This window comes from Phenylobacterium sp., from assembly GCF_025934275.1.
In the GTDB taxonomy this organism is placed as follows: Bacteria; Pseudomonadota; Alphaproteobacteria; order Caulobacterales; family Caulobacteraceae; genus Phenylobacterium.
The window spans coordinates 1-52,993 of sequence record NZ_JAICYI010000004.1; the positions used below are offsets into that span (position 1 = coordinate 1).

Genomic DNA, 52,993 nt, shown 5'->3' on the forward strand with positions numbered 1-52,993 from the left:
CCGTGATCGAAGATCCTCCGAATGCGCCGCACCCATGTCCGCCTCCCCGAATCAGGAAGCCTCATGGACTCACATGCCGCCCCCCTGCGGAATCCCAGCCGCGATCACAATCGATTCAACTCGATGGCCGAACGCTCTAGGCGCCGCCACGGGGCCTACGGCGGCGCTTCACGGAACGCCGATATCGTGCCTATCGTTGAACCTGCGAGGCCAGTTGATCGGGAGGAACCGCATGGCTGCTGCAGTGAAGTCGACGCCCAATCCCAACGACCAGGAGGTCCTCGCGCACGAGCGCACCTACAAGACCTTCAACATCATCCTGCGCTGGTGCATGACGCTGCTGGCCGCGGTGATCTCGTTCACGACCCTGTGGTTTGCGACCGGCGCCGGCTTTGTCTGGGGCGCGATCGTCGGGCTGATCATCCTGTTCCTCGGCTACAACTTCCTGGTCAAGCACGAGGAGCATCAGCCGCTCGACGTCTGGACCGAGGGCCGCTGAGCGCGCGCCGGTCGGGCGCGCCCAGGCATCCGTCGCCGGGCTGAGCCGCCGGCTTACGCCGGTTGCGGCTGCGGCGCGGGGAACACCGGGCTGGAGCGGGCGATCTTCTCCTCCTCGGCCGACATCTCCAGCGCGATGTCGGCGAACAGCGGCGTCGAGAGGTAGCGCTCGCCGGTGTCCGGCAGCATCGCCAGGATATTGGCGCCGGGGGCCGCCTCGGCCGCCACCTGCAGCGCGCCGGCGAAGGTCGCGCCCGAGGAGATGCCGCAGAACACGCCCTCCTTGCGCGCCAGCTCCTGGGCGCAGCGGATCGCGTCGGGGCCGGCGACCGGCAGCACCCGGTCGATCAGCTTCTCGTCCACCGCCTCGCCGGTGATCTCGGGGATGAAGTCCGGCGTCCAGCCCTGCATCGGGTGCGGCTTCCAGGCCGGGTGCTTGGCCGCCGGCGTCCCGTCCGGATTGCGCGCCTGGCCCTCGCCGGAGCCGAGCAGCTGGGCGTCGGCCGGCTCGCAGACCACGATCTTGGTCTTCGGGCTCTCTTTGCGCAGCACGCGGGCCACGCCGGTCAGGGTTCCCCCGGTGCCGTAGCCGGTGACCCAGTAGTCCAGCCCGTCCGCGCCGAAGTCGGCCAGGATCTCGCGCGCCGTGGTGCGCGAGTGCATCTCCGGATTGGCCTCGTTCTCGAACTGCCGGGTCATGAACCAGCCGTTGCGCTTGGCGAGGTCGACGGTCAGGTCGACCATCCCCTTGGCCCCCATCGCCGGCGGGGTCAGCACCAGCTTGGCGCCCAGGTAGCGCATCAGCTTGCGCCGCTCCGCCGAGAAGCTTTCGGCCATCACCAGCACCAGCGGATAGCCCTTGGCCGCGCAGACCATCGCCAGGCCGATGCCGGTGTTGCCGCTGGTCGCCTCGATCACCGTCTGGCCGGGCTTCAGCTCGCCGGATTTCTCGGCGGCCTCGATCACCCCCAGCGCCAGGCGGTCCTTGACGCTGCCCAGCGGGTTGAACGCCTCCACCTTCACGAACAGGTTCACGCCCTTGGGCGCCAGCCGGTTGATCCGCACCACCGGCGTGTTCCCAACCGTGCCCAGGATGTCGTCGAACTTGGCCATTGCGCGCCCTTTCCCAACTCGAGCCGACCTTTCGGTCCCGGCGCAAGTGCGTGCGCAACTGCGGCGTTCTGTCAATCGGCGGCGGGCTCTCCCGGCGGCGGCGGGTCCCAGAACCCGGCTTCCGCCTGCCGCAAGCACAGTTCCGCGAGCGTGAAGAACGATCGCCGGATCGCCGGCTCCCGACAGTTCCCGCATTCGTGATCCGATCGCCGAAACGAACCGCGCCCTCCGACATTCCTTGCGCCGGAGCGGCGGTCACGGCGCCCCCCGAACACCCCGCCGCCGTTCCCGGCCCCGGCCTCCCCTTGAGCGGAGCGCCGGGGCCTTTCGCGTCCGGGGCCCGCCAGGAACCTCGGCGGCGCTCGCGTACTAACGCCTGGGGGAATAGGAGACGGACGGAATGACCAGGTTTCTGATCGCGAGCCTCGCCGCGGGCGGGCTCATCCTCGGCTCGACCTCGGCGCTGGCGCAGACCCGCACCGAGAAGGGCGCGGCCGTGGGCGGCGTCGCCGGCGCCTTGGTCGGCGGGCCGGTGGGCGCAGCGGTGGGCGCCGGCGTCGGCGCGGTGGGCGCGAAGGCGACCGCCGGCTCGAGCTCGAAGACGCACCATCATCGGCATCACGCCAGGCGCCATCACCACAAGACCACGACGACGACCACCACCACCGAGACCGCGCCAACCAACGGCACGGCCCCGCACTAGCGGGCGTTCCTCCCCGCCGAGGGAGGGGACCACGACGCGGTGGAGGGGCTTCCGCGCCGAAGCCCGTCTCTTCAGCCTCCCAGCTGGGCCTCGACCGCCTCGAGCTCGTCCTTGATCCAGTCGTGGCCGCGGGCGACCAGCACGCCCTCGATCGCCGAGACGTGGCCCTTGAGCCGCTCGCGGATCTCGGGGGCGACGTCGCTGCGCCCCGCCATCCATTTGGTGACCAGCAGCAGGCCGAAGGCCGAGTGCAGCGCCAGCCGCTCCATGTCCTCGTCGGAAAGCCTCGCCATCTTCGCCTCCTTCGGCTGCGCCGCCAGCAAACCATGAACGCGCAACCTGCGCGATGGGCTTTGACGCAGGCGCGCCGACGCGCTCACATGGCCGCGCTTCACGCGGAGGGCTCGCAGATGCCAGGCCGGACCGGAATCGCCGCTGCAGCCTGCGCCGCGCTCGCGGGCCTCGCCGCGCCGGCCGAAGCCGCCCCGCCCAGCTACGCCGAGTTCTGCCGCGTGATCACCGCCGCCGCGGCGGCGAGCCCCGGCCGCTTCGAGGCGGTGAAGGCCGCCCCGCACGAGGCCGGCTTCGCCACCACCCTGCGTCCGGCCGACGAGGCCGACGGCTTCCATTGCGCCATCCAGCCGGCCGGCGAGCGGCCGCTGATGCTGGCCTGCGTCGCCTACGTGCGCGCCGACGGTCTCGACGGCTGGGCGCACGAGTGCCTGGCCGGCTGGCGGCGCGACACCGACGGCGAGGAGGTCGCCTTCTTCGCCCCCGAGGCGCGCCGCACCTTGGTCGTCATCGCCCCCTACCGCGGCGGCCCGTACGCCAGCACCATCGCCATCCTCGAGGCCCCCGGCCCGACCACCTAGGGCCGCCGCCCGACCGCCTGCCGGACCGCCGCCCGCCAGAAGACGTAGCCGCCCCACGCGCCGCAGCCGGCGCAGAGCGCCATCAGCCTGAGCTCCCCGCCTGCCGGCCGCAGGCGCAGCAGCGGGTCGACCACGAACGGCCAGGCGAGCGCGCTCAGCGCGCCCACCGCCGCGCCGGCCGTCACGCAGAGGGCCCAGCCCAGTCCCATCCGGCCCTTCAGCACCAGCACCAGCGGGGCGCCCAGCGCCAGTGCGCCCAGGAGCGCGAACGGCAGGCCGATCACATAGACCACCGCCGCCAACCCGATCGCGCCCACGCCGCCGGTCAGCAGCGCCGGGATCCCGATCGCCGCCGCGGCCATCAGCGGCGCGGCCATCGCCGCCATCACCAGGCCGCCCACCGCCCGTCCCGCCGACAGGCCGGCCCCGGCGCGAGGCGCGGGCGCGCTGGCCCCAGGAGTCATCTGCATGCCCGATCACACCCGCGCAGCGCCGCCACCGTCAAGCTCGCGATGACGAGCTAAGGCAGCGTTCTTTGGCGCCCAGGTCTTGAAATCGTCGAACATAGCCGCGAGCGTCTCACGGGAGAGGCCGGACGCCAAAGACTTGTGCCGTTTTTGTTCTCCCCTCTCCCACGGCGCTCTACGGCCTGGGACAGGGGCTTTGCCGGCGCCATAGTCCCTGCATGCTCGCGAACCCGGCCCGCGCCGCCATCCTCAAGGCCCTGGCGCTCGCGATCGGCCTGATCGTCGTGGGCGCGATCGGCGCTCAGATCCTCTGGGGCCAGCCGTAGGCCCACTTCCGCCGCGACCAGCTCCGCGCCTTCCCACCCGGCTGGCGCTGCAACGGCGCGCCCCGCGAGCGCTGGCGCGTCTGCTTCCGCACCGCCCCGCTGCGCGCGCCGTAGCACCCCTGGCCCCGATGGGGAGGGGCAGGGGTGGGGTGCAGCTCTTTGAGGAGTTGGACGCGACATTCCGCGTAAAGCGCTGACAAGCGGCGACAACACAAAGCCCCTCCGCCGGCTTTGCGCCAACGGAGGGGCTCCGTTCCCTCTGGCCCCGGGCGGGCGGAGCAAAACCGCCCCGCCGCCCAATCCCTTAGAGCCTGGGCCTCAATACCCCTGGATCCGCGCGTAGCGGTCCCGGTGGTAGGCCTGGTTGCCGAACGCCGCTTCCGCCGCCCGCGCGCGCTTCAGGTAGAAGCCGGCGTCGTGGGCGTCGGTCATGCCGATGCCGCCGTGCATCTGCACCATCTCGTTGGAGACCAGGTGGTAGGTGTCGCCCATCTTGGCCTTGGCGAGCGAGACCAGCTCTGGCGTGTCGGGGCTGTCGTTGTCGATGGCGGTGAGCGCGGCTTCCACGGCCGATCTGGAGAGCTCCAAGTCCGTGAACATCTTGGCCGCCCGGTGCTGCAGCGCCTGGAACGAGCCGATCACCTGGCCGAACTGCACGCGGGTCTTCAGGTAGTCGAGGGTGGTCTCGAAGGCCTGGGTGGCGGCGCCCAGCATCTCGGCGGCGAGGCCGGCGCGGGCGCGGTCCAGCACCTTCTCGAGGAGCTCCGGTCCGCCTTCCAGCGGCTCGGCGGCGGCGTTCGAGAACTCGATGTTGGCGGCGCCGCGGCTGTCGGCCAGGTGCAGCCGCTGGCGCTTCACGCCCGCATCGTCGGCGCGCACCAGGTAGAGGCCGATCCCCTTGGGGCCCTTGGCCGAGACGACCAGCAGGCTCGCGGCCATGCCTTCCAGCACGAAGGTCTTCTTGCCGCTGATCTTGCCGTCCTTGAAGGTCGTCTCGACCTTCTCCGGATTGTGGTGCGGGCCCTCGTCGACGGCGAGGGTGGCGACCACCGAGCCCTCGGCGATCTTCGGCAGCCACTCGGACTTCTGCGCGTCCGTGCCGCCGAGGATCAGCGCCGAGGCGCCGGCCAGGCCCGAAGCCAGCAGCGGCGAGGCGGTGAGCGTGCGGCCCAGCTCCTCAAGGATCAGGCCCAGCGACAGGTAGCCGAAGTTCGATCCGCCGTATTCCTCGGGGATGATGACGCCGGCCCAGCCCATCTCGGCCATCTCGTTCCAGGCGCCCGCGTCATAGCCGAGCTCGACGCCGCTATCGCGCATCTTGCGGAAGGCGGAGACCGGGCTCTTTTCCTGGACCCAGCTCTTCGCCGCGTCCTTCAGCATGCTCTGTTCTTCGGTCAGAACGGCCATTTCAATGTCCTCGTCAAAATCTCTTCAGGTTCAATTCCAGCCCTGCCGGGCGGCGGGATTCAAGTCGTTTTTGAGAACCGCGGAACACACGGAAAACACGGAAGCTGATGGCGCGGCGGCGGCTTCCTGCAGCGAGCGGCCAAGCTCCTCAGCGGCGGAATGATCGCGCCTTCGGCGCAGTCCTCCTGACGTGCTTGGCGTTCTTGGCGGTGAGCTCCTTTCCGTGTCTTCCGTGTCTTCCTTGGTTCAACTCATCACTTCGACTGCGTCAGGTCGGGCAGGCCGAGGATGCGCTTGGAGATGATGTTCGACTGGATCTCCTGGCTTCCGCCGTAGATCGTGGTGGCCTTGCCGCCCAGCCAGCCGCGCACCGCGGCGAGCTCCTCGGCGTTGAAGCCCTCGCCCTCCCAGCCGAGGCCCTGGCTGCCCATGATCTCGATGGTCAGTTCGGCGCGGTCCTGCAGCGTGCGGGTGCCGGCGTTCTTCATGATCGAGGTGGCGGCCGAGGGGTTCTGGTTGCCCTTGGCCTCGGCCATGGCGCGCATCGCGGTGAGCTGGAAGGCGCGCAGCTCGATGGCGTTCTGCACCACCCGCGTGCGCAGGTCGGCGTCGGCGATGCGGCCCTTCTCGTCGGTCCCGACGTACTCCTTGGCCAGCTGCTCCAGCGGCTTGCCCATGCCGAACATGCCGGCCCCGCCGCCGCCCGAGATCCCCTGCCGCTCGTGCTGCAGCAGGCGCTTGCCGATGGTCCAGCCGCCGTTCAGCGGCCCGACGAGGTTCTTCTTCAGCGCCACCGCGTTGGTGAAGAAGGTCTCGCAGAAAGGAGAATTCCCGGCGATCAGCTTGATGGGGCGGACTTCCACGCCAGGCTGATGCATATCGATCAGAACGAACGAGATGCCTTCATGCTTCTTCGAAGTATCGGTCCGGACAAGACAGAAGCACCAATCCGCGAATTGTGCGCCGCTCGTCCATATCTTTTGGCCATTAATAAGGAAGTGGTCGCCCTTGTCTTCCGCGCGCGTCTGAAGACTTGCCAGATCGGATCCGGCGCCCGGCTCGGAATAGCCCTGGCACCACTGCAGGTCGCCGCGGACGATCGGCGGGATGTGCTCGCGCTTCTGCTCCTCGGTGCCGTATTCCAGCAGCGTCGGGCCGAACATCATCACGCCCATGCCGCCGATCGGGTTGTAGGCGCCGGCCCGCGCCAGCTCCTGCTGCACGACGCGCCCCTCGGCCGCGGAGAGCCCGCCGCCGCCGTATTCCTTCGGCCAGGTGGGCGTGCCCCAGCCCTTCTCGCCCATGGCCTTGCGCCAGGCTTCCTGGTCCGCCGTGGGCTTCGCCCGCTCCTCCCGCATCATCGGGTTGGGCTTGCCCTTCAGCGAGGCCGGGAAGTTCGCCTCGATCCACGCCCGCGCTTCCGCGCGGAACGTCTCGAGTTCGTTGCCTCCAAAATCCGCCATCTGAAATCCGCTCCTTGAATAGCCGTCAGACGGCCTGAAATGACGCCGCCGTCACCCTATTCCTTAGCAGACCATGGAACACACGGAACACCACGGAAATGGCGCAGGTCCCGCCGCCTGCGGCGCACTCCGATCGTTTTTCGTGTCTTTCGTGGTTCCTGACCCTCACCCCTTCTGCGTGGCTTCGGGAAGGCCGAGGATGCGCTTGGAGATGATGTTGTTCTGGATCTCGTAGCTGCCGCCGGCGATGGTGCCGGCCTTGCCGCGCAGCATCACCTTGATGACGGCGAGCTCGTCGGCTGAGAACCCGGGGCCCGACCAGCCCAGCCCCTGCTGGCCAAGCACCTCGAGCCTGAGCTCGGCGCTGTCCTGCCGCACCTTCGAGCCGACGTTCTTCAGCACCGAGGAGGCTGCCGACGGGCCCTGGTTCGACTTGGTCTCCTCCAGCGCGCGCCGACCGGTGAGCGCGAAGGCGTGCGCCTCCATCAGGTGGTCGGTGATCCGCCGGCGCAGGTCCCCGTCGCGCAGCCGCCCGGTCTCATCCAGCCCCACGTAGTCGCGCGCCATGTCGGGGAGCTTCGGCCCCGGCATGAAGTAGGGCCCGCCGGTCGTCGCCTGGCCGGCGCCCGAGATCCCCTGCCGCTCGTGCTGCAGCAGCCGCTTGGCGATCGTCCAGCCGCCGTTCAGCGGCCCGACCAGATTCTCTTTCGGCACCTTCACGTCGGTGAAGAATGTCTCGCAGAACGGCGTCGTGTCGTTGATCAGACGTATAGGCCGAGGTTCTACCCCAGGCGCCTTCATGTCGATCAGCAGAAATGAAATACCTTCGTGCTTTTTTGCTGGGTCTGTTCTTGTAAGGCAGAAACACCAATCTGCCAAATGAGCTCCGCTCGTCCATATTTTTTGGCCGTTGACGAGGTAATACTCGCCTTTGTCTTCAGCCTTGGTCTGCAACGACGCCAGATCGGACCCCGAACCGGGCTCTGAGAAGCCCTGGCACCAGCGCAGCTCGCCCTTCACGATCGGCGGGATGTGCCGCTGCTTCTGCGCCTCGTTGCCGTATTCGAGGAGCGTCGGGCCGAACATCACCACGCCCATGCCGCCGATCGGATTGTAGGCGCCGATCCGGCGCATCTCCTCCTGGAGCACCTTGGCCTGCTCGCGGGAGAGCCCGCCGCCGCCATAGGCCTTCGGCCAGGTCGGCGTGCCCCAGCCCTTCTCGCCCATGGCCTTCTTCCAGGCGTCGCGGTCGGCGCTCCGCTCGTCGGGACCTTCCGGCTCCTCCTGCAGGCCGCCCAGGCTCTTGGGGAAGTTCGCCTCCAGCCACTCGCGCGCCTCGGCCCGGAAGGTCTCCAGCTCGGTCCCGCCGAAATCCGCCATCGTCGTTCCTCCGTCTCTTCTCGGTCATCCCGGTTTCGGGGAGCCAAGACCGGGATCCTCGGCGCCGGCTCGTGGGCGTCTGGGCCGCCACGCCGCGATCTGGCGCAAGGGGTCCCGGATAGACCGCTGGCGCGGCCTTCCGGGATGACATTCGTTACGTGCTCTGGGTCGTGTCCGGCAGCCCCAGGATGCGCTTGGAGACGATGTTCGACTGCACCTCCTGCGAGCCGCCGAAGATCGTCGTGGCCTTGCCGGACAACCAGCTGCGAACCGCGTCGCGCTCCAGCTTGGAGAACGACTCGCCGTCCCAGCCCAGGCCCTGGTGGCCCATGATCTCGAGGGTGAGCTCGGCCTTCTCCTGACCGATCCAGGTGCCGGAGTTCTTCATCACCGAGGTCGTGGCCGAGGGGTTGAGGTTGCCTTTCGCCTCGTCCGCCGCGCGCTTCAGCGTCAGCGCATGCGCCTTGGCGTCGATCTGGTGCTTGGCGATCCGCGAGCGCAGGTCGGAATCGGCGATCCGGCCCTTGGCGTCCACGCCGACATAGCGCTTGGCGAGGTCGACGACGCTCGGCCCCGACATCATCCGGTTGCCGCCCTGGCCGGAGCGCTCATGCTGCAGGAGCCGCTTGCCCACCGTCCAGCCGCCGTTCAGCGGCCCGACCATGTCGTTCTTCTCGACGCGGGCGTTGGTGAAGAAGGTCTCGCAGAACGGCGAGGAGCCGGCGATCAGCTTGATCGGCCGCGTCTCCACGCCCGGCTGATGCATGTTTATCAGAACAAAGCTTATGCCTTCGTGCTTTTTCGAGGTATCCGTTCTGACGAGGCAGAAGCACCAGTCGGCATATTGCGCGCCGCTCGTCCAGATTTTCTGACCGTTGACTTCCCAGTGGTCGCCTTTGTCGTCACATCGCGTCTGAAGACTTGCGAGGTCTGAGCCCGCGCCCGGTTCGGAGTAGCCCTGGCACCAGCGGATCTCGCCGCGCACGATCGGCGGGATGTGCCGCTGCTTCTGGTCCTCGGTGCCGTACTCCAGGAGCGTCGGGCCGAACATCGAGGTGCCCATCCCGGCCACCGGATTGTAGGCGCCGATGCGGTCCATCTCCTGCTGCAGCACGCGGGCCTGCGGGCCGGAAAGGCCGCCGCCGCCGTACTGCTTCGGCCAGGTGGGCGTGCCCCAGCCCTTCTCGGCCATCGCCTTCTTCCAGGCGAGCGCATCGCCGGTCGGCTTCTCGCCGCCCGGGATCATGGCTTGCTCGGAATTCCGCAGCGACTTCGGGAAATTGCCTTCCAGCCACTCGCGAGCCTCGGCCCGGAAGGCGTCGAGATCGGCGCCGCCGAAATCGGCCATCTCAATTCTCCTCAATAATTCAAATATTTAAGGTATTATAACACGCAAAATCCGGCATTAGGAGTCAGGTCTGACTGCTGTCGCCGCCATTTCTCCGGGACGGCCCGATCACTTCGGATCCGGCAGCCCCAGCACGCGCTTGGCGACCACGTTGAGGTTGATCTCCGAGGTGCCGCCCTCGATGGAGTTGGCCTTCGAGCGCAGCATCACCCGCAGCGCATTCGCCTCCGCCTCCGAGAAGCCTTCGCCCTCCCAGCCGAGGCCCTGGTGGCCCAGCGCCTCGATCAGCAGCTCGTTGCGGTCCTGGGCGATCTTCGCGCCGGCGTACTTCATGATCGAGGTGGCGGCGCTCGGGCCCTGATTGGACTTGGATTCGTCGGCCGCGCGCCGGACGGTGAGCTGGAAGCTCCGGGCCTCGATGAGGTGATCGGTGAGCCGCCGGCGCAGGTCCGCATCCGCCAGCCGCCCGGTCTCGTCGACGCCGACGTACGACTTGGCGGCCTCCTGCACCGGCCAGACCTGCGCCGCGCCGATGTTGCCGCCGCCGAGCCCCGCCGAGATGTTGTCGCGCTCGAACTGCAGCAGCCGCTTGGCCACCGTCCAGCCGCCGTTCAGCGGCCCGAACAGCTGGTCCTTCGGCACGCGCACGTCGGTGAAGAAGGTCTCGCAGAACGGCGAGGTGCCGTTGATCAGCCGGATCGGCCGCGTCTCGACTCCCGGGGTCTTCATGTCGATCAGCAGGAAGCTGATCCCCTCGTGCTTCTTGGTCGGGTCGGTCCGCACCAGGCAGAAGCACCAATCCGCAAGGTGCGCGCCGCTTGTCCAGATTTTTTGACCGTTGACCAAGTAATGGTCACCTTTGTCTTCAGCTTTCGTCTGAAGAGACGCCAAGTCAGACCCGGAACCGGGCTCCGAATAACCTTGGCACCATCTGACCTCTCCGGTGATGATGCCTGGAAGGTGCTGACGCTTTAGCGATTCGGTCCCGTATTCGATCAAGGTCGGGCCGAACATCATCACGCCCATGCCGCCGATCGGATTGCGGGCGCCGACCTTGGCCATCTCCTCCTGCAGCACCCGCGCCTCCGGCCGCGACAGCCCGCCGCCGCCGTACTCCCGGGGCCAGGTGGGCGTGCCCCAGCCCTTCTCGCCCATGGCCTTGCGCCAGGCGCGGGCCTCTTCGCTCTCGGGCAGCGCCTGCATCTTCGCGGTCTGCGCCGCCGGGTCGGCGGCCAGGGCCTTCGGGAAGTTGTCGTCCAGCCAGTTGCGCGCCTCCGCCCGGAAGGCCTCCAGGTCCGCGCCGCCGAAATCCGCCATTCGAAATGCCTCTAATTAGATGAGTATCGAAGGAATCACTTGGGATCGGGCAGGCCCAGCACGCGCTTGGCCACCACGTTGAGGTTGATCTCCGAGGTGCCGCCCTCGATCGAGTTGGCCTTGGTGCGCAGCCAGCCGCGCACGGCCGCCACCTCGTCGGAGGCGAAGCCTTCGCCCTCCCAGCCCAGGCCCTGGCCGCCCATCGCTTCGATCATCAGCTCCGAACGCTGCTTGGCGAGCTCGGCCGCGGCGTACTTGATGATCGAGGTCGCCGCCGACGGGCCGTTGCCGGCGCGGCTCTCCGCCGCCGAGCGGGCGATCGTCTGGCGCAGCGCCTGGAAGTTCATCTTGTTCTCGGTGATCCGCCGGCGCAGGTCGCCGTCGGCGAGGCCGCCGTCCTCGGCTGGCAGGTAGCGCTTGGCGATCTGGCCCAGGTCGCCCGAGGCGCCGCCCGCCGTGCCGCCCTCGCCGAAGCCCGCCGAGATGTTCTGCCGCTCGTACTGCAGGAGCCGCTTGGCGATCTCCCAGCCGCCGTTGATCCGGCCGACCAGGTTGCCCTTCGGGATCTTCACGTCGGTGAAGAAGGTCTCGCAGAACGGGCTCTCGCCGCTGATCAGCCGGATCGGCCGCGTCTCGACGCCTTGGCTCGCCATGTCGATCAGCACGAAGCTGATCCCCTCGTGCTTCTTCGCGGGATCGGTCCTGACCAGGCAGAAGCACCAGTCCGCCTTGTTGGCGTAGCTTGTCCAGATCTTCGAACCGTTGATCAGCCAGTGGTCGCCCCTGTCCTCGCAGCGGGTCTGCAGGCCGGCGAGGTCGGAGCCGGCGCCCGGCTCGGAGTAGCCCTGGCACCAGCGGATCTCGCCGCGCACGATCTTGGGCAGATGCTCCTTCTTCTGCGCCTCGTTGGCGTATTCGAGCAGCACCGGGCCCAGCATCCAGAGGCCGAAGGAGAGCAGGGCGGGGCGGTAGCGGCCCGCGGCCAGCTCCTGGTCGAGCATGCGCGCCTGCTGCGGCGAAAGCCCGCCGCCGGCGTATTCCTTCGGCCAGGTGGGCGCAGTCCAACCCTGCTCGGCCATGCGCCGCATCCACACGATCTGCGGATCGCCGGAGCCTTCGAAGGCGCGGCCGCCCCAGACGGCTTCCGGGTCGGTCTTGGCGTCCGGCTTGCGCAGCTCCGGCGGATAGTTGGCGTCGAGCCAGCTGCGCACCTCGGCGCGGAATGCCTCGAGCTCGGCGCCGCCGAAGTCGGCCATAACGTCCTCCAACGCAGGGTCACGGAAGATATCGCTCACCTTATCGCGGGGCGCGCGCCCGAGCCAAGCCGGACGAACAGTTGTTTGAGACAACGCCGCAGGCCCGCGGTGGCCGATCCAAGCTATAAGGCCGCCGCAAGGCTTCGAGGTCGCATGCAACTCCTTCGTCTGTTCCGCGACGTCCGACCGGCGCTGTTCGCGGCCGCGCCCTGGACGGCGGCGTTGCTGACGCTCGCCGCCGGCGTGGCGATGGTGGCCTCGGGCGCGACCCCGTCCGAGCCGGTGCGCTTCATGAAGCTGCTGGAGATCGCCCCGGTCTATCTGATCGAGACCAGCCATTTCCTCTCCTCGATCCTCGGCCTGGCGCTGATCCTGCTGTCGTTCGGCCTTCGGGCGCGGCTCGACGCCGCCTGGTGGGCCAGCGTCATCGTGCTGTTGGCAGCCGCGCCGCTGGCGCTGCTGAAGGGCCTGAACTGGGAGGAGACCGCGGCCTACGTCTCTCTTGCGGTCCTGCTGGTCCCGTTCCACGGCGCGTTTCCGCGCAGGTCGCGGCTCACCCGCATGGAGATCACGCCGGGTTGGCTGGTCTCGGCCGCCTGCGCGGTGCTCGGCGCGGGCCTCCTGGGCCTGTGGTCGTTCCAGCACGCCGACTACGCGAGCCTGCCCTGGTGGCGGGTGATGGCCGATGCAGACGCCGAGCGCTCGATCCGCGCCTGGGCCGGGGCGGCCTTGAGCCTGTTCGCCTTCGGGCTCTGGCGTCTGTTCGCCTCCGCGGCGACACCGAAGATCGCCGGCGAGGCCGACCCGGAATTCGACAAGGTCCGCGCCATCCTGGCGAGCGCCGAGGCGGCGGAAGCCTCGTCCAATCTCGCACTCCTCGGCGACAAGCGGTTCCTGTTCTCGGCCTCCGGCGAGAGCTTCCTGATGTTCGGCGTGCGCGGCCGCAGCTGGATAGCGCTGGGCGGGCCGGTCGGCCGGCGCGACGAGCGGCTGGAGCTGTTCTGGGCGTTCCGCGAGCTCGCCGATTCCCACGCGGCGCGGCCGGGCTTCTATGGCGTTTCCGCCGACGATCTGCCCGAGGTGGTGGAACTCGGCTTCTCGATCCAGAAGGTGGGCGAGGCGGCGGCCGTGCCGTTGGAGACCTTCTCCATCGAGGGACGTCGCCGCGGCAACCTGCGTCGGGCCTGGCGCAAGGCGGCCGAAGAGGGCGCAAGCTTCGAGGTGCTGAGCGGTGATGCTGTGATGGCCCTCATGGCCGACCTGCAGGCGATCTCCGACGACTGGCTCTCGCAGCACTCCGGCGGCGAGAAGGGCTTCTCGATGGGCGGCTTCACGCCGCGCTATGTCGCGGAGTTCCCGGTCGCCCTGGTGCGCGACCGCGGCCGCCCGGTGGCCTTCGCGACCCTCTGGACCACGGCCTCCAAGAGCGCCTTCTCCATGGACCTGATGCGCTACGCCGACGACGCGCCGAAGAACATCATGGACTACCTGTTCGTGGAGCTGATCGCCTGGGGACGCGATCAAGGCTTCGAGGCCTTCGAGTTTGGCATGGCGCCGCTGGCCGGCCTCGAGGATCGGCCGCTGGCCCCGATGATGTCGCGGGTGGGACGGCTGCTCTTCGAGCGTGGCGAGGAGATCTACAACTTTCAGGGCGTGCGCCGGTACAAGGACAAGTACGACCCGGTCTGGCAGCCGCGCTACATCGCGGCCCCGCACAGGTGGGCGATCCCGCTGCTGCTGGCCGACGTCGGCCTGCTGTCGTCCGGCGGCGTCGCGGGCCTCGCCAAACGCCCCCGTCGCGAGACCGCACGCGAGATGCCGCAGGCGGCTTAGCGGCCGGTCGTGACGCCCAGCAGGTTCACCAGGTGGACCGTCATGATCACAACGCCCGCGGCTGCGAGCAGCATGACCAGGCGATAGGGAACGAGCCGAGGTCCGCGGTGCGGGTTCGGCGGGCGCGCGCCCAGCCAACCGCACAGGAGCGCGACCGCCGCCAGCGCGCCTCCGGTGATCAGGGTGGGCGTGAGATCCATCCGAGGCCGCCTATCGCACCCGCGCCGCCGCTGCGGAAGCCGCGCCGTCTCTCCGGCCGCCGTCCGTCCACAGGAGAACCGACCCAGACGCAATATCTTGCGTCTCGGTCGCGTTTACACCCCAGGAATCGGTGTTTAGCGTCCAGGTTGTCCGGGAGAACGATTCGATGGCGGGGGCGGCGCCCTGGAGCGTCAAGGGGATAAACCCCAAGGCCCGCGAGGTCGCCAAGGAGCTTGCCCGCCGTTCCGGCATGACGCTCGGCGAATGGTTGAACCGCGTCATCCTCGAGGACGACGTGCCGGAGGAGGTCGCTTCCGAAGCCGAGCTTCCGCGTCCCCTGCGAACGCCCGCCGAGTCGCGCCTGCGTCTGGCGAGCGGCGGTCCCCGCGAGGAGTCCGGCCGCGTCGCCCAGGCGCTGGATCGGCTCGCAGACCGCATCGAGGCCTCCGAAACCCGCACCGGCCTGGCGATCTCCGGGATCGAGCACGCCGTACGCGAGGCGGTGGCGCGGATCGAAGCCGCCGAGCGCGAGCAGCTTGCGGTGGCGGCCCGCCTCGACAGCCTCTCGGAGCGGCCGGAGCCGCGGGGCGGGGCCGAACCTGCCGGTCCGCGGTCCGCCGAGGCGCTGCGGGCGCTCTACGGCGACGAGGTGGAGATCCCGCGCTCCGGCGGCGCGGACCCGATCGAGACGCTCGTGACGCGGCTCGGGGAGCGGCTCGCCGCCGCGGAAGCCCGGACGACGGATGCGCTGTCCGCGCTCGGGACCTCGCTGGCCGCGCTCGATGATCGTCTGCGCACGGTCGAAAGCGGCTCGACGATCGAATTTGACCGGCGGCTGGAGGCCCTCGCCGAGGACCTCGGCCGCCGCATGCACGAAGCTCGTGCGGAGGCGGCCGCTCAGCTTGGCGGAGCCGCCGGCCGTGCGTTCGATGGTCGCTTTGCCGAGATGGCCCAGCACGTGGCGGCGGCCGAGGGGCGCTCCGCACGCGCCATCGACCGGATGGGCCGCGAGGTGTTGGCGTTGGCGGAAGCGCTGAACCGGCGGCTTCAGGCGAGCGAGCGGCAAAGCGCCGCGCTCGCCGATCAGGTCGGCGGCGAAATGGCGCGTCTCGGCGCGACCCTCGATGGCCGGCTCGCCCGGGCGGAGCAGGTGCAGGCCGAGGCGCTGCGCCGGCTGGGCGAGGAGATCAGCCGCGGAGCCGAGCGGCTGACCGACCGTCTCGTGCAGTCGGAGCGCCGGGCGGCGCAGGCGATCGAGGACATCGGCGAACAGGTGGCGCATGTCACCGAGCGCATGGAGCACCGGCACGAGCGGCTCTCCGACGATTTCGCCGAGCGGCTGCGCCAGAGCGAGGAGCGGGCCGGCCGGTTCCTGGACGAGGCGCGGGCTGCGGTCGAAGCGCGCCTGGCCGAAGCGCAGGCCAGGTTGGAGACGGCGTCCGCCGAGCCGGCGGCCGCGACCGTGCACGCGTTTCCTGAGCTCCTGGCGCGCGCCGAGGACCTTCCGGCCGACCTGGAGCCGGAACCGCCGCCCCCCGGTGCGATGGCCTACGACGATGAGGACGCGTTCGCGCCCATCGCCGATCTCGACGACGAGGCCTTCGCCATCGTCGACGAGTCCGAAGCCGGGGAGCCGGCCGAACGCCAGAACCTCTCCACCCGCGAAGTCATCGAGCGGGCCAGGATCGCCGCACGCACCGCCGCCGGCGCGCAGGTCTCCGCCCCCACAGAACGCCGGCGGGCCGAGTGGGCCGGACGGCGCCTGCTCCGCAGCCTGGGGCGCCGCTCGCAATTTCGACCGGCGTCCACGTGGCAGACCGCGCTGCTGGTGGCGGGCGGGGCCGCCTTCCTCTCGGTCGCGGCCGCCGGCGTCGTGCTCATGGAGGGGCCGCGGCTGGCGGCCGACCAGGAGGCGTCGCTCGACGCGAAATCCGGCGCGCCAGCGCCGCGGGCGGCGGTGGCGCTCGCGCCGCAGCCGCCGCTCGGCGCTGCGGCCTCCGAAGCGATCGGCGCCTCCGCCCAGAGGGGGCGCGCCGAGGCCTATGCGGCGGCGGTCGGCGAGATCGAGGCGGGCGAGGCGGGTGGTCTGTCGCGGCTCAGGCAGATGGCCGCGAGCGGCTACGGCCCGGCCCAGTTCTATCTCGCCAAGCTCTATGAAACGGGCCAGTTCGGCGTGGTGAAGAACCCGGCGGAAGCCCGCCGGTGGACCCAGGCCGCCGCCGAGAGCGGCGAACGGGCGGCCATGCACAACCTTGGCCTTTACTATTTCCGCGGCGAGGGCGGCCCGCAGGATCTCGCCCAGGCGGCGGCCTGGTTCCGCCGCGCGGCCGAGGCCGGGGTGGTCGATTCGCAGTACAACCTCGGCCTGCTCTACCAGTCCGGTTCAGGCGTCGAGCGCGACGACGCCGAAGCCTACGAATGGTTCTCCATCGCCGCCGCGGGCGGCGACGGTCAAGCCCGCGACAACGCCCTTGCGCTCGAGGCGAAGCTCTCTCCGGCGGCGCTGGCCGCAGCGCAGAAGGCCGTGCAGGCCTATCGCCCGGGTGCTGATCCGGTTGCGCCGCAGCCCGCACTTTCCAGCGGCGCGTCCGTGGCCGCGGCCCAGCGGACCTTGGCCCGTCTCGGCTACTACCGGGGTTCGGTGAGCGGCGCGCCGAGTTCGAACCTGAAGCATGCGGTCGCCGCCTATCAGCGCGATCATGGCCTCGCGGCCACCGGCGCGCTCGATTCGCGCACCCTCGCCAAGCTGTCGGTGTTCACCCGCTGAGGCGGCGCATCGTGAACGGGGCCTTTACCTTTGCGCGATCCAAAGGTCATGCTCGCAAGGTCTAGCTGCGAGGGTCTCGCACAGGAGATGCGCCCATGGACGCATCGTCCGTGTGACGGGGGGACTGGATGCTGATGGACGACGGGGAGATTCTCTCCCGCAACGAGGCGCCGCCGACGGCGCTCTGGGCCATCGCGCTCCTGGCGCTCGCGCCCTTTCTGATCTCCGCCGCGGCCTACGGCTACGGCTCACAGGCCGTCGCCAGGCCGGCGCTCACCGTGATCCTGACCTGGTCGGCGACCGTGCTGTCGTTCCTGGGCGGCGTCCGGTGGGGCATGGAGAGCCTGCTGACCCGCCCGCGCTGGCCGCGGCAGATCATCTCGGTCTCGGCCGCGATCGTGGCCTGGCTCCTGCTGCTCGCCCGCCACCGCATCATCGACAGCTGGATCATCGGCGGCGCCATCGTGGCGTTCCTCGTCCAGTGGTTGTTCGATCACCAGGCGCCGGACGTCCCGGCCCGCTATCCCAAGCTCTCCACGACCATCACCGCCGCGGCCTGCGTCTCGCTCGCGGTTTGCCTGGACAAGGCGCTGCGCGGCTAGGCAACCTCCACCACGGCCTGACGTTTCCTCCCGAACCTCATGATGGGAGGACCAACCATGAGAGCATGGATCACCACGGCGGCGCTGATCAGCGCCAGCCTGCTCGCGGCGCCCGCGGTCGCCGAGGATAACCAGGCGGGCCTGCCGCTCACCCCCTCCGACGCCGCCGGCCCGTGGACCGTCGCCTCCGGCGGGCGCGACCTCTGTGTCATCACGCTGAGCGCGAAGAAGACGGCGAGCGGCGCCTACGCGGCGAGCGCGCCAGGGACCTGCGGCGCCGACCTGCCCGCGCCCGTGAGCGGCTGGCAGCCGACCGCCGACGGCATGCGCCTGGTGGGCGCCGACGGATCGCAAGGGATCGCCTTCAACCGCTGGAGCAACAGCCTGTTCGTCTCGCACCGCGCAAGCGGCGTCGATCTGCAGCTGCGTCGCGGCCGCGGGCCGGCCGGCTGAGCGGACCCAGCTCCGACGCGGCCTCCACGCCGGGCGCTCCCGCCCAGGGCTCGCCGGCGAGCCAGCCGTCGAAATAGCGCGCTAGTCGGCCGCCAAGAAGCGCCAGCCCACGGCGTGGACCCGGACGCCGCCCAGCGCGCCCGCGAGCGGCGGTCGGGCGAAAAGGCCGGCGAAGGCGGCATCCCGGACGTTCAGGCCGCCGGCGTAGGCCCCGAACGCCGGCAGCACGATCCGCTCGCTATCCGTCACGAAGCAGCGGCGGCGGACCGTGCCGCGCGGCGCGCGCACCTTGGCGGCCGGATGCAGGTGGCCGGCCACCTCGCCGGGCGCGAGGCCGGCGCGGGGCTCGTGTCTCAGGGTCAGGCCCGCGATCGAGAGTTCGCCGGCGATCTCTCCCGGCAAGGCCTTGGGCCCGTCGGCGTCGTGATTGCCGACCACCCAGACCAGCGTGCGGCCGGCGGCCAGCGCCGTCAGCCCGGCGGCATCCTGCCGGGAGAGCCGTTCCTCGGACCTGCGGTCATGGAAGGTGTCGCCGAGCAGGATGACGAGCCTTGGCCGCAGCGCCTCGATCTCGGCTGCAAGACGGCGGAGCGTCTCGCGGGTGTCGTAGGGGGGCAGCATCTGGCCGCGCGCGGCATAGGACGAGCCCTTCTCCAGGTGCAGGTCCGCGGCGATCAGCGCGCGCTCGCCGTCCAGCCACAGCGCGCCCGAGGTCCGCAGCTCCGCCTCGGCCCCCGCAAGCGTGAGCCGCAGGGCGCCGCAGGGCGCGGTCACGAACTCATAGGGCGGCAGACGCTCGGTCACTGAAGGGCCTCGGCGATCAGGTCTTCCTCCGCCTCGTGCAGGATGATCTCGCCCGCCTGGCCCGGCGAGCGCTCCTTGCCGATCTCGAGCAGGATCGGCACCGAGAACGGCGACAGGTGGTCCAGGCGCGCGTGCCGGATCCGGCCGCGGATGCGGGACAACATCTGGCCCAGGCGCGCCACGTCGATGAGGCCGGTCGCCGCATCGGCCCTGGCGCAGCGCAGCAGCAGGTGGTCCGGTTCGTGCCGGCGGAGCACGTCGTAGATCAGGTCGGTCGAGAAGGTGATCTGCCGGCCGGTCTTCTGCCGGTCGCCCGGGAAGCGTCGCTCGATCAGCCCGGCGATGATCGCGCAACCCTTGAAGGCCCGCTTCATCATGAAGCTCTCGGCGAGCCAGGCCTCGAGGTCGTCGCCCAGCATGTCCTCGGCGAACAGCGCGTCGTAGTCGAGGCCATCGAGCGGATTCAGCGCCCAGACCGCCAGCGCGTAGTCGTTGCAGACGAACCCCAAGGGCGCCGCGCCCAGCCGCTCCAGCCGGCGCGTCAGCAGCATGGCGAGCGTGGTGTGCGCTAGGCGGCCCTCGAAGGAATAGCAGACCATGAAATGCCGCCGGCCGCGGGCGAAGGTCTCCAGCAGCATCTCGTCCTCGGCCGGGATCAGCGATCGGTCGCGCTGCACCTCCAGCCATTCGCGGACGTCAGATGGCAGCACCCGCCAGTGGTCCTGATCCGTCATCAACTGGCGCACGCGCTTCGCCAGGAAGGTGGAGAGCGCGAATTTCGACCCGCCCCACGAGGGCATCTTGGCGTCGTGGTCGTTCGCCGGCTGCACCAGGACATCGAGATTGGTGATGCCCATCAGGCGCCACACCTGACCTGCGAACACGAAGGTGTCGCCCGGATCGAGCATCTCCAGCATGCCCTCCTCGATCTCTCCGATCTTGCGCCCGACCGAGCCCCGCCGGCCCGCGATCCTGACCGCCAGCATGGCCGGTGAGACGATGGCGCCGACGTTCAGACGGTGCCGCTGGGCGACCTCGCCGTTGCGCACCCGCCAGCGCCCGTCCGGCCCGCGCACGATCCTGCGGAAGCGGTCGTAGGTCTTCAGCGCGTAGCCGCCGGTGGAGACGAAATCGACCACCCGTTCGAAGTCCTCCCAGGAGAGCTCACGGTAAGGGCCTGCCGTCCGCACCTCGTCGTAGAGCTCGAGCATGTCGAAGGGCTCGGCGCAGGCGCAGCCCATGACGTGCTGCGCCAGCACGTCCAGCGCGCCTTCCCGCGGCGGATCGCCATCCAGCACGTTCTGGGCGATCGCCTCGCGCGCCGCCTGGCACTCGAGCATCTCGAAACGATTGGCCGGCACGAACAGAGCGCGGCTGGGCTCGTCCAGCCGATGGTTCGCCCGGCCGATACGCTGCACCATCCGCGCGGCCCCTTTCGGGGAGGCGAGCTGGATCACCAGGTCCACGTCGCCCCAGTCGATGCCGAGATCGAGCGTCGAGGTGCAGACCACGGCGCGCAGCGCGCCTCTGGCCATCGCCGCCTCCACCTTGCGCCGCCGCTCGGCCGCGAGGCTGCCGTGGTGCAGCGCGATCGGCAGGGCGTCATCGTTCAGCCGCCAGAGCTCCTGGAAGGCGAACTCCGCCTGGAAGCGGGTGTTGACGAACACCAGCGCCGTCTTCGAGCGCTTGATCGCCTCGTAGACCTCCGCCATGGCGTGCTGCGCGGTGTGCCCGGCCCAGGGCACGCGCCCCTCCGAGAGCAGCATGTCGACGATCGGTTGCGCCCCCGCCGGGCCCGTCACGAGCTCGATCGCCCCAGGTCCCGCCGGTCCGGCCATCCAGCGCTTGATCACCTCCGGATCGTCGACCGTCGCCGAAAGCCCGACGCGGCGCATGTGCGGGGCAAGCGTGGAGAGGCGTGCGAGATCCAGCGCCAGGAGGTCGCCGCGCTTGGAGGCGTGCAGGGTGTGGATCTCGTCGAGGATCACGCACCTCAGGCTCTCGAACAGCAGCCGCGCGCCCTCCCAGGCGCAGAGCAGGGCGAGCTGCTCGGGGGTGGTGAGCAGGATCTCCGGCGGCTTCACCCGCTGGCGCTGCCGACGCGAGAGGCCGGTGTCGCCCGTTCGGGACTCCGCCGTGATCGGCAGTCCCATCTCCAGGATGGGCGCGTTGAGGTTCCGCTCGACGTCGACCGCCAGGGCCTTGAGCGGCGAGATGTAGAGGGTGTGCAGGCCGGCGGGCGTGTTGGCGGGCGGCCGTTCGGCGAGCTCGATGAGGCTCGGCAGGAAGCCCGCGAGCGTCTTGCCGCCGCCGGTGGGGGCGATCAGCAGGGCGTCGCGGCCGGCGCGGGCCTGCTCGATCATCGCCAGCTGGTGCGCGCGCGCGGTCCAGCCGCGCCCGTCGAACCACGCCTTGAACTTCGGCGGCAGGAGGTCGGGAAGCTGCGCGCCCGCGTCGGCCATGCGGCCCCTATAGCATGTTCCCGTTACGTTTCATCGCTCATCGCAGCGGGCGCCGCGCGCAGCTCGCGCCTGCCGGAGCTGGGCCTGATCGAAGGGCCCGGCCAGGAACGGCCAGCGCGCGGCCGATAGCGGGCGGCGCCAAGCTTCGCGTTTGCTTACAGCGTCAATGAAAGCCAAGGTGCCTGCCGTCCGAAGGAGAGGGCGCATGGACCCGAAGGCCGAATTCGACGTGATCGTCTATGGGGCGAGCGGCTACACGGGCCGGCTCGTGGCCGAGCACCTGGCGAAGCGGTACGGCGTCGGCGGCGAGGTCAAATGGGCGATGGCGGGCCGCTCGGCCGGCAAGCTCGCGGCCGTGCGCGATGAGATCGGCGCGCCAAAGGATACGCCGCTGGTCGTCGCCGATGCGTCCGATGCGGCGTCGCTGGAGGTCATGGTGCGCCGGGCGAAGTCGGTGATCACCACGGTGGGCCCCTACCAGCTGTACGGCGACGCGCTGATCGCCGCCTGCGCGGCCGCCGGAACCGACTACCTCGATCTCACCGGCGAGCCGAACTGGATGCACAGGACCATCGCCGCCCACGACGCGACGGCGAAGACGACCGGCGCACGGCTGATCCACTCCGCGGGATTCGATTCCATTCCCTTCGAGCTCGGGGTGCTGTTCTGCGAAGAGACCGCGAAGCAGCGGCTCGGCGGCTACGTCTCCCATGTGAAGGGCCGGGTCCGCGCCATCAAGGGCGGGCTCTCCGGCGGAACGGCGGCGTCGGGTGCGGCGACCATGGCCGCGGCGCAGAAGGACCCCTCGGTGCTCGGCGTGCTGACCGACCCCTTCGCTCTGACGCCGGGGTTTCGCGGGCCCGACCAGCCGCGGGGCGACAAGCCCCATCGCGACCCCGACCTCGACGCCGACGTGGGGCCGTTCATGATGGCGATGATCAACACCAAGAACGTCCATCGCTCGAACTTCCTGATGGGCCATCCGTGGGGCCGCGACTTCCAGTACGACGAGATGTCGATCGTGACGCCGGGCGCCCCCACCGAGTTCACGGCGCTCGGCGAAGGCGCCCCGAAGCCCGGCGAGGGTCCGAGTCGCGAAGAGCGGGAGAGCGGCTTCTTCGACATCCTCTTCGTGGGCGTCGCAGACGACGGCCGTCAGGTCCGCGTCTCGGTCAAGGGCGACAAGGACCCGGGCTACGGCTCGACCTCGAAGATGCTCGCCGAAGCCGCGCTCTGCCTGGTGAAGGACTGTCCCGAGACGCCAGGCGGCGTCTGGACGCCCGGCGCGGCGATGGGGATGAAACTGTTCGAGCGCCTTCGGAAGAACGCCGGGCTGACCTTCGCGATCGAATGAGAGCTCCCGCGCCGCCAAGCGTCACCTTGCCGGAATCAGGAGCCGCGCGCCGACCTCGCGAGTCGGCTGCGCGGCTGTAGGAATCCCCTCGAAACGCCGGTTATCAGAGGCTCGTCAGCTCAGCACGGATAGCGGTGACGCACGAGCACCCGGCGATGGATGTAGGGATCCCACACCCAACGCGCGGACTCGCACACCGCATAGCCGCCGTAGTAGTCGTCGTCGTAATAGGCGGGGCCGTAGTAGCCGCCGTAGTAGCCGCCGTAGTATGGCCGATCGGCTAGGGCCGCCCCGATCGCCAAGCCGGCGACGCCACCCAACAGAGCCGCGCCGGCGAAGTCGCCGTGGCGATGGAAGTCGCCACGGAAGCCCCCGTGGTGGAATCCGCCGCCGTGGAATCCCCGGGCTTCGGCGGCGGTCGGCAGGGCGGCGGTTGCGACCGCGCCGCCGAAGGTGACGGCCGCCATGGCGGCGGCGAGGGTCTTGTTCATCTCGAACCTCCATTGCGGGCGGCCCGCCGCCGGGCGGCGGCCGCGTCAGTGTCAAGGGTTAACGCGCGGGACCTGAACCGGTGCTGAATGACCTTGTTACCCGCGGGTCGGCTGCACGGCCGTTGTGGAAGCTCGGCCGTTGGGTCTTTGATCCCGTCCCGGGGTCGGGGGGGGCAAGACGATCCTCGAGAGGGGCAAGGGATGAAGGTATTCGCCGTCATTCTCGCGAGCGTGCTCGGCACGTTCATTGCCGCGGGCGCCCGCGCCGCCACCGCGCCTGAGCCCGCGGGCCACGACTTCGTCATCCGCGGCTTCCGCTTCCGCTCCGGCGAGAGCCTGCCGGTCGAGATCGCTGGGCGCAACCGGCTCTGGCGGCAGATGGTGATCGACGCCATCACCTCGGATCCGGCCTACCAGGGCGGCGAGTACAAGGCCGAGCCCTCGGAGGGGCTGAGGGACGCCGAGAATCTGCTGATCATCGCCGGCGCTTCGCCGCTCCCCATGCAGCTCCAGCTCCCCACCGGAGCGGCCGCGAAGGCCTGGTACCATACGGAGCTGCCTCGCCGGCTCAAGGGCCTCGACGCCAACGACCTCGTCTACGCCGTCGCATCGTCGCGCACCTATGATCCGTCGAAGGCGCTGGAGAAGATTTCCGCACCGATCACCTGGGTGAACTCGGCCGACGACTTCATCAATCCGGCCGACCTCGGCATCGCGCCGCGGGAGGCCAAACGCCTGAAGAACGGCCGCTTCGTGCTGATCCCGACGAGCCCGGCGAGCCACGGCCACGGCTCGCACACGTGGGCGGTCCTCTGGAAGGACGAGCTCGCGGCGCTGCTCAAGCGATCCGAATGATCCGCTCGCCCCGGTGTTCGCGGCCGTGACCGGTGGCTACTTCAGCGCCCGCTCGAGAGCGTCGCGGCGCAGCCGGACATAGGCCTGGGCGGCCGCCGATTGCGGCGCCAGCGCCTCGAAGGCGTGGTAGGCGCCCGGGATCACGTGCAGCTCGGTCGGCACGCCCGCCGCCAGCAGCCGGCTCGCATAGTCGATGTCCTCCTGCAGGAAGAGGTCGAGCGAGCCCACCGCGATGAAGGCGGGCGGCAGCCCCGTAAGATCCTGCGTCCGTGCGGGCACCGCATAGGGATGATGGCCCCCGGAGCCGGGCTCCCTGCCGAGCAGCGCGGCCCAGCCGAAGCGGTTGGAGGCGTTGGTCCAGATGAATTCGCCGACGTGCGGATTGCGCGGGCCCTCGGTAACGGTACGGTCGTCCAGCATCGGATAGATCAACATCTGCAGCCGGACCGGGACCTCGCCCCTGTCGCGCGCCATCAGCGCCAGGGCCGCGGCCAGCCCGCCGCCGGCGCTCTCGCCCCAGATGGCGATGCGGTTCGCATCCACCCCCAGCTCGGCCGCGTGACCGTGCAGCCAGAGCAGGCCCGCGTAGCAGTCCTCCACCGGTCCGGGCGCAGGCGTCTCCGGGGCCAGCCGGTAGTCGACGCTCACCACCACGCAGGGCAGTTCGCCCGCCGCGTTCACGCAGGCCGGCGCGCCGGTCTCGGCGGAGCCCATCACATAGCCGCCGCCGTGGACGAACAGGATCGCCGGCATGGGCCCCTCGGCCCGCAGCGGCCGATAGACGATCAGGCCCACATCGGGGGCGCCGTTCAGACCGGACGCGGTGGCCGCCTGCACGCCGACGTCGTCGCGCCAGTAGGTCTCCTTCGGCGGGGCGAAGCTCTTCATCAGCTCGCGCGTCGCCGCCAGCGTGTCGGGGGACAGATCGATCGGCGGCAACACCTCCAGCGCGGCGGCAAGCTCGGGATCGACGAGGTGTCTCGTGCTCATCGAAAAACCTTCCTCAGATCAGGGCCAGGGGCAGGGCGGCCGGATCGCCGCGATAGTCGCTCCGCGCGGCGTCCCGGTCGCGCCGCGCCCCGGCGGCTCGCCCGAGCTTCGCCTGCGCCTCGCCCAGAACCCTCAGCGCCAGGCCGTCCGCCGGCCAGCCCGCCAGGCTCTTCTCGGCCGCCGCCGCGGCTTCCGCGTCGCGCCCGGCGGCGAGCAGGGCGGCCGCCTGGCTGCGGCGCACCGGATACCACCACGGCGGCGGATCGAACGACTTGCCGAACGCCGTCTCCTGGACCGCCGCCGCCTGGGCGTAGCTGCTCGCCGCCAGGTCGGGACGGCCCTGCAGCATCTCGGCGCGTCCGCTCAGGACCCCCACGGCCACCGTGACATGCGGGAGGTTGGCTGCATCCGCGGGCGCGAGCTTCATCGCCTTGAGCGCGGCCGCCTCGGCGACGACGCCGGCCACGTCGCCCTTGGCGGCGAAGGCCTCGCCGCGCGCGTAGTGGCGGTAGATCGCCAGCAGCCCGTCCCTGGCCGCGCTCTCCGGGATCGCGAGCGCCTTGTCGGGGGCGAAGCGGCCATACGCCACGAAGCTGCGGCTCAGCGCGTAGGCGCGTCGGTTCACGCTCTCCGGGAAGGCCACCTTCGCGTCGTCGGCGAACCGGAGCGCCAGCGTCGCATCGCCCGCCATCAGGGCGCCCTCAGTCCCGAACGAGATGTTGTGCGGATAGTACATCGCCGCGCCGAGCGGACGGACGTAGCCCATCTCGCGGCCGAACTCCGCGTCCACGTCCAGGGCCTGGGCGTTGACCAGGGCCGCACGCTCGTAGCCGCCCACATGGATGAAGGTGTGGGCCCCCATGTGCACCAGATGGCTCGCCCTGGGCGCGAGGCTCGCCAGCCGCTCGGCGTAGGGCAGCGCGAGCGCCGGTCGTCCGGCGAACTCGGTCGCATGGATGTAGTAGTGGATGGCCGCGGTGTCGTCGGGCCGGCGCTTGAGCACGCCCTCCAGGATCGCCATGGCCCGCGGCACGGTCGAGAAGTCGTCCGCGCGCGACGGGATCATGATGACGTGGGCGGTCACGTCGGCGACGGCGTCGTCGGTCGGCCAGCGGGCGGCGATCGCGTCCATCTCGCGGCGGAAGGCCGCCTCGCCCTGGCCCGCCGCGGGACTGTAGCGGGTGACGAGGGCGGCGGTCAGCGCGCGGATCTTCGCGTCGTCGTTGGCGGCCAGCACCTGCGCCCGCTGCGCCACCTTGAGCGCCTCGGCGGTCTGGTCTGCGGAGATCGGATAGTTCAGCGTCGCGCCCAGCGACAGCGCCTCTCCCCAGGCGCACATCGCGCACTCGGGATCGAACGCCATCGCCTTCCGGAACGCCGCCTTGGCCTCGTCGTGGTAGAAGGCGTGGTAGAGGTTGAGGCCATAGTCGAACCAGCGCTGGGCCACCGGATTGGCCGTGCGGATGGCCCAGTGGTCGTTTCCGATCCCGTCCTCCAGCACCACATTGACGGGTCCTGCAGCGGGGGCGGTGTGCTCTGCTCCGCAGATGAAGCCCACCGCCTCGCGCGTGGCGTCCGCGCCCACCTTCGCCGGCGCCAGCGCCAGCGCCAGCGCCGCCAGGATCAAAGCCGCCGCCCTCATCGCGCTCCTCCGCCCGTGCCGCCCAGCTTGGCACGCTCGCACGCGGGCCGCGAGCCTGACGCGACGGCGCCCGATTGCCCGCTTGCAATAACCTGTCCGCGGGCGAAATCTCGGCGCCAACCAGAGGCGCGATGCTCCGCGCCAAAATGCTTCGGGGGGAATTGTGATCGTGTCCACGTCGCGTTTGGCTGTCTTCGCGGCGGCCGCGCTCGGCGCCGCGTCCATCGCCGCGCCGCTGGGTCTCGGCCGCGCGCAGGCGCAGGCCCAGGGGGCCTCGGGCCAATCGCCGGAAGCGGTCTTCAACGCCCGTTGCAAGGCCTGCCACGAGCCGCCCGTGGAGCGCGCCATCAGCCGCGAGGCGATGGCTCAGATGGCCCCCGAAGCGATCGCCTTCGCCCTCACCGACGGGCCGATGAAGCCGATGGCCCAGGGCCTTGCGCCCGAGGACGTCCGGGCGCTCGCGGTGTATCTGGCGGGCAAGCCGATGAGCGCGACGGGGCCGCGGACCGGGGGGCTTGGCGCCAGACTTGGACAGGGTGGGCTGCGCCTCGAGCCGCCGCAGGGCGCCGCGCAACCGCCGGGCCCGGCCTGCAAGAGCGATCCGCCGATCCGGCCGGGTCCCGCCGACTGGGTGGGTTTCGGCCGCGACCCCGCCGCCGACCGTTTCCAGCCGCACACCGCGATCAACGCCGCCAACGTCGGCCGGCTCAAGCTGAAATGGTCATTCGCGATCTCCGGCGGCCGCAATGGCCAGCCGAGCGTCGTGGGCGACCGCCTGTTCCTGACCACCGGGGCGGGCGACGCCTTCTCGCTCGACGCCGCCACCGGCTGCGTCCACTGGCAGACCTCCCTGGGCTCCGGCTCGCGGACCTCGCCGATGGTGGTCCGCGTGCCCGGCATGGGCGCGTCCGGCTGGGTGATGTTCGTGGGCGACTTCAACCGCAACGAGCTCGCCCTCGACGCCAAGACCGGCAAGATACTTTGGAAGACCGAGGTCCAGACCCATCCCATGGGCGTGCTGACCGGCGGCGCGGCCTTTCACGGCGGGACGGTCTATGTGCCGCTCTCCTCGGGCGAGGAGATCACCGCCACGACTGCGGCCTATTCCTGCTGCACCTTCTCCGGCGCGGTGGTGGCGATCGATGCGAGGACCGGCAAGATCAAGTGGCGCACCGCCGTACTGCCGAAGGCGGCGCCGACCCGCAAGAATCAGGCCGGCGCCCAGCTGTTCGGCCCTGCCGGCGCCGCCATCTGGTCGCAGCCCTCGGTCGATGTGAAACGCGGCCGTATCTACGTGGCGACCGGCGACTCCTACACCGAGGTCGCGGCCCCGGCCTCCGACTCGGTGGTCGCCTTCGACGCCGGCTCGGGCAAGATCGACTGGGTCGACCAGGTGACCAAGGCCGACAACTTCCTGATCGCCTGCGGCCGCCGGTTCCGCAGCATCAACTGCCCGCTGGGCGAGATCGGTCCCGATCACGACTTCGGCGCCTCCCCGATCATCGCCAGGCTTCCAGGCGGCCGCGATATCCTGCTGGCCGGCCAGAAGTCGGGCGCGGTCTACGGCATGGATCCGGCCAGCGGGAAGCTTCTCTGGACAACCAAGGTCGGCGCCGGCTCGCCGTTGGGCGGGGTCGAGTGGGGCATGGCCTATGACGGGCGCGCGCTCTACGTCGCGATCTCGGACCTCGCGGTACCGGCGGGCGTTGGCAAGCCGGGCCTCTACGCACTCGATCCGGCGACGGGCAAGGTCCTCTGGTCGGCGCCGGCGCCGAAGCTGCCCTGCGGGTTCAAGGCGCCGCGCTGCTCCAACGCCCATTCCGCGCCGCCGGCCGCCGCGCCTGGCCTGGTCTTCACCGGCTCTCATGACGGCTGGCTGCAGGCCTATGGGGCCAGGGATGGCCGCATGATCTGGAGCTACGACACCGGCAAGGGCGGCTTCTCCACCGTCAACGGGGTGCAGAATCAGCCGGGCGGCTCGATCGACGCCACCGGCCCGGTGATCGGCGACGGCGGGTTGTTCGTCATTTCGGGCTACAATGGAGCCACCGGCGCGTTCGGCAATCCGCTGAACGTGCTGCTGGCCTTCACGCTCGACGGCAAGTAGGCGGGGCGCATGGGTCTCGCCGGCCAGCGCGTTGTCGTCATCGGCGGAACCTCCGGCATCGGCTTCGCCGTGGCGGAGGGCGCGCTCGCCGAGGGGGCCTCCGTCGTGGTGGGCTCCAGCAATCCGCAGAATGTCGCGGCCGCTGAGGCGCGGCTGGCGGGCGCGCAAGGGTTCGCCGTCGACGTCACCGACGAGGCGGCGGTCGAGCGCGCGTTCGCGGAGATCGGGGCGTTCGACCACCTCGCCTTCACCGCCGGCGACTGGGGGGGACCGCGGCGCGGCCTGCTCATGGACCTCGACCTGGAGGCCGGCCGTGCGATCTTCAACGTGCGCTTCTGGGGCGCTGCGGCGGTCGCCAAGCACGCCGCCAAGTCCATCGCGCCGACCGGCTCGATCACATTCACCGACGGCATGATCGCGCACCGGCCGACGAAGGGCTCGGCCCTTTCGACCGGCATGGCGGGGGCGGTGGAGCACCTGACGCGCGGCCTTGCCGCCGAGCTGGCCCCGATCCGCGTCAACTGCGTCTGTCCGGGCATGATCCGCACCGGCGTCTGGGAACAGATACCGGCCGACGTGCGCGAGGAGCGCATCAAGCAGATGACCGCGCGCCAGCCGCTGGCCCGCATCGGCGAGCCGCAGGAAGCGGCCGAGGCCTACCTCTACCTGATGCGCGGCGGCTACACGACAGGGCAGGTGCTGCGCGTCGACGGCGGCGGTTCGCTGGTCTGACGCCGCGTGAGCCCTAGGCGCCGCCCGAACGGCGGTGCAGCCTCATCGCCGATGACCGCGCTCCCCGACAGGCTCGCCCACGCCCCTGACGACACCGTCGACGAGGTGGCAGGCGCGCCCTTCTCCCGTGCCGAAGCCGTGGCTGCGATCGGATTGGGCGTCATCGCGCTCCTGATGGGGGGCCTCATGGCGCTGCTGCTTGCCGCGCTCGAGCAGGAGCATCGCCTGTCGGCCGCCGGCATCGGCCAGACCGCCATGCTGGAGGCGTTGAGCACCGGCATCGTGGCCGGGCTCGCCGGGGTCCTGCTTCCGCCGCGTCGGCTCAAGCTGCTGGCGGCGCTCGCCGCGCTCGTCCTGGTGGCCGCCGATCTGGCCACCCTGCGCGCCAGCGGTCTCGGCGTGTCGGCGCTCCGCCTGGCCGCCGGCCTCCCCGAGGGGCTGCTCCTGTGGATCACCATCGGTTTCGTCGCCCGGACGAGGACGCCGGAGCGCTGGACGGCTGTGCTCTTCGCCGGGATGGGCCTGAGCCAGCTCGCCTTCGCCACGGGCCTCTCGGCCTTCCTCCTGCCTCGCTTCGGCGCCAATTCGGGCTACCTGGCGGTGGCCGCCGCCGCAGGGCTCGCCCTGCCGCTCGCACTGATCGCGCCGGGCGGCTTCGGGCCCATGCCGGGCTCCGGCGACAAGGTCGCCGGGCCGCCCCCGCCGATCGGGTGGGTGGTGCTGTTCGCGACCCTGATGCTCGCCGCCTCGCTGTCCGCCGTGGGGATCTACGGCGTGCCGCTGGCGGTGCAGGCGGGGCTCACCGTCGATCAATCGCGAGCCGCCGTCCCGGTGGCGCTCGGTTGCCAGATCGCGGGCGCCCTGCTGGCCACGGTGATCGCCGGCCACGTCCGCTACATCTGGATCTTCCTGGGAACCGGCGCGACCTTCTTCGCGCTCTGGGGCGCGCTCGCCGGCCACCCGCCATTCTGGCTGGTCATCGTGCTCTCCGGCGCCTCGGGCCTCGCCGGAACGCTTTCGGCGCCCTTCCTGATCGCCATGACAACCGAGGCCGATCCCTCACGGCGCACGGCGCTGCAGAGCGGCCCTGTGCAGCTGCTGGCCGGCGCCTTGGGCCCGTTCGCGGCCTCCTTGGCGGTGCGCGAGCACGACGCCCATGGCGTCCTGGCGCTCGGCGCCGCAATGCAGGCGTTCGGCCTCCTGATAGCGCTCTGGGTCCACTATCGAGGCGCTCCGGAGGTCGAGCCCAAGCGCGCGTAGGGGCTCGCGGGTTTCCAGGCCGGCCGCTCGGCGGCGTCCGCCACCCGCTCGACCAGCGTGTAGAAGAAGCGGTTGAAGTCGCCTGCGGCCTTGAAATCCATCGGCTGGCTCAGGTCGTCCTGCGGGCGGTGGTAGCGGACCTGGTACCATTCGCGATAGCGCCGCTCGTCCTGCGTCCCCGGCCTGAAGCCGAACACGAAGCCGATCGCCGGCACGCCGATCTTCATGAACGGGTAGTGGTCGGCGCGGGTGATCAGGCTCCGCTCCGGCTCCGGATCGGGCTGCGTGGCGATCCCCTGCTCGCCCGCCACCGCGCGGACGGTGTCGCCCAGGGCGGACTCCTTCATGGCGGTGACGGTGAGGAGCCTCAGCGGGAACAGCGGCCTGAGCTGGTCGAGGTTGATATCGGCGGCGAGGCTCGCCTTCGGCGCGGTTGGATGCCTGGTGAACCAGGTCGAACCCAGGAGGCCCTTCTCCTCGCCGTCGAAGGCGGCGAAGACCACGCTGCGCCTGTAGGGGCGGCCCGTCCGCTGCTCGGCCAGCCGGATCAGCGTCCCCACATAGGCCGCATCGTCCAGGGTCCCGTTGTAGAGCTTGTCGCCCTTGACCGGCGTCCCGTAGCCGTAGCCGTCGAGGTGCGCGGACAGCACCAGCGTCTCCGCCGCCAGCCGGGGGTCGCTCCCCGGCAGCTCGGCCAGCACGTTCACGCCGTCGTAATCGCGGGTGGTGGAGCGGAAGCTCGCCCGGAACCGGCCGGGCAGGGCGAACACCGGCAGGGGCGCCTTGCGGCCGCCGGCGGCCAGAACCTTCGCGCCATCGTGCCCGGAGCCGCGCGCCATCTCCGCGAAGGCGTTGGCGCTGAGCGTCATGGAGACGAAGCCGTGGGTCGGGGCGGGCGGCGCTTCGGCGAGCGTCACCGTCCGGGCGTAGGCCGCGGGCCAGCGGAACGGCTCGATCGTGAAGCCCGGATCGTCCACCTGGATCAGGCCCAAGGCGCCGGCCGCCTCGGCGTTCTTCAGCTGCTCGGCCGAGGTGGTCAGGCCGATCCGCCGCGTGTTGATGCACAGCGCGACCTTGCCCTTGGCCCGCGCGAGGTCCTCGGGCCGGCAGTAGCCCGCGAAGACCATGGCCGCCTCCAGCTTGGGCGGCAGGTCCTCGGCGGCGCGCACGCTGTAGTCGTGGAGGAACCGGAGCCTTACCGGATCGCGCGCGCGTGCAACCTCAGCGGCCGAGGCGACGACCTTCACCTCGTGCACGGGGAAGCGCTGGAGGTAGGTTCCATGATCGCCCGCGGGCTTCAGCCCGGCGGCCATGAATCGCGCGGCCACCCATTCGGCCGCGCGCTGGTGGCCGGGAGAGCCGATGTCGCGTCCTTCCATGGCGTCGGAGGAGAGGTGCTCGGCGATATGCCACCAGGCCTTCGTGTCCGGATTGGAGACCGCATCGGCGCGCGATTTCGCACCGGCAGGGAGGGCCGCGCACGCCCAGGCGGCGGCGATCAGGGCTGCGGCGCGTCTCCAATCCATGACGATACTCCCGGACTGACCTGACTTCCTGTATCAGGGCGGTCCGTCGAGCTTCCAGAACTGAACATGACCCGCACCGTCGAGACCCTCGCCCGCGCCCAGTTCGGGCCCCGCGCCCAGGCCTATGTGCAAAGCGCCGTGCATGCGAGCGGGCTCGACCTCGATCGGCTGGAGGCCGCGGCGCGGGCGGCGGGCGGCGGGCGCGCGCTCGATCTCGGCTGCGGCGGCGGCCACGTCGCCTATCGGCTGGCGGCCCATTTCGACGAGGTGGTCGCCTGCGATCTCGCGCCGGAGATGCTGGCGGCGGTCGCCGAGGCGGCGCGCGACAAGGGACTGGCCAACATCACCACCGCCCAGGCGCCCGCCGAAGACCTGCCGTTCCAGGCCGCCAGCTTCGACTTCCTGGCGACCCGCTTCTCCGCCCACCATTGGACCGACCTCGATCAGGGGCTGAAGGAGGCCCATCGGGTGGCGAAGCCCGGCGCGACGGCCGTCTTCATCGATGCGATCTCGCCCGGCCAGCCGCTGCTCGACACGCATTTGCAGGCCATCGAGATGCTGCGCGATCCGAGCCACGTCCGCGACTATTCGCTCACCGAATGGAGCGCCGCCGCGGAGCGGGCGGGCTTTTCCGTCTCACGCGTGCAGCGCCATCAGATCCGCATCGAGTTCGCGTCCTGGATCGAGCGCATGGCCACGCCGAAACTCAATGCGCACGCCGTCCGCGCCGTGCAGCAGGCGGCGTCCGAGGTCGTCAGCGCCCACTTCGCCGTCGAGCCGGACGGGTCGTTCCAGCTCGACGTGATGGTGCTTGAGGTCCGCGCCTAGGCCCGAGGCTCTAGACGCGCTCGACGATGATCGCCGGGGCCATGCCGCCGGCGGCGCACATGGTCACCAGCCCGCGCTTCAGGTCGCGCCGCTCGAGCTCGTCGACGATCGTGCCGATCAGCATCGAGCCCGTCGCGCCGATCGGGTGGCCGAGCGCCATCGCCCCGCCGTTGACGTTGACCTTCTCGCGGTCGAGTCCGAGGTCGCGGATGAACTTCTCGGCCACCACCGCGAACGCCTCGTTGATCTCCCACAGATCGATGTCGTCCGGAGTCAGCCCCGCCTTCTTCAGCACCTTGTTCGCGGCCGGGACGGGCGCGTTGAGCATCAGCGTCGGGCTGTCGCCGACGTTCGCCATCGCCACCACCCGCGCGCGGGCCTTCAGGCCGTTCTTCTTCGCGTACTCCGGCGAGGCGAGCAGCACGGCGGCGGCGCCGTCCACCACGCCCGAGGAGTTGCCGGCGTGGTGCACGTGCTGGATCTTCAGGTCCGGGTAGACCTGCCGGATCAACCCCGCGAAGGTCGTTCCCTTCGCGTCCAGCGGCGCATTCGCCATGGCCTCGAACGAGGGCTTCAGGGCCGCGAGGCCCTCGAGCGTGGTCTGCGGCCGCGGGAACTCCTCGCGGTCGAGGGCCAGGGAGCCGTCCTCCCGGTAGTGCGGCACGAGCGAGCGGTCGAAGCGGCCCTCGTCCAGCGCCTTCGCCGCGCGCTGCTGGCTGACGTAGGCGAGCTCGTCGAGCGCCTCGCGCGGGATGTTCTCCAGGGTGGCGATGGCGTCCGCGCAGACGCCCTGGTGCGACTGCGGGTGGCTGGCCCGCAGACGCTCGTTGCCCGCGTCCATCAGCGGCGGCCCGTCTTCCGGATTCCGCTGCGCCGCCAGGGTCGCGGTGTACGACATCATCTCGGTGCCGCCGGCGATCACCAGGTCTTCCATGCCGGCCATGATCTGCGCCGCGCCCAGGTTCACTGTGGTGATGCCCGAGCCGCAGAAGCGGTTCAGCGTCACGCCGGAGGCGCGCACGTCGTAGCCGGCGTCGAGCGCAGCCATCCGGCCGAGGTCGTTGCCCTGCTTGCCGTTCTGCGAGGCGGTGCCCCAGATGATGTCGTCGACCTCTGCCGTCTTCAGATTGTTCCGCTGGGCCATCGCCTTGAGGACTGTGGCGGCGAGATGCTGCGGGTGCTGGTCGGCGAGCGCGCCCTTGCCCACTTTGCCGATGCCCCGAGGCGTGCGGCAGGCGTCGATGATCAGGGCTTCGGGCATGGGCGGGCTCCAGCGAAAGGGTGTCTCTCGCCGGCGATCATGACGGGCGGACGTAACGTCAGTCGAATCCCGTCGCCGCGAGCCGAGCGCCTATCGCCGCACGACCGCGCCGGCGAAGTCGATGACGCACATCGCGCCCCACGCGCGGTGCGGGGCGCAGCTCACGCCGGCTTCCTGGTAGTGAGCTCCGAAGATGTTCTGCCGGTGTCCACGGCTGGGCACGCGGGAATCGACGATCAGCTGGCGCACCACCTCGCGCGGATCCTCGTAGCCGTAGGAGATGTCCTCGGCGGCCAGACCTGCCCAGACGCCATGCTCGTGCAGCCGCTCCGACAGGGTCTCGCCGTCCGGACTCATGTGGCCGACCTGGTCGGTGCGCCCCTGCGTCCTGGCGTGCGCGCGCGCTGCGGCGGCGAGCGCCTCGCTCGGCCTCAGCGGCGGCAGCGGCCGCTGCCGGGAGAGGAAGTCGATCGCCTCGGCCAGCGCGTCCACGTCCTCGTTGCCGATCTCGGAGTAGCCGACCTCCACGCCGCGCTCGGCGCTGCGGCGGAGCTCCCTGGCGTATTCCGCCGGATGCGTGCGGGCGAAGTTGAGCTCGGCGAGGACCGCGGCCTCGACGCCGAGCTGGGCCGCGGCCGGACCGGACGGCGCGAAGAGGAATAGCCCGCCGCATGCGGCGGCGGCGAGGGTGCGGACGTGGCGCATGACAGCCCCTGATCCCGAACGCGTCCCTCGGGATCGGGCTCTACCATGGCCATGGTTCAGCTTCTGCTAACGCCTGCGGCGTCTACCGCCATGGATCGGCGCGGCCTCGCGCGCTATCGCTTCAGCGACGCCAGATAGGCCGCGACGGCCGCCGCGTCCTGGGCGTTCATCCGATACTGCGGCATCGGCGGTTTCGGCTCCGAGCCGTTCGGTTTCCTTCCCGTTCGCAGCAGGGTCGCGAGCTGCGCTTTCGTATAGCCGTCGGGCAGCCCGGCGATCCGCGGCGCGTGGTCGGCCCAGACCGGCATCGGATGCACGGGTTCGAGGAACAGCGCCGTCCCGGCCAGCGCCTTGCCCGGGATCGGGCCCTTCGGGCCGTGCGGGGTGTGGCAGTCGCCGCAGCCGGCCACGCCGTTCACGATGTAGGCGCCTCGCGCCACCTGCGAGGCGGCGGAGTCGGCCGCCCCCGCTCCGGCCAGGCACAGGATCGCCGGCAGCGCCATCAGCGCCCTTCTCATGGTCTCCTCCACGTTCGTCGTCGCGGCCCGAGACTAGCCGGTCATATTAGATCGTAAAGCGATGCTGTTGCGCGAAAATCCCGACCTGGATCCTGGATTGTCGGCGCCGCCTCACCGCCAGGCGAACACCGGCTGCTCGAGCTCCGACACCCGGGTGATCCGCCCGGCCACCAGTTCGCGCAGCTGATAGATCAGGGCCGCGGTCGGCGCATGGATGTGGTGCTCGCCGAGCTTCAGCCGGATCACCGGCCGCTCGCTCTCCGGGATGGACTCGAACTCCACCGCCTCGTCCGGCGCCATGCGGTCCAGGCGGAAGCAGTGCACCGAGGCCACCTCAGCAGGGTTCGGCCTCAGCGCCGCCGCATCCTCCAGCCAGGCGACCACCGGGGTGATCAGGAAGCCCGAGCGGGTCTGGTAGTCGTCGAGCACGCCCAGCACGTGCTCGGCGGGCAGCCTCAAGCCCAGCTCCTCCTCCAGCTCTCGCAGCGCCGCCTGCTCCGGGCTCTCCCCCGGATCGCAGCGGCCGCCCGGCAGCGCCCACTGGCCCGCATGCGCCCGGAGCGCCGAAGCCCGCCGGGTGAGCAGGAAGGCCGCCTCGCCCGAGCCGTCGTCGGACTCGGTGAGCGTGATCGCCACCGCCGCGCGCGTCAGGTCCGGCCCCTCCTGGGCGATGCGGGGGAAGGCCGAGCAGCGCGCCAGGAGCTCGGCCCTGAGGCTCGGCGAGAACGGATAACTCATGCGGCGAGCCTATCGGGGCGCGCCCGCCACGCCTAGAAGGCGGTGACCTCAGCCGTCACCGAAACCGGCTGTCCGGCCCGCTCGAGATCCAGCCGCCGGGGCTCGCCGGGCCGGCCGTGGAGCGCCGCGAAGACCGCGCCCAGCGAGGCCTCGCGCATCGGCTTGCCATCCACTCGCACCAGCTTGTCGCCGACCTCTACGCCCGCGACCGTCGCGCGGCCGTCCTTCGAGGCGACGCCGGCCACGAAATAGTCCGGCCCGTCCCGCCGAAGCGTCAGCCCCACCGCATCCAGCGCCGTCCGGTCCGGCGGCCGCTGCCTTTGCCAGTAGAGCAGGCGGTTCGGGTAATCGATGGTCAGCCGATAGCTCTTCAGCACATTGCCGCCGATCCAGCCGATCACCGGCCCGGCGTTCTTCTTCGAGTACCAGTCGAAGGGCTCGAACGGGTATTCGAGGCGGCCCAGGCTTGGCCCTTGCGCAGGCCCCGGCGGCGCGGGCTAGTGTGCCGGCCGAAGTCCGGGGAGGGGATTTGGCATGGTGATCGTCGACGAGCTGCGCGCGCTGAACAGGCAGCAGGGCGCCGCCTTCATCGCGGCCCTCCTCGGCTGGACGCTCGACGCGTTCGACTTCTTCCTGCTCACTTTCGTGCTGAAGGACATCGCCACCGAGTTCCACAGCGACGTGAAGCAGGTGGCCGTCGCGATCACCCTCACGCTGGCCGCCCGACCGGTCGGCGCCTACGTCTTCGGCCGCCTCGCCGACACCTTCGGCCGCCGTCCGATCCTGATGATCGACGTGGCGGTCTACGCTGTGCTCGCCTTCGCCTCGGCCTTCTCGCCGAACCTCGTCACGCTCCTCGTCCTGCGCACCCTGTTCGGCTTCGCCATGGGCGGCGAATGGGGCATCGGCGCCTCGCTGGCGCTGGAGACCATCCCGCCGAAGAGCCGCGGCGTGGTCTCCGGCATCCTGCAGGAAGGCTATCCGATGGGCTTCTTCCTGGCGTCGCTCGCCAACCTCGCCCTGCCGTCGGTCGGCTGGCGGGGTCTTTTGATGATGAGCGCCCTGCCGGCCCTGCTCATCCTCTTCATCCGCTCGCAGGTCCCGGAGAGCCCGGCGTGGGAGGCGGCCCGCCAGACGCGCGTCGCCGGCCAGGGGGTGAGCTTCGCCAAGGCCATGAAGGGGCGCTGGGGCCTCCTGGCTTACGTCGTGGTGCTGATGACCGCCTTCAACTTCTTCAGCCACGGGACGCAGGACCTCTATCCCACCTTCCTGAGGGTGCAGCACAAGTTCCCGGCCGGCACGGTCACGGCGCTGACCATGGTGCTGAACCTGGGCGCCATCGCCGGCGGGCTCATCTTCGGGGCGCTGTCGGAAAGGATCGGCCGCCGGCGCGCCATCGTCATCGCCGCCCTGCTCGCGCTGCCGATCATCCCGCTCTGGGCCTTCTCGACGACGCCGCTGATGCTGGGGCTCGGCGCCTTCCTGATCCAGATCTCGGTGCAGGGTGCGTGGGGCGTGGTGCCCGCCCACCTGAACGAGCTGTCGCCGGAGGGCGCCAGAGGCGCCTTCCCGGGCTTCGCCTACCAGCTCGGCAACCTGCTCGCCGCCGGCAACGCGACCTGGCAGGCCGGCCTGGCGGAGTCTCGCGGCGACAACTACGGCTTTGCGCTCGCCGCCGTCTGCGGCGTCGTGGCCGTGGTGCTGGCGCTGGTCACCTGGTTCGGTCCGGAAGCCAAGGGCCGCGCCTTCGGGACCGCCGTGGGCGATGCGCCGTAGGATGCGGCGCCTGCCCGGACGGAACTACGCCGCCTCGGTCTCGCGCGCCGTCACCTTGCCGCCGTAGCTGAACTCGGGCCCGTCGAGATCGATCTTGGGAAGCGTGTCCCTCTCGGCCCAGTAGTCCTGGGTGTGCTGCCACTCGGGCTTCGCCAGCCGCTTGGGCATCTTGTCGATCTCGCGCATCAGGTAGCCCGGGTTGAAGTTGTCCGGGTCGATCCAGGAGAGCGGCTCCAGGCCCTCGTCCGCGGGCCGGAGCTTTGGCGTCACGCTGGTCACGCCCTTCCGCTTCATGTGGTTCAGCAGCCGGCAGACGAAGTCGCCCATGATGTCCACGCGCAGCGTCCAGCTCGCCCGGAAATAGCCGAACACCCAGACCAGGTTCGGAACGCCCGTGAACATCATCCCGCGATAGGTGATGGTCTTGCCGAAGTCGACCGGCTCGCCGTCGACCGAAAACGCGATGTCCCCCAGGACGCAGAGGTTGAAGCCCGTGGCGGTGATGATGATGTCCGCCTCCAGCGCCTCGCCGGACTTGGTGAGGATTCCCGTCTCGGTGAAGCGCTCGATCTCGTCGGTGACGACGCTCGCCTTGCCCGCCTTCACCTTCTGGAAGATATCGCCCTCCGGCACGAAGGCGATCCGCTGCCGCCACGGCCGGTACCGGGGCGTGAAGTGCTTCTCGGTGAGCTCGGGGCCGATGAAGGCCGAAACGCCGGCCAGCAGTTCCTTCTTGGCCGCCTCGGGCTGCTCGAACGCCATGCGCGTGAAGAGCTGGCCCATCTTCAGCCGCTGACGCCTGACGATCTCGTGGATCCACCGCTCGTCGATCTCCAGTTCGCGGAGCTGGTCGGCGAGGTCGTCCACGTTGCGGCCCGGCACGAAATAGGTGGGCGAGCGCTGCAGCATGGTGATGTGCGCCACGTCGTCGGCCATGGCCGGGATCAGGGTCGCGGCGGTCGCGCCGGAGCCGATGACCACGACCTTCTTGCCCTTGTAGTCGAGGTCCTCGGGCCAGGTCTGCGGATGGACGATGCGGCCCTTGAAGTCCGCCATGCCGGGCCACTCGGGGGTATGGCCCTGCTCGTGGCGGTAATAGCCCTGGCACATCCAGAGGAAGTTGGCCGTGATGAGCTTCCGCTCGCCGGTGTCGGTGCGCTCGGCTTCCACCGTCCAGGCCTGGTCGGCCGACGACCAGTTCGCGTGCAGGATCTTGTGCCGGTAGCGGATGTGGCGCGCGAGATCGTGATCCTCGATCACCTCGCCCATGTACTTGAGGATCTTGTCGGCCGTGGCGATCGGCTCGGCCGTCCAGGGCTTGAAACGGTAGCCGAAGGTGTAGAGGTCGCTGTCGGAGCGGATGCCGGGATACTTGTGCGTCCACCAGGTGCCGCCGAAGTGGTCCTGGGCGTCCAGGATCACGAAGCTCTTGTCCGGGCACTGCTCTTGGAGGTGCACCGCCGAGCCCACGCCGGAGATGCCGGCGCCGACGATCAGCACGTCGAAATGCTCGACCTCGGCCCCGGTGGCCGCGTGCGCGATCGCGCCGGTGTCGTCCATCGCATCCCCCTCTGAGATCGTTGTTCGATGAGACGCTCGTTCACGGCGCGCCTCGTTGATCGAAATCAAAGGTAACTTATCGCTGATAATAATCCAGCCCGCGAGCGGGTTTCCCTCGCGGCGCCCTTGCGTCGCGCGCCGATCGGCCCTTGGATTTTTCGCGTGAGCTTTGGGGAGCGGCGTCGATGAAATCGTTCGAGGGCAAGTTCGCCGTGGTGACGGGCGGCGGCGCCGGCATGGGGCGCGAGCTCGCCCGTCAGCTCGCCGCGGAAGGCTGCAATGTCGCCACGTGCGACGTCAGCCAGAAGAACATCGCCGAGACGGCGGCGTTGATCGAGAAGGACCGCCCCCCGCAAGGCACGCGCGTCACCACCCACGTGGCCGATGTCTCCGACGAGGCCCAGCTCGTCCGCTTCCGCAAGGAGGCGGAGGAGCGTCACCAGACCGACAAGCTGAACCTGCTCTTCAACAACGCCGGCATCGGCGGCGGCGGCTCCTTCGTCAACGATTCCCGCGAGGAGTGGGAGCGCACCTTCAACGTCTGCTGGGGCGGGGTCTATCTCGGCTGCCGCACCTTCCTGCCGATGATGCTCGGGGCCGACGAGGGCCACATCGTCAACACCGCCTCGGTCAACGGCTTCTGGGCCTCGCTCGGCCCGCATGTCAGCCACACCGCCTATGCCGCCGCGAAGTTCGCGGTGAAGGGCTTCACCGAGGCGCTGATCACCGATCTGCGGCTCAACGCGCCGCACATCAAGTGCTCGGTGGTGATGCCGGGCCACATCGGCACCTCGATCGTCGCCAACTCCCGCAAGGTGATCTCCGGGCGCGACGAGGATCAGCTCTCGGCCGAGGACATCGCCAGGGCCCGCGCCCGCATCGCGCGCAACATGGGCGAGGCCGCAAGCCAGCTCACCGACGAGCAGATCGCCGCCCTCGCCGCCGAGCAGGCGCGGCGGTTCCTGGAGGACGTGCCGACCACCGCTGCGCAAGCCGCCACGATCATCCTGGACGGGGTCCGCGCCGAGCGCTGGCGGATCCTGGTGGGCGACGACGCCCACGCAATGGACCGGCTGGTCCGCGAAGATCCCGAGCATGCCTATGAGCTGGAGTTCTTCAGCCGGCTCATCGAAGCCACCGGCTGGCGGCTCGGCGGCTGAGCCCACGCTACTGGTGTTTGCCGCTGGTCTCGTAGAAATGCGGCCGGCGGGTGAAGTGGTAGGCGCAGCTCTCCAGGCCGTCGATGGCGATGGCGATGGCGTGGTAGTCGCGTCCGAACGGTTTGCACAGCCGCTGCAGGTCGCGGAGCCTCGCCACGTAAGGCCGGAACGCCTCGAACGCGGTCTCCGGGTCGGCCACGCCGACATAGGTCATCCGAACCATGGGGTGCTCCATCGCCGATGGGCGAACAAAAGCAGAACTTTGCGGCTCTGCGCAACGCATTCCAGGTTGCGCCGCGGGAAGTGTCGCGGCCCGGGCGTAGGTTGCCCGTCGCGGCTCAGTTGCCGGCCGGCTGAGTGCGCTGCGGGCGTTCGAGAACGTTCGCCCACCGGCGGGGCTTTGACATACGGGTTCCGGAGAGGCCCTACGAGCCTTCCGAGGACGAGCCGGAGGCGCGCGCGTCGCGGTCCGCCCGCGGGCCGGACTTGGCCTTTGCGGCCGGCGCCCGCCGCAGGCTTTGCCGCGCCTTGCGCTGGCGCTCACGATCGGGCGGCGTCCAGGGTCGGCTCTCCACGGCGACCTGGTGCGGATAGGCGAAGGTGAGGCCGGCCGCCTCGAACCGGGCCTTGGCCGCCTTGATGAGGTCGAACCGCGTGTCGATGTAGCCGTCCGGCGAGGTCCAGGCGCGCAGCGTCACCGTGACCGTGGAGTCGTTCAGCGCGGTCAGCTTCGCCCACGGCGCGGGGTCGGCGACGATCCGCGCATCGGCGCGGGCGACATCGACCAGCAGCTCAAGCGCCAGGTCCACGTCATCGTCATAGTCGATCCCGAAGTCCATCACGATCCGGCGGCTCTCCGGCATGGAGTAGTTCACGATCCGGTCGCCGAGCGCTTTCGCATTGGGGATGAAGACCACCGAGTTGTCGAGGTCGTGCAGGCGCGTGATGAACAGGTCCAGCCCACGCACGCGCCCGACGGTGCCGGCGATCTCCACGCGGTCGCCCACGCGGTACGGCCGCAGCAGCAGGATCATGACGCCCGCTGCGACGTTGCTCAGGCCGCCCTGCAGCGCCAGGCCGATGGCCAGCGAGGCGGCCCCCAGCACCGCCAGGATGGAGGTGGTCTGCACCCCGATCTGCTGCAGCACCGCGACGCCGCCGATGATCACCACCGCGTATCGCACCAGCGAGGCCACGAAGCCTTGCAGCACCGCGTCCGCATGTGCGTGGCCGTGCAGCCGGCCCACGGCCTCGCGGGCCAGCCGCGAAGCCCAGTTGGCCGCCCACAAGGTGACGACCAGGATGCCCGCGGCGATGGCCAGGGTGACGACGAGATGGGCGAGACCGCTCAGCAGTGGCCACCAGGCCTGCGGCCCTCCGGTCAGCACATGGCCGACCTCGTCGCCGATCGGCGGCGACGGCGCGGCGGGCGCCGGCGCCGACGGCGCAGGGGCGATCGCCGCAAGGGGATTTGCCGCGTCCATCGCGCTTCAGAACGCAAATCTCGGCCACTCGGTCGTGGCGGAGGTTCCGCAAGCTCGTCCTGTGACGTAGATTCGGCCGGTCCACGCTCCGGATGGACGCCATGGGATCGTCGGCGTGCCGATCCGCCAGATCGCGTTCAGGATGCGGCCCCGGCTGGTGCTGGCGGCGACATTCGCCCTGGCCGCCGCGGGACCGGTTTTCGCCGCGGCGACCCCCGATTGGCGGACGCTCGCCGCCTGCGCCGCCGCCTATCGCGCTAACGCCAAGGTGGCCGATCCCGACCGGCCGGCTTCGATGACCGCCCAGGTCTCGGAAGTCGCCGACGACTACGAGAAGGCGGCCGCGGAGGCCTACCGGCGCGCCGCCGGCGTCCGACCGGCCGAGGCTCGCGGCAAGGCGGCGGCCTATGCGGCGCGGCGTGCGATCACGTTCGCCAGGCAGCCGCGGCGTCGGGTTGAGGCCTTCATCGACGCCTGCCCGCAGGTCGCCTCGTCGCCCTGATTGGGCTCAACTGGGCCGGAACGGCTCAGCCTCCCAGCCGTCCAGCCGCGCCAGGGCCTCGCGGATCTCAGCCAGCGGCACCGGCTCGGGCGTGCCGAGCAGCCAGCGAAGCGTCGGTTCGTCCTGCACCGCCGAGGCGTCGGACGCCCATGACGAGAGCACCGCCCGCTTCTCGTCGCGATCCAGCAAGGGGTCCTTCAGCACGTCCCGCGGACGATTGAAGCCCACGGCGGGACGCAGCCATCGCTCGAGCGCCGCTCCGAGGCCGCCGCCTTCCAGGAGCTGCTCTTCCGAAGTCGCCAGACGCATTCCTCGTACCTCCTGATCCAATCATCCTTTCCGTTCGTCCGCCCCGCGGAGATGTCGTGGCGGAATGGCGAAGATTTGTGGAATTGATGAGCGATTTCAAGAGGGGGAGGGGCGAAGCGGCGGCCCGCCTTCGGAAGCGGGTCGCCGGCCGGCTCAGTAGCCGTAGTAGGAGGAGTAGCCGCCGTAGGGCTGGTAACCGTAGCCGTAGCTATAGGCGGGTTGGCTGTTGTGGTCGGCGAGCGCCGCGCCGAGCATCAGCCCGACCACGCCGCCCAGGATGGCCGCCCCGGCCCTATCGCCGCGGTCGCGGTCATAGTCGCGGTCGCCATAGTCGCGGTCGCCATAGTTGCGGTAGGCGACGCGATTGCGGTCCCACCCGCGATAGGCCTGCCGATAGCGGTCGCCGTCGTGATTGCGGGCGGCGTAGCCGCGCGATTCGCCGTAGCCGTTGTAGTCGCGCGCCGAGGCGGCGCTGGCGGCGAAGGTGGTGAGGGTCATGGCCGCCGCGGCCGCCCCGAGGATGAGCTTCTTCATGAGGGATCTCCTTGTCTTGAAGGAGACCATGCCGGACGGCGTCTGAACGGCGTCTGGGACGCGCGTTATCCGCCATTCAGAAAGCGACGGTTGCTTATACTGCGAAGCGCCAGACCTGGCCGTCCGCCACGATCCGCCCCGCCGTGGGCGCCGAGAAGTGGGTGCCGATCACCAGCGTCTGCGCGCCGGCGAGCGCGCCGTACATCCGCTTGCGCGTGGCGGTGGAGGCGACCGCGTCGTAGTCGGCGCTCGACGCCCATTCCGGATGCGCGAGCTGGCAGGGATGGTGGGTGAAGTCGCCGGTGATCAGCGCCTCCTGGCCTTTCGACCGCAGCCGGATCGAGACGTGACCGGGGGTGTGGCCGAGCGTCGGCTCAAGGCTCACCTCGTCGCAGACCCGGTGGTCGGTCTCGACCAGGTCGACCAGCCCCGCCTCGAACACCGGCGCGACGCTGTCGTGGAACGGCGAGCGGGAATGGTCCTCGCGGGCGTCCTCCTCGGCCTTCCAGTAGTCGAACTCGGCGCGGCCGATCAGGTAGCGGGCGTTGGGGAAGGTGGGCAGCCAGCGGCCCTCCGCCAGCCTGGTGTTCCAGCCCACGTGGTCGACGTGCAGATGGGTGCAGAGCACGACGTCGAAGCTCTCCGGCGGGAAGCCCGCGGCCTGCAGGTCGCTGAGGAAGCTGGTCTGCAGGTTCGACCAGGTGGGGATGTCGCGCTGCTTGTCGTTGCCGATGCAGGTGTCGACGATGATCCGCTTCGAGGGCGTCTCCACCACCAGCGCCTGGACGCTCATCTTCAGCCGGCCGGTCTCGTCGGCGAAGTGGGGCGCGAGCCAGCCGATTTCGCGGATCACCTCGGGCGTCGCCTGCGGCAGGATGAAGCGTGAGCCGCCCGTCGCCTCGAGCTCGAGGATGCGGGTCACGGTCACGTCGCCGATGGTCCACTTCAGCATGGGGCGTCCTCCCGCGCGGCACTTTGGGGCGGGTGGCGGAGGACTGGCAAGCATCCTAGGTTCGAAGCCGCTGCGGCGGCGTGGAAAGCAGACACGCACCGAAGCCCGGTCGGCGCAGCCGCGCCTCTTGAAGCCGCGGGATGGATGGCCCCGCGCTCGCCGGCCGGGATAAGGACGGCCTAACGATCGTGAGCCGGATTAGCGCCCGGCCCGCAGCGCCATCTTGCTGGGAAGGGGAGGGCGGCTTGGCGGCGTGGCGGATCGGCGAAACCCTGCCCTGGTCGGTCGCCTGGACCGGCGAGCAGGCCTTCCGCCTGCAGCCCTCGCAGGATTTCCCGGGACTGCTGGAGCTCGATCAGCGTCAGGCGCCCGGCGCGGGCGAGCCGATCTTCGCCGCGGTCCACGTGACCCGCCAGCGTCGCGGCATGGTCGACCTGCTCTGCCACGTCTGCGGCAAGCCGACCCGGCCGGACGACCGCTGGGTGTTTCCGGTGGCGAGCGGGGGGTTCGTGACCCTCCACGACGGCGCGATCGGCTGGGGCTGCAACGTGCCGCCGCTGCATCGCGCCTGCGCCGAGCTCGCCCACGCCCAATGCCCGCACCTGTCGCGGCTGGACGATGCGCCGCTGCGCTGCGACGCCGCCGACGCCGGCCGGCTGATCCATCGCACGGACGTGGTTCCCGGCATGGAGGCGATCGCCGCCGGCCTGCCGAAGGACCAGTCGGTGGTCTTCTCCTGCTACCGGCTGTACGGCGCGGCGTTCACGGCCGCCGTGCAGGCCGCGCGGGCGGACTGGGAGCGGCGCGCCCGGGCCCGGCGCGGCGGCCGCTGAGCCGGATTACAGGTCGGTCATGTATTACATAGCGTGTATATTGTGAATTCGAGGTCATTACTGCGACTTAACAGGACTTTCCAATAGTCGCTGAGTACACCGTTCCCATCGGCGGCTGGCCCGCCACAGCCATTCGAGACTTAAGAGGGAACGACAATGAACAATCTGATCGCCAAGTTCGCCGACGCCATCACCCCGGGCCTGGTCGCCTTCCCGGTGGCCATCATGCTGACCACTGCGGCGCACGCCGCGCCGGTCAACGTCCGCCTCCCCGACCTGAACGTCGCCACGCACACCGGCCAGGTCGCGCTGCAGGCCCGGGCCGGCGGCGCGGCGCAGAGCTTCTGCGGCGACGAGAAGAACCTCGGCATCCAGGCCGCCTGCAAGGCGGGTGTGCGCCAGGAGGCGCAGGAGAAGCTCGCGACGGCTGCGCCCGCCACCGTTCGCGTGATCGCCGTCCGCTGATAAGCCTCTCCCCAGGGGCGGACGCGCGAAGGGCCCGCGGCCGCGCCGCGGGCCCGCTCCGCGCCTACAGCCAGCCCGAGCGCTTGAACTGCCAGTAGAGGAACAGGCAGGCGGCGAGGATGCCGGCCAGCACGGCGGGATAGCCGTAGATCCAGTGCAGCTCCGGCATGTGCTGGAAGTTCATGCCATAGATGCCGGCCACGGCCGTGGGCACAGCCAGGATCGCCGCCCAGGCCGCCAGCTTGCGGGTGATCACCCCCTGCCGCTGTTGCTCCAGGAGGTTCGAGACCTCGAACACCGAGGAGAGCACCTCCCTGAGCCCCTCCACACGGCTGGCCACCCGGCGGACGTGGTCCGCCACGTCGCGGAAGTAGGGCCGGACCTCGGCGTCGAGCCCTGGGATGGCGAGGTGCTCGAGCCGGCTCGCCATCTCCTCCATCGGCCCCAGGATCCGGCGGAAGCGGATCAGCTCGCGGCGCAGCAGGAAGATGCGGCGGATGTCGGCGCGGGCGAGGAAGGCCTCCAGCGCCCGGCCTTCCATGGCCAGCACCTCCTCCTCGATCTCCTCGACGATCGGCAGGTAGCCGTCGACGATGAAGTCCAGGATCCCGTGCAGCACGTAGTCCGGACCGTGGCGCAGCAGCGCCGGCGCCGCCTCCAGGTGCGCCCGCAGCTCCGAGTGCGCGCGCGGCGAGCCGTGGCGGACGGTGACCACATAGCTTTCGCCCATGAAGATGTGGGTCTCGCCGTAGGTGATGCTGTCGGCTTCGATCTGGGCGGTGCGGGCGACCACGAACAGCTCGCGGCCGTAGACCTCCACCTTCGGCATCTGGTGGGCCGAAAGGGCGTCCTCCACCGCCAGCGGATGCAGCCGGAAGCGACGGGCGAGCAGGCGCAGCTCCGTCTCGTCCGGGTCGACGAGCCCGATCCAGACGAACTCGCCGCGGGCGAGCTTGAGGCCGGCCTCGGTGAGCGAGGCGTCGCGAACCCGCCGCCCGTTGCGGTAGACATAGGCGGCGACGACGCTCATCGGCCCTGCCTCAGGAACAGGCCGACGGTGAGCGTCGCGCCCAGCAGCACCACGAACCCGCGGATGATTCGCTCGTCCACGCGCTTCAACAGCATCGCCCCCGCGTAGCCGCCGGCGATCGCGCCGACGCTCACCACCGCCACCCTGAGCCAGGGGATGTGCGGCGTGAAGACGAAGATCGCCACCGCCGCGGCGTTCATGATCGAGGCCAGCACGTTCTTGGTGGCTCCCGCCGCGCGGACGGCGAGCCCGGCGGCAGTCAACGCCGCCAGCATCAGGAAGCCGATCCCGCCGCCGAAATAGCCGCCATAGACGGAGATCGCGAACTGCATGACCCCGGCCGCGCGCGGGCCAACCCGCGGCCCCGCCTCGGCCGGCCGTTTGACGAAGCTGCCATAGGCGAAGAGGGCGGTCGCGAACAGCACCAGCCAGGGGACCAGCCGTGCGAAGAAGCTCGACGGCGTCAGCAGCAGCAGCACAGCCCCCAGCGCCCCGCCGGCCAGGCTGATCGCCACCAGCGCCCGGAAGCCCAGGCCGCCCGCCCCGCTCACCAGGCCGCGGCCGACCCAGCCGGTCGTCACCTGCCCGGGGAACAGGGCGAGCGTCGAGGCGATGTTGGCCGCGCGGGCGTCGAGGCCCGAGAGGATCAGGGCCGGAAGGGTGACGAACGAGCCGCCGCCCGCGAGCGCATTCTGGCAGCCCGCCCAGGCCGCCACGGCGAACAGCAGCACGAACATGGCCGTGGCCTAGCGCGCGCCGGCATCGCTGGCCAGCGGCTCAGGTTTCCGGCTTGGGCTCGCGCCGCCAGACCAGCGTCTCATCGGCGACGCCGGCGGCCTCGCGGAACGAGCGGTGCTCCTCCAGCGGCGGACGCGTCGGCTCCAGCGAGGTCATGCGGTCGTTGAGGCGGGCGAAGGCGCGCTCGGCGTGCACCAGCCAGGCTTCGGCTTCGTCCATCAGCCGCGCCCGCTCGGCTGGGTCGTCGCAGCGCCCGGCCCGGGTGAAGGCCTCCTCCGCCTGCGCGAGGCAATGCTTGATGTCGACGAACCGATCCGGACTCTCCGAGCTCATAGCTCGGAGGAAAACCCGCAAGCCCGCCTCGGGTTCACGCCGACAGAGCAATCGCGCGGGCGATCGTCTATCGGCTTCGCTGGGCGAACGAAAACAGCGTCCAGGCGCTCAGGGCCGCCAGGCACGCCGCGATGAACGGGTGGATGAGGACGAAATCCCAGGCCCCGCCCACCAGGTTCGGAAGTCTCGCCATCGCCGGCCTCCACGTTCGGGAGCCGCCCCTCATCGCAGAATTATCGCCACCTAATGTTCACCCTCTGCGAACGAAGGCGGTTAAGCCGCGCTTACCTTGAATCGCCGTTCACCATCCTGGGCGCGCCAGGAAGCGGCGTTCCGCGCGGCCCTACTGGCTGCCTTCGGCGGCGGGCGCGCCGGAGGCGTCGCGCGGCCCGGCGCCGGGATCGCGGCCCTGCTTCTCCATCTCCCGCGCCCCGGCCAGAATCCCCGGCATGGCGTAGTTGCCCTCGTGGCAGGCGTACTCGTAGATCGGACCGCGCGAGGCGTTCAGCGCCACCTCGCCGCTGAACGGCCGGGTGTAGACGGAGGGGTCCTCGACGGTGAAGCGGTAGAGAATCTGCCGAGGCGAAATGCGCGTGAACCGCTCGGTGACCTTGGTCTCGCCGCCGGCGCCGCGAAAGCCCTGCTCCGGCCGCATGTTGGTGGTCTCCACGACCAGGGTGTCACCCTCCCAGTGACCGATCGAGTCGCCCATCCATTCCTTCATGTTCGCCGGCAGGTGCTGGGCGTTCAGCCGGATGTGGCGCACGTCATGGACCATCTCCACGACGATCGAGACCTCGTCCTTGGTCTGATAGATCTGATAGTTGTTGTTGTAGAGCAGCGGCAGCATCGGCGGGCCCGCGGCCGAGCCGAACGAGAGGATGCACCGCTCCCCGAGCGAACGGGATTCCGGGCCGTCGAAAGCGCCGCGCTGGAAGCGCGCGGCGAGCCGCTTCTTGCCTTCCTCCGTCAGCGGCGGCAGCCGCCCGTTCGGCGGATCGACGATGATCGAGGTGCGCTTCTCGCCGGCGATGGTCATCACCTCGGTGCCGGGATCGGTCCAGGCGAAGTTGTAGCCGCAGTCGCTGCCCTTGAACCCGCGCCCGCATTCATAAGGCAGGTCGGTGGTCTTCAGCTTCGGGTCGGTGGGGGCGTTCGCCTGGGCGACGAACTTGGCGTTCGACTGCTCGATGGCGGCGGCTTCCTGCGGCGTCATGGCGAGGCGGGCGCCGTACTTCGGATCACGCTCCAGGGTGGTGAGCGTGGCGTTGGTCCAGACGCCCTCCAGGTCCGGCTGGCCGAAGGCGTTGCGCGGCGCGTGATAGGCCGGCGCCTTGGGGCTCTGGGCCAAGGCCGGCGCGGCGGCGGCGAGCACGCCGATCAGGGCCGCGATCGAAATGGCGGTGAACTTCATCGGACGCCTCCCCGGGGCCGGCGGCGCAGATGCTGCAAGGCGCCGCCCTAACCGACGATACCGCCGCCTCGCGCGGCGTGACAACGTTCGCTTGGTTGCGCGCTTGAAACGGCGGCGCGGCCGGTCTAGGGGCGCTCTCGCATGAGCGACGCCCCACCCGACCGCCTCTCGGTCGATCCCGCCAGCCCTTACTATGACGCCGAGGTCCTGGCCCGCGGCGTGGGCGTGCGCTTCAAGGGCCAGGAGAAGACCAACGTGGACGAGTACTGCGTCTCCGAAGGCTGGATCCGCGTGGTCGCCGGAAACGCCAAGGACCGCAGCGGCCATCCGTTGACGCTCAAGCTCGCAGGCGCTGTCGAGCCGTACTTCCGCGACCAGGCCTGAACGGCGGCTGCGCGCTTGCGCCGCAGCGGGTGCGACGCGCCGACATGGCGGCGGCGCGGAAGTCCGATGCCACAATTTTGCTGCATCGGACGAACCTCGAATTGTCCGCGGGCCGGGGACTTCAGAACATGAACGAGCTGACCGTCGTGGCCCGGAGCGGCCGATGGATGCTGGTGGACCAGGATGACGCCGAACTGGGCGCCTATGGCTCGAAGGCCGAGGCCCTGGAGGCCGCCGGCGACTACGCCCGGGTCGACCAGGAGCCGCGGCACGTGCTGATCCAGGACGACGTGGGCGATTGGGACGAAGCCTTCGTCGAACCGCCGCCGCTGAACTGAACCGTCCCGCCTGACGACCTCTCCCGCCACCGCGGTGGAGGCGGTAAGGTGGCTCATGAGCGAGCAAGCCCCGACGCCGCCCGACGGCTGGAAGCACACCGGCGTAAAGGTGATCCCGGGCGACCAGCTCGACGACAACACGCCGCAGACGCCCGGCATGCATCGCGCCGCCGCGATCGACTATGCGCGGGCCGGCGCCAAGAAGCTCTGGGCGGGGACCGTCCATGTCCATGCCGGCGCCAAGACCGGCGCGCACCACCACGGCGCCCTGGAGAGCGTGATCTACGTGGTGAGCGGCAAGGCCCGCATGCGCTGGGGCGAGCGGCTGGAGTTCGTGGCGGAGGCCGGGCCCGGCGACTTCATCTACGTCCCGCCCTACGTGCCGCACCAGGAGATCAACGCCTCCAGCGAGGAGACGCTCTCCTGCGTCCTGGTGCGCTCCGACAGCGAAGCGGTGGTGGTCAATCTCGCCATCGAGCCGGTCGAGAAGCCCGAGGGCGTCGCCTGGGTGGACCCGATCCACCGGGGATGAACGGCTCCCGCTGCTACGCGGCGTCGACCAGCACGACCTCGGCGTCTTCGAGAGCCGTCACGCTCAGCGACCGCTCGCCGGTGATCGCCGCACCGTCGCGGGCGTCCAGGCGCACGCCGTTCACGTCCACCGCCCCGGTCGCCGGCACCAGATAGGCATGGCGCGACGGGTCGAGCGGATAGTCGGCCGTCTCCCCGGCCCTCAGGGTGGCGCCGAGCACGCGCGCGTCGGTGCGGATCGCCAGCGCGTCTGCGTCGTCGGCGAGGCCTGACGCCAGGGTGATGAAGCGCCCCGCCCGGTCGGATTTCGGGAACGGCTTGGCGCCCCAGGCCGGAGGCCCGCCGCGCGCGTTGGGCTCGATCCAGATCTGGAACAGCGTCGTGGCGCCGGGCTCGAGGTTGTACTCGGCGTGGCGGATGCCTGTCCCTGCGCTCATCACCTGGACGTCGCCGGCTTCGGTGCGGCCCTTGTTGCCCAGGCTGTCCTGGTGGGTGATCGCGCCGGCGCGGACATAGGTGATGATCTCCATGTCCGCATGCGGGTGCGGCGGAAAGCCGGAGTTGGCGGCGATCTCGTCGTCGTTCCACACGCGCAGGCTCCCCCAGCCCATGCGGGCGGGGTCATAGTAGTTGGCGAACGAGAAGTGATGCCGCGCCTTGAGCCAGCCGTGGTCCGCGCCGCCGAGCTGTGAGAAGGGCCGTTTGTGGATCATGCGATGTCTCCCGCGGGCATAGATAGGCGCCGCCGCCGCGCCGCAAACGGGGCGCTGCCGAAAGGGATTGGTTCCGGATCGGAAAGGATCGCATTCCACCGCGCCCACACCGACGAGCCCGGGTGGTCCGGCGCGCTGCGACATCCTGTAGCACAGCCAAACCCAAACTCACGCTTGGCGCGCAGTGCGACGTAGCCTATCGCGCAGAAGTTGCAGTTGCGTGGGTGGGCATGAAGTACGAAGTCATCGAGCGTGGGTCGGAGTGGATCGTGCACAACGAGGGCGTCGAGGAGGCGCGCTTCGAGCTGCAGGAGGAGGCGCTGGACCACGTGGCCGCGCGGCTGCGCGCCATCAAGCCCGGCGACGATGTCATCTCGCTCTGCGTTCGTTACGAGGGGCCGGACGCCTGAGCGCGCGCCGGGTCAGGCGCGCATCTCGAAATAGGCCGTGCCGCTGCCGGCCGAGTGGCCGAGCATGGTGATGCGGTAGGTCGCCCCGCTCTCCAGCGTGAGCTCGCCGTCACCGTCGCGGAACGCCTGCTGGGCGATCTCCGGCGAGGCGTTGAACGAGCCGCGCAGGCGCGAAGGCCCGGGCTTCAGCGTGGTCGGTTCGCCAAGGATCTCATAGTCGACCGGGCCCTTGAAGCCGCGGCATTTCAATTCGCCCGTACCCGGGTGAGCGGGGAGTTGCTTTCGGATGCGAGCCATCCGTCATCCTTTATGTGGAAGACACAAGAACGGCTGAGGCTGAGGTTCGATCCCAAGCACCTTCTCGACGGGTCAAGCTTGCGTCTCGGAGGTCGGACCGCCGCGAAGCCTGAGGATGCAGGTCGGCCCTTCCCAGACTTCGACCGCATAGTGGCGCGCGAGGCGTTCGGCGGCGAGCCGCCGGATATGCGGCCGCTGGTCGGCCGACAGGCGTTCGGCCAGCACCGGATCGCCGGCTTCGTTCAGCCCATAGAACAGCAGGTCCACGCGCAGTCTCCCAACCCGGTTTTGCTCTACGCGCGCGGAGCGCCGCCGTCTGCCGGGTTTCCGACATAACGGTATGGGTCCGGGACAGGCGCCGGGAAGCCAGGTCCGCGAAGCCAACCGTTGCTTGACGCGTTTTGGGCTTGCATGGCCTGGGACAACCATTTCCTCGGGAGCTTGAGCGCGGCCGACGCCGCGCGCCTCGAGCCGGATCTCCGGGAGATCGAACTTCAGCGCAATCAGGTTCTCGACGAGGCCGGCCGAGCGGTCACCTTCGTGTACCTGCCGGTTGACTGCATCTTGTCAGTGCTGACGGTGATGAAGGACGGCGCCCAGGTGGAGAGCCGCACGATCGGCCATGAGAGCGGCTACGGCCTCCTGCAGGCCCTCGGCTCGCCGATGAGCTACGAACGGACCATCGTGCAGGTGCCCGGACGCTGCTGGCGGCTGCCGCTCGAGGCGCTGCGGCGGGCGGCCGCGGAGAGCTTGAAACTGCGCGAGATCATCGTCCGCCACGCTCAGGCCAGTCTGCTGCAGGCCGCACAGTCGACCGCCTGCAACACCCTGCATCGCGCCGAGCAGAGGCTCTGCCGCTGGCTTCTGCTCAGCCAGGACCGGCTCCGCTCCGACGTCCTGCCGCTGACCCAGGAGCACCTGGCGATCATGCTGGGCGTGCAGCGCACGACC

58 protein-coding genes (1 of these 58 cut by a window edge) are annotated in these 52,993 nt (G+C 70.2%); 23 read left to right on the forward strand and 35 right to left on the reverse strand.

What is annotated here, in order from left to right:
* Positions 1–232: 232 nt before the first annotated feature.
* Positions 233–499 (forward strand): hypothetical protein, encoded by a 267-nt coding sequence (locus Q0W60_RS01800; RefSeq protein WP_297691962.1) that lies wholly within the window; start codon positions 233–235, stop codon positions 497–499.
* Positions 500–552: 53 nt separating this feature from the next.
* On the opposite strand, the gene cysK is transcribed toward Q0W60_RS01800, so the two are convergent.
* A complete protein-coding gene (gene cysK / locus Q0W60_RS01805; protein WP_297691965.1) occupies positions 553–1,611 on the reverse strand; it encodes a cysteine synthase A in 1,059 nt (352 codons plus the stop codon).
* Positions 1,612–2,011: 400 nt separating this feature from the next.
* Here cysK and Q0W60_RS01810 point away from each other — a divergent pair, with 400 nt between their 5' ends.
* Positions 2,012–2,314 (forward strand): hypothetical protein, encoded by a 303-nt coding sequence (locus Q0W60_RS01810; RefSeq protein WP_297691967.1) that lies wholly within the window; start codon positions 2,012–2,014, stop codon positions 2,312–2,314.
* A gap of 71 nt (positions 2,315–2,385) precedes the next feature.
* Here the strand turns inward: Q0W60_RS01810 and Q0W60_RS01815 are convergent, their stop codons facing one another.
* Positions 2,386–2,607, reverse strand: a complete 222-nt coding sequence (locus tag Q0W60_RS01815; RefSeq protein ID WP_297691969.1) for a hypothetical protein — start codon at positions 2,605–2,607, stop codon at positions 2,386–2,388.
* A gap of 117 nt (positions 2,608–2,724) precedes the next feature.
* Here Q0W60_RS01815 and Q0W60_RS01820 point away from each other — a divergent pair, with 117 nt between their 5' ends.
* The gene (locus Q0W60_RS01820; RefSeq protein WP_297691970.1) at positions 2,725–3,186 is read left to right on the forward strand and encodes a hypothetical protein; all 462 of its coding nucleotides are present in this window, start codon (positions 2,725–2,727) and stop codon (positions 3,184–3,186) included.
* Here the strand turns inward: Q0W60_RS01820 and Q0W60_RS01825 are convergent.
* The 7 genes from Q0W60_RS01825 to Q0W60_RS01855 all read right to left on the reverse strand — a co-directional run bounded on the left by Q0W60_RS01825 (position 3,183) and on the right by Q0W60_RS01855 (position 12,150).
* Positions 3,183–3,656, reverse strand: coding sequence for a hypothetical protein (locus tag Q0W60_RS01825; protein WP_297691972.1), 474 nt, complete (start codon positions 3,654–3,656; stop codon positions 3,183–3,185). The genes Q0W60_RS01820 and Q0W60_RS01825 overlap by 4 nt on opposite strands.
* A 641-nt stretch (positions 3,657–4,297) precedes the next feature.
* Positions 4,298–5,386, reverse strand: a complete 1,089-nt coding sequence (locus Q0W60_RS01830; protein ID WP_297691975.1) for an acyl-CoA dehydrogenase family protein — start codon at positions 5,384–5,386, stop codon at positions 4,298–4,300.
* A gap of 254 nt (positions 5,387–5,640) precedes the next feature.
* Positions 5,641–6,849, reverse strand: a complete 1,209-nt coding sequence (locus Q0W60_RS01835) for an acyl-CoA dehydrogenase family protein (RefSeq protein WP_297691977.1) — start codon at positions 6,847–6,849, stop codon at positions 5,641–5,643.
* 165 nt (positions 6,850–7,014) lie between these two features.
* Positions 7,015–8,229: an acyl-CoA dehydrogenase family protein gene (locus Q0W60_RS01840; protein ID WP_297691979.1), complete on the reverse strand. Its 1,215-nt coding sequence runs from the start codon at positions 8,227–8,229 to the stop codon at positions 7,015–7,017.
* 154 nt (positions 8,230–8,383) lie between these two features.
* The gene (locus Q0W60_RS01845; RefSeq protein WP_297691981.1) at positions 8,384–9,577 is read right to left on the reverse strand and encodes an acyl-CoA dehydrogenase family protein; all 1,194 of its coding nucleotides are present in this window, start codon (positions 9,575–9,577) and stop codon (positions 8,384–8,386) included.
* Positions 9,578–9,685: 108 nt separating this feature from the next.
* Positions 9,686–10,894 (reverse strand): acyl-CoA dehydrogenase family protein, encoded by a 1,209-nt coding sequence (locus Q0W60_RS01850; protein WP_297691983.1) that lies wholly within the window; start codon positions 10,892–10,894, stop codon positions 9,686–9,688.
* A 35-nt stretch (positions 10,895–10,929) separates the two neighbouring features.
* Positions 10,930–12,150, reverse strand: coding sequence for an acyl-CoA dehydrogenase family protein (locus tag Q0W60_RS01855; RefSeq protein ID WP_297691985.1), 1,221 nt, complete (start codon positions 12,148–12,150; stop codon positions 10,930–10,932).
* Between the two features lie 153 nt (positions 12,151–12,303).
* Here Q0W60_RS01855 and Q0W60_RS01860 point away from each other — a divergent pair, with 153 nt between their 5' ends.
* Positions 12,304–13,983, forward strand: a complete 1,680-nt coding sequence (locus Q0W60_RS01860) for a bifunctional lysylphosphatidylglycerol flippase/synthetase MprF (protein WP_297691987.1) — start codon at positions 12,304–12,306, stop codon at positions 13,981–13,983.
* Here Q0W60_RS01860 and Q0W60_RS01865 read toward each other — a convergent pair.
* Positions 13,980–14,183 carry a hypothetical protein gene (locus Q0W60_RS01865; RefSeq protein ID WP_297691989.1) on the reverse strand — a complete coding sequence of 68 codons (204 nt, stop codon included), beginning with the start codon at positions 14,181–14,183 and terminating at the stop codon, positions 13,980–13,982. The two genes, Q0W60_RS01860 and Q0W60_RS01865, sit on opposite strands and share 4 nt — an antisense overlap.
* Positions 14,184–14,350: 167 nt before the next feature.
* Between Q0W60_RS01865 and Q0W60_RS01870 the strand changes: the two genes are divergently transcribed.
* The 3 genes from Q0W60_RS01870 to Q0W60_RS01880 all read left to right on the forward strand — a co-directional run bounded on the left by Q0W60_RS01870 (position 14,351) and on the right by Q0W60_RS01880 (position 18,006).
* Complete coding sequence (locus Q0W60_RS01870; protein ID WP_297691990.1) at positions 14,351–16,951, forward strand: peptidoglycan-binding protein; 2,601 nt, start codon at positions 14,351–14,353, stop codon at positions 16,949–16,951.
* Positions 16,952–17,079: 128 nt separating this feature from the next.
* Positions 17,080–17,553 (forward strand): DUF3429 domain-containing protein, encoded by a 474-nt coding sequence (locus tag Q0W60_RS01875; RefSeq protein WP_297691992.1) that lies wholly within the window; start codon positions 17,080–17,082, stop codon positions 17,551–17,553.
* Between the two features lie 57 nt (positions 17,554–17,610).
* The gene (locus Q0W60_RS01880) at positions 17,611–18,006 is read left to right on the forward strand and encodes an AprI/Inh family metalloprotease inhibitor (RefSeq protein ID WP_297691994.1); all 396 of its coding nucleotides are present in this window, start codon (positions 17,611–17,613) and stop codon (positions 18,004–18,006) included.
* Positions 18,007–18,087: 81 nt separating this feature from the next.
* On the opposite strand, the gene pdeM is transcribed toward Q0W60_RS01880, so the two are convergent.
* The gene (pdeM, locus tag Q0W60_RS01885; protein WP_297691996.1) at positions 18,088–18,810 is read right to left on the reverse strand and encodes a ligase-associated DNA damage response endonuclease PdeM; all 723 of its coding nucleotides are present in this window, start codon (positions 18,808–18,810) and stop codon (positions 18,088–18,090) included.
* Positions 18,807–21,272 carry a ligase-associated DNA damage response DEXH box helicase gene (locus Q0W60_RS01890; RefSeq protein ID WP_297691998.1) on the reverse strand — a complete coding sequence of 822 codons (2,466 nt, stop codon included), beginning with the start codon at positions 21,270–21,272 and terminating at the stop codon, positions 18,807–18,809. The genes pdeM and Q0W60_RS01890 overlap by 4 nt, the downstream gene beginning before the upstream one ends.
* Before the next feature lie 205 nt (positions 21,273–21,477).
* On the opposite strand from Q0W60_RS01890, the gene Q0W60_RS01895 reads away from it, so the two are divergent.
* Positions 21,478–22,626, forward strand: a complete 1,149-nt coding sequence (locus Q0W60_RS01895; RefSeq protein WP_297692000.1) for a saccharopine dehydrogenase NADP-binding domain-containing protein — start codon at positions 21,478–21,480, stop codon at positions 22,624–22,626.
* A 119-nt stretch (positions 22,627–22,745) separates the two neighbouring features.
* On the opposite strand, the gene Q0W60_RS01900 is transcribed toward Q0W60_RS01895, so the two are convergent.
* Positions 22,746–23,117 (reverse strand): hypothetical protein, encoded by a 372-nt coding sequence (locus Q0W60_RS01900; protein ID WP_297692002.1) that lies wholly within the window; start codon positions 23,115–23,117, stop codon positions 22,746–22,748.
* Between the two features lie 201 nt (positions 23,118–23,318).
* Between Q0W60_RS01900 and Q0W60_RS01905 the strand changes: the two genes are divergently transcribed.
* On the forward strand, positions 23,319–23,972 hold the full coding sequence (locus tag Q0W60_RS01905; protein ID WP_297692004.1) for a hypothetical protein: 654 nt from the start codon (positions 23,319–23,321) through the stop codon (positions 23,970–23,972).
* Positions 23,973–24,008: 36 nt separating this feature from the next.
* Here the strand turns inward: Q0W60_RS01905 and Q0W60_RS01910 are convergent, their stop codons facing one another.
* Positions 24,009–24,962: an alpha/beta hydrolase gene (locus Q0W60_RS01910; RefSeq protein ID WP_297692006.1), complete on the reverse strand. Its 954-nt coding sequence runs from the start codon at positions 24,960–24,962 to the stop codon at positions 24,009–24,011.
* Between the two features lie 13 nt (positions 24,963–24,975).
* Positions 24,976–26,604 (reverse strand): hypothetical protein, encoded by a 1,629-nt coding sequence (locus Q0W60_RS01915; protein ID WP_297692008.1) that lies wholly within the window; start codon positions 26,602–26,604, stop codon positions 24,976–24,978.
* A 169-nt stretch (positions 26,605–26,773) separates the two neighbouring features.
* On the opposite strand from Q0W60_RS01915, the gene Q0W60_RS01920 reads away from it, so the two are divergent.
* Genes Q0W60_RS01920 through Q0W60_RS01930 form a run of 3 tightly spaced genes read left to right on the forward strand, consistent with a single transcriptional unit; the run spans position 26,774 to position 30,703 of the window.
* Positions 26,774–28,711: a PQQ-binding-like beta-propeller repeat protein gene (locus tag Q0W60_RS01920; protein WP_297692010.1), complete on the forward strand. Its 1,938-nt coding sequence runs from the start codon at positions 26,774–26,776 to the stop codon at positions 28,709–28,711.
* 9 nt (positions 28,712–28,720) lie between these two features.
* Positions 28,721–29,443, forward strand: a complete 723-nt coding sequence (locus Q0W60_RS01925; protein WP_297692012.1) for an SDR family oxidoreductase — start codon at positions 28,721–28,723, stop codon at positions 29,441–29,443.
* A gap of 51 nt (positions 29,444–29,494) precedes the next feature.
* On the forward strand, positions 29,495–30,703 hold the full coding sequence (locus tag Q0W60_RS01930) for a hypothetical protein (protein ID WP_297692014.1): 1,209 nt from the start codon (positions 29,495–29,497) through the stop codon (positions 30,701–30,703).
* Here the strand turns inward: Q0W60_RS01930 and Q0W60_RS01935 are convergent.
* Entirely contained in the window at positions 30,664–32,229 is a 1,566-nt protein-coding gene (locus tag Q0W60_RS01935; RefSeq protein ID WP_297692016.1) for a M28 family peptidase, read from the reverse strand. The two genes, Q0W60_RS01930 and Q0W60_RS01935, sit on opposite strands and share 40 nt — an antisense overlap.
* A gap of 66 nt (positions 32,230–32,295) precedes the next feature.
* On the opposite strand from Q0W60_RS01935, the gene Q0W60_RS01940 reads away from it, so the two are divergent.
* A complete protein-coding gene (locus tag Q0W60_RS01940; RefSeq protein ID WP_297692018.1) occupies positions 32,296–33,057 on the forward strand; it encodes a class I SAM-dependent methyltransferase in 762 nt (253 codons plus the stop codon).
* A 10-nt stretch (positions 33,058–33,067) separates the two neighbouring features.
* Here the strand turns inward: Q0W60_RS01940 and Q0W60_RS01945 are convergent, their stop codons facing one another.
* The 5 genes from Q0W60_RS01945 to Q0W60_RS01965 all read right to left on the reverse strand — a co-directional run bounded on the left by Q0W60_RS01945 (position 33,068) and on the right by Q0W60_RS01965 (position 36,680).
* A complete protein-coding gene (locus Q0W60_RS01945) occupies positions 33,068–34,318 on the reverse strand; it encodes an acetyl-CoA C-acetyltransferase (protein ID WP_297692020.1) in 1,251 nt (416 codons plus the stop codon).
* 90 nt (positions 34,319–34,408) lie between these two features.
* Positions 34,409–35,023, reverse strand: coding sequence for a CAP domain-containing protein (locus tag Q0W60_RS01950; protein WP_297692022.1), 615 nt, complete (start codon positions 35,021–35,023; stop codon positions 34,409–34,411).
* Between the two features lie 113 nt (positions 35,024–35,136).
* Positions 35,137–35,541 carry a c-type cytochrome gene (locus Q0W60_RS01955; RefSeq protein WP_297692024.1) on the reverse strand — a complete coding sequence of 135 codons (405 nt, stop codon included), beginning with the start codon at positions 35,539–35,541 and terminating at the stop codon, positions 35,137–35,139.
* A 111-nt stretch (positions 35,542–35,652) separates the two neighbouring features.
* Positions 35,653–36,279, reverse strand: coding sequence for a CoA pyrophosphatase (locus Q0W60_RS01960; RefSeq protein ID WP_297692025.1), 627 nt, complete (start codon positions 36,277–36,279; stop codon positions 35,653–35,655).
* A 32-nt stretch (positions 36,280–36,311) separates the two neighbouring features.
* On the reverse strand, positions 36,312–36,680 hold the full coding sequence (locus Q0W60_RS01965; RefSeq protein WP_297692028.1) for a PDZ domain-containing protein: 369 nt from the start codon (positions 36,678–36,680) through the stop codon (positions 36,312–36,314).
* Between the two features lie 133 nt (positions 36,681–36,813).
* On the opposite strand from Q0W60_RS01965, the gene Q0W60_RS01970 reads away from it, so the two are divergent.
* Positions 36,814–38,055, forward strand: a complete 1,242-nt coding sequence (locus Q0W60_RS01970) for an MFS transporter (protein WP_297692030.1) — start codon at positions 36,814–36,816, stop codon at positions 38,053–38,055.
* Positions 38,056–38,079: 24 nt separating this feature from the next.
* Here Q0W60_RS01970 and Q0W60_RS01975 read toward each other — a convergent pair whose 3' ends face one another.
* Positions 38,080–39,615, reverse strand: coding sequence for an NAD(P)/FAD-dependent oxidoreductase (locus Q0W60_RS01975; RefSeq protein ID WP_297692031.1), 1,536 nt, complete (start codon positions 39,613–39,615; stop codon positions 38,080–38,082).
* Between the two features lie 185 nt (positions 39,616–39,800).
* On the opposite strand from Q0W60_RS01975, the gene Q0W60_RS01980 reads away from it, so the two are divergent.
* The gene (locus tag Q0W60_RS01980; RefSeq protein ID WP_297692033.1) at positions 39,801–40,775 is read left to right on the forward strand and encodes an SDR family NAD(P)-dependent oxidoreductase; all 975 of its coding nucleotides are present in this window, start codon (positions 39,801–39,803) and stop codon (positions 40,773–40,775) included.
* A gap of 7 nt (positions 40,776–40,782) precedes the next feature.
* Here the strand turns inward: Q0W60_RS01980 and Q0W60_RS01985 are convergent, their stop codons facing one another.
* Positions 40,783–40,998: a hypothetical protein gene (locus Q0W60_RS01985; protein WP_297692035.1), complete on the reverse strand. Its 216-nt coding sequence runs from the start codon at positions 40,996–40,998 to the stop codon at positions 40,783–40,785.
* A gap of 202 nt (positions 40,999–41,200) precedes the next feature.
* On the reverse strand, positions 41,201–42,259 hold the full coding sequence (locus Q0W60_RS01990; RefSeq protein WP_297692037.1) for a mechanosensitive ion channel family protein: 1,059 nt from the start codon (positions 42,257–42,259) through the stop codon (positions 41,201–41,203).
* Positions 42,260–42,374: 115 nt separating this feature from the next.
* On the opposite strand from Q0W60_RS01990, the gene Q0W60_RS01995 reads away from it, so the two are divergent.
* Positions 42,375–42,761 carry a hypothetical protein gene (locus tag Q0W60_RS01995; RefSeq protein ID WP_297692039.1) on the forward strand — a complete coding sequence of 129 codons (387 nt, stop codon included), beginning with the start codon at positions 42,375–42,377 and terminating at the stop codon, positions 42,759–42,761.
* A gap of 6 nt (positions 42,762–42,767) precedes the next feature.
* Here the strand turns inward: Q0W60_RS01995 and Q0W60_RS02000 are convergent, their stop codons facing one another.
* From Q0W60_RS02000 to Q0W60_RS02010, 3 genes are all read right to left on the reverse strand, one after another.
* Positions 42,768–43,070, reverse strand: a complete 303-nt coding sequence (locus Q0W60_RS02000) for a hypothetical protein (protein WP_297692041.1) — start codon at positions 43,068–43,070, stop codon at positions 42,768–42,770.
* A gap of 153 nt (positions 43,071–43,223) precedes the next feature.
* Positions 43,224–43,604, reverse strand: coding sequence for a hypothetical protein (locus Q0W60_RS02005; protein ID WP_297692043.1), 381 nt, complete (start codon positions 43,602–43,604; stop codon positions 43,224–43,226).
* A gap of 94 nt (positions 43,605–43,698) precedes the next feature.
* Positions 43,699–44,556: an MBL fold metallo-hydrolase gene (locus tag Q0W60_RS02010; protein ID WP_297692045.1), complete on the reverse strand. Its 858-nt coding sequence runs from the start codon at positions 44,554–44,556 to the stop codon at positions 43,699–43,701.
* A gap of 245 nt (positions 44,557–44,801) precedes the next feature.
* Here Q0W60_RS02010 and Q0W60_RS02015 point away from each other — a divergent pair, with 245 nt between their 5' ends.
* Together Q0W60_RS02015 and Q0W60_RS02020 are read left to right on the forward strand one after the other, a co-directional pair.
* On the forward strand, positions 44,802–45,389 hold the full coding sequence (locus Q0W60_RS02015) for a hypothetical protein (RefSeq protein WP_297692047.1): 588 nt from the start codon (positions 44,802–44,804) through the stop codon (positions 45,387–45,389).
* Between the two features lie 156 nt (positions 45,390–45,545).
* Positions 45,546–45,854, forward strand: a complete 309-nt coding sequence (locus Q0W60_RS02020; RefSeq protein WP_297692049.1) for a UrcA family protein — start codon at positions 45,546–45,548, stop codon at positions 45,852–45,854.
* Between the two features lie 64 nt (positions 45,855–45,918).
* Here the strand turns inward: Q0W60_RS02020 and Q0W60_RS02025 are convergent, their stop codons facing one another.
* The 5 genes from Q0W60_RS02025 to Q0W60_RS02045 all read right to left on the reverse strand — a co-directional run bounded on the left by Q0W60_RS02025 (position 45,919) and on the right by Q0W60_RS02045 (position 49,369).
* Positions 45,919–46,884: a magnesium and cobalt transport protein CorA gene (locus tag Q0W60_RS02025; RefSeq protein WP_297692051.1), complete on the reverse strand. Its 966-nt coding sequence runs from the start codon at positions 46,882–46,884 to the stop codon at positions 45,919–45,921.
* Positions 46,881–47,621 carry a TSUP family transporter gene (locus tag Q0W60_RS02030; RefSeq protein ID WP_297692053.1) on the reverse strand — a complete coding sequence of 247 codons (741 nt, stop codon included), beginning with the start codon at positions 47,619–47,621 and terminating at the stop codon, positions 46,881–46,883. The genes Q0W60_RS02025 and Q0W60_RS02030 overlap by 4 nt, the downstream gene beginning before the upstream one ends.
* 40 nt (positions 47,622–47,661) lie before the next feature.
* Positions 47,662–47,955, reverse strand: coding sequence for a hypothetical protein (locus Q0W60_RS02035; protein WP_297692055.1), 294 nt, complete (start codon positions 47,953–47,955; stop codon positions 47,662–47,664).
* A gap of 67 nt (positions 47,956–48,022) precedes the next feature.
* On the reverse strand, positions 48,023–48,148 hold the full coding sequence (locus Q0W60_RS02040; protein ID WP_297692056.1) for a hypothetical protein: 126 nt from the start codon (positions 48,146–48,148) through the stop codon (positions 48,023–48,025).
* Positions 48,149–48,298: 150 nt separating this feature from the next.
* On the reverse strand, positions 48,299–49,369 hold the full coding sequence (locus tag Q0W60_RS02045) for a hypothetical protein (protein WP_297692058.1): 1,071 nt from the start codon (positions 49,367–49,369) through the stop codon (positions 48,299–48,301).
* 141 nt (positions 49,370–49,510) lie between these two features.
* Between Q0W60_RS02045 and Q0W60_RS02050 the strand changes: the two genes are divergently transcribed.
* From Q0W60_RS02050 to Q0W60_RS02060, 3 genes are all read left to right on the forward strand, one after another.
* Complete coding sequence (locus tag Q0W60_RS02050; RefSeq protein ID WP_297692060.1) at positions 49,511–49,753, forward strand: DUF3297 family protein; 243 nt, start codon at positions 49,511–49,513, stop codon at positions 49,751–49,753.
* A 128-nt stretch (positions 49,754–49,881) separates the two neighbouring features.
* Positions 49,882–50,091 carry a hypothetical protein gene (locus Q0W60_RS02055; protein WP_297692062.1) on the forward strand — a complete coding sequence of 70 codons (210 nt, stop codon included), beginning with the start codon at positions 49,882–49,884 and terminating at the stop codon, positions 50,089–50,091.
* 55 nt (positions 50,092–50,146) lie between these two features.
* Positions 50,147–50,623, forward strand: a complete 477-nt coding sequence (locus Q0W60_RS02060; RefSeq protein ID WP_297692064.1) for a cupin domain-containing protein — start codon at positions 50,147–50,149, stop codon at positions 50,621–50,623.
* 13 nt (positions 50,624–50,636) lie between these two features.
* On the opposite strand, the gene Q0W60_RS02065 is transcribed toward Q0W60_RS02060, so the two are convergent.
* Positions 50,637–51,335: a pirin family protein gene (locus tag Q0W60_RS02065; protein ID WP_297692066.1), complete on the reverse strand. Its 699-nt coding sequence runs from the start codon at positions 51,333–51,335 to the stop codon at positions 50,637–50,639.
* Between the two features lie 230 nt (positions 51,336–51,565).
* On the opposite strand from Q0W60_RS02065, the gene Q0W60_RS02070 reads away from it, so the two are divergent.
* Positions 51,566–51,745, forward strand: coding sequence for a hypothetical protein (locus tag Q0W60_RS02070; protein ID WP_297692068.1), 180 nt, complete (start codon positions 51,566–51,568; stop codon positions 51,743–51,745).
* 12 nt (positions 51,746–51,757) lie between these two features.
* Here Q0W60_RS02070 and Q0W60_RS02075 read toward each other — a convergent pair whose 3' ends face one another.
* Complete coding sequence (locus Q0W60_RS02075) at positions 51,758–52,042, reverse strand: hypothetical protein (protein ID WP_297692070.1); 285 nt, start codon at positions 52,040–52,042, stop codon at positions 51,758–51,760.
* 72 nt (positions 52,043–52,114) lie between these two features.
* Positions 52,115–52,309 carry a hypothetical protein gene (locus Q0W60_RS02080; RefSeq protein WP_297692072.1) on the reverse strand — a complete coding sequence of 65 codons (195 nt, stop codon included), beginning with the start codon at positions 52,307–52,309 and terminating at the stop codon, positions 52,115–52,117.
* 144 nt (positions 52,310–52,453) lie between these two features.
* Between Q0W60_RS02080 and Q0W60_RS02085 the strand changes: the two genes are divergently transcribed.
* On the forward strand, positions 52,454–52,993 hold the 5' portion of the coding sequence (locus Q0W60_RS02085) for a Crp/Fnr family transcriptional regulator (protein ID WP_297692074.1). Its footprint extends 183 nt past the window's final position; the window shows 540 of its 723 coding nt (coding positions 1–540); its start codon is at positions 52,454–52,456; its stop codon lies beyond the right edge, outside the window.

Bases quoted from the DNA above. Each gene is read 5' to 3' on its own strand.
- Q0W60_RS01940 (WP_297692018.1), top strand. From the start codon at position 32,296: ATGACCCGCACCGTCGAGACCCTCGCCCGCGCCCAGTTCGGGCCCCGC.
- Q0W60_RS01925 (WP_297692012.1), top strand. From the start codon at position 28,721: ATGGGTCTCGCCGGCCAGCGCGTTGTCGTCATCGGCGGAACCTCCGGC.
- Q0W60_RS02040 (WP_297692056.1), bottom strand. From the start codon at position 48,148: ATGGCGAGACTTCCGAACCTGGTGGGCGGGGCCTGGGATTTCGTCCTC.
- Q0W60_RS01975 (WP_297692031.1), bottom strand. From the start codon at position 39,615: ATGGACGACACCGGCGCGATCGCGCACGCGGCCACCGGGGCCGAGGTC.
- Q0W60_RS01930 (WP_297692014.1), top strand. From the start codon at position 29,495: ATGACCGCGCTCCCCGACAGGCTCGCCCACGCCCCTGACGACACCGTC.
- Q0W60_RS01915 (WP_297692008.1), bottom strand. From the start codon at position 26,604: ATGAGGGCGGCGGCTTTGATCCTGGCGGCGCTGGCGCTGGCGCTGGCG.
- Q0W60_RS01835 (WP_297691977.1), bottom strand. From the start codon at position 6,849: ATGGCGGATTTTGGAGGCAACGAACTCGAGACGTTCCGCGCGGAAGCG.
- Q0W60_RS01990 (WP_297692037.1), bottom strand. From the start codon at position 42,259: ATGGACGCGGCAAATCCCCTTGCGGCGATCGCCCCTGCGCCGTCGGCG.
- Q0W60_RS01865 (WP_297691989.1), bottom strand. From the start codon at position 14,183: ATGGATCTCACGCCCACCCTGATCACCGGAGGCGCGCTGGCGGCGGTC.
- Q0W60_RS02005 (WP_297692043.1), bottom strand. From the start codon at position 43,604: ATGAAGAAGCTCATCCTCGGGGCGGCCGCGGCGGCCATGACCCTCACC.
- Q0W60_RS02000 (WP_297692041.1), bottom strand. From the start codon at position 43,070: ATGCGTCTGGCGACTTCGGAAGAGCAGCTCCTGGAAGGCGGCGGCCTC.
- Q0W60_RS01855 (WP_297691985.1), bottom strand. From the start codon at position 12,150: ATGGCCGACTTCGGCGGCGCCGAGCTCGAGGCATTCCGCGCCGAGGTG.
- Q0W60_RS02025 (WP_297692051.1), bottom strand. From the start codon at position 46,884: ATGAGCGTCGTCGCCGCCTATGTCTACCGCAACGGGCGGCGGGTTCGC.
- Q0W60_RS02045 (WP_297692058.1), bottom strand. From the start codon at position 49,369: ATGAAGTTCACCGCCATTTCGATCGCGGCCCTGATCGGCGTGCTCGCC.
- Q0W60_RS02020 (WP_297692049.1), top strand. From the start codon at position 45,546: ATGAACAATCTGATCGCCAAGTTCGCCGACGCCATCACCCCGGGCCTG.
- Q0W60_RS01895 (WP_297692000.1), top strand. From the start codon at position 21,478: ATGGACCCGAAGGCCGAATTCGACGTGATCGTCTATGGGGCGAGCGGC.
- Q0W60_RS02035 (WP_297692055.1), bottom strand. From the start codon at position 47,955: ATGAGCTCGGAGAGTCCGGATCGGTTCGTCGACATCAAGCATTGCCTC.
- Q0W60_RS02060 (WP_297692064.1), top strand. From the start codon at position 50,147: ATGAGCGAGCAAGCCCCGACGCCGCCCGACGGCTGGAAGCACACCGGC.
- Q0W60_RS01810 (WP_297691967.1), top strand. From the start codon at position 2,012: ATGACCAGGTTTCTGATCGCGAGCCTCGCCGCGGGCGGGCTCATCCTC.
- Q0W60_RS01825 (WP_297691972.1), bottom strand. From the start codon at position 3,656: ATGCAGATGACTCCTGGGGCCAGCGCGCCCGCGCCTCGCGCCGGGGCC.
- Q0W60_RS01960 (WP_297692025.1), bottom strand. From the start codon at position 36,279: ATGAGTTATCCGTTCTCGCCGAGCCTCAGGGCCGAGCTCCTGGCGCGC.
- Q0W60_RS01830 (WP_297691975.1), bottom strand. From the start codon at position 5,386: ATGGCCGTTCTGACCGAAGAACAGAGCATGCTGAAGGACGCGGCGAAG.
- Q0W60_RS02055 (WP_297692062.1), top strand. From the start codon at position 49,882: ATGAACGAGCTGACCGTCGTGGCCCGGAGCGGCCGATGGATGCTGGTG.
- Q0W60_RS02065 (WP_297692066.1), bottom strand. From the start codon at position 51,335: ATGATCCACAAACGGCCCTTCTCACAGCTCGGCGGCGCGGACCACGGC.
- Q0W60_RS01935 (WP_297692016.1), bottom strand. From the start codon at position 32,229: ATGGATTGGAGACGCGCCGCAGCCCTGATCGCCGCCGCCTGGGCGTGC.
- Q0W60_RS01890 (WP_297691998.1), bottom strand. From the start codon at position 21,272: ATGGCCGACGCGGGCGCGCAGCTTCCCGACCTCCTGCCGCCGAAGTTC.
- Q0W60_RS01985 (WP_297692035.1), bottom strand. From the start codon at position 40,998: ATGGTTCGGATGACCTATGTCGGCGTGGCCGACCCGGAGACCGCGTTC.
- Q0W60_RS01860 (WP_297691987.1), top strand. From the start codon at position 12,304: ATGCAACTCCTTCGTCTGTTCCGCGACGTCCGACCGGCGCTGTTCGCG.
- Q0W60_RS01950 (WP_297692022.1), bottom strand. From the start codon at position 35,023: ATGCGCCACGTCCGCACCCTCGCCGCCGCCGCATGCGGCGGGCTATTC.
- Q0W60_RS01980 (WP_297692033.1), top strand. From the start codon at position 39,801: ATGAAATCGTTCGAGGGCAAGTTCGCCGTGGTGACGGGCGGCGGCGCC.
- Q0W60_RS02010 (WP_297692045.1), bottom strand. From the start codon at position 44,556: ATGCTGAAGTGGACCATCGGCGACGTGACCGTGACCCGCATCCTCGAG.
- Q0W60_RS01800 (WP_297691962.1), top strand. From the start codon at position 233: ATGGCTGCTGCAGTGAAGTCGACGCCCAATCCCAACGACCAGGAGGTC.
- Q0W60_RS02030 (WP_297692053.1), bottom strand. From the start codon at position 47,621: ATGTTCGTGCTGCTGTTCGCCGTGGCGGCCTGGGCGGGCTGCCAGAAT.
- Q0W60_RS01820 (WP_297691970.1), top strand. From the start codon at position 2,725: ATGCCAGGCCGGACCGGAATCGCCGCTGCAGCCTGCGCCGCGCTCGCG.
- cysK (WP_297691965.1), bottom strand. From the start codon at position 1,611: ATGGCCAAGTTCGACGACATCCTGGGCACGGTTGGGAACACGCCGGTG.
- Q0W60_RS01955 (WP_297692024.1), bottom strand. From the start codon at position 35,541: ATGAGAAGGGCGCTGATGGCGCTGCCGGCGATCCTGTGCCTGGCCGGA.
- Q0W60_RS02075 (WP_297692070.1), bottom strand. From the start codon at position 52,042: ATGGCTCGCATCCGAAAGCAACTCCCCGCTCACCCGGGTACGGGCGAA.
- Q0W60_RS01850 (WP_297691983.1), bottom strand. From the start codon at position 10,894: ATGGCGGATTTCGGCGGCGCGGACCTGGAGGCCTTCCGGGCGGAGGCG.
- Q0W60_RS01970 (WP_297692030.1), top strand. From the start codon at position 36,814: ATGGTGATCGTCGACGAGCTGCGCGCGCTGAACAGGCAGCAGGGCGCC.
- Q0W60_RS01910 (WP_297692006.1), bottom strand. From the start codon at position 24,962: ATGAGCACGAGACACCTCGTCGATCCCGAGCTTGCCGCCGCGCTGGAG.
- Q0W60_RS01945 (WP_297692020.1), bottom strand. From the start codon at position 34,318: ATGCCCGAAGCCCTGATCATCGACGCCTGCCGCACGCCTCGGGGCATC.
- Q0W60_RS01900 (WP_297692002.1), bottom strand. From the start codon at position 23,117: ATGAACAAGACCCTCGCCGCCGCCATGGCGGCCGTCACCTTCGGCGGC.
- Q0W60_RS01845 (WP_297691981.1), bottom strand. From the start codon at position 9,577: ATGGCCGATTTCGGCGGCGCCGATCTCGACGCCTTCCGGGCCGAGGCT.
- Q0W60_RS01815 (WP_297691969.1), bottom strand. From the start codon at position 2,607: ATGGCGAGGCTTTCCGACGAGGACATGGAGCGGCTGGCGCTGCACTCG.
- Q0W60_RS01870 (WP_297691990.1), top strand. From the start codon at position 14,351: ATGGCGGGGGCGGCGCCCTGGAGCGTCAAGGGGATAAACCCCAAGGCC.
- Q0W60_RS01875 (WP_297691992.1), top strand. From the start codon at position 17,080: ATGCTGATGGACGACGGGGAGATTCTCTCCCGCAACGAGGCGCCGCCG.
- Q0W60_RS01880 (WP_297691994.1), top strand. From the start codon at position 17,611: ATGAGAGCATGGATCACCACGGCGGCGCTGATCAGCGCCAGCCTGCTC.
- Q0W60_RS01905 (WP_297692004.1), top strand. From the start codon at position 23,319: ATGAAGGTATTCGCCGTCATTCTCGCGAGCGTGCTCGGCACGTTCATT.
- Q0W60_RS02050 (WP_297692060.1), top strand. From the start codon at position 49,511: ATGAGCGACGCCCCACCCGACCGCCTCTCGGTCGATCCCGCCAGCCCT.
- Q0W60_RS02070 (WP_297692068.1), top strand. From the start codon at position 51,566: ATGAAGTACGAAGTCATCGAGCGTGGGTCGGAGTGGATCGTGCACAAC.
- Q0W60_RS01840 (WP_297691979.1), bottom strand. From the start codon at position 8,229: ATGGCGGATTTCGGCGGGACCGAGCTGGAGACCTTCCGGGCCGAGGCG.